Genomic DNA, 57671 nt, shown 5'->3' with positions numbered 1-57671 from the left:
TCTGGAGATGTAGGCATTAATCTCAAATTCAGACGTTTAAGTGAGGTGTCAATAATGGCGATGTGGCAGAATTTGCACATTTGGCTGCACTCTTTGCCGACTGGACTTACCTGGAACCGCTGATTACGTTTTCGCCATGAGCACACCTCCGAAAGGCGAACACGACCTCGACATTGCCAAGGTCACACAGCGCGCGCAGGACATCGAAAACAAGCTCCCCAGGCTCAAGCAGGTCTTTGAGCAGGCCAAGATCATGCTCAGCATGGTCAAAGACTACTGGTCCGGAGCATACCGCGAGATACCCTACTGGGCCATCAGCGCCATCTCCCTGGCCTTGCTCTACGTACTCAATCCCGCCGATGTAGTCCCAGACGTCATCATCGGAGTCGGTTATCTCGACGACGCCACCGTGGTCGCCTTTTGCCTCAAACTCGTCCAGCGCGAGCTCGAACGCTATGAAGAATGGCGCGCCATTAGGGGTAAAGCTGGTAAAGGGGGCCATGTTTAGACCGGGTTCCCCGGCACTACGGACGGATTGGCAATGCTTGGTGGGCTCTCCGAGCACAAAAAAACCGCCATGCAGTCATCCTGCACGGCGGTTGTGAATTGGACCTGCGGCCCGTTGAGATTACTTGGCAGGCGTGCCAAACACTTCCACTTCGCAGTAGTGGTTCATGTCGTTGCTGGTGTTGCCGTTGCTCCAGAGGCGCACGTAGCGCGCCTTGGTGCCCTTGGCGTCCACCACGCGGCCGTGGTTGGTTTCCACGTAGGCGGGGTCGCTGCCCTTGCCCATGGCGGAAGTGTCATCATGGTCGGAGTTCCAAAGGGTGGTCACACCGTTCTTGAACTCAGGGTCATCAGACACCTGCACCACCACATCGATGTAGGCCTGCGCCTGCTTGTGGTAGTGCCACATGGCGATCTTGTAGATGTTCGCCTCTTCGCCGAGGTCGATCTGCACCCACTGCTTGCCGGGCATCAGTTCCACGAAGGAACCGTCAGCGCCGTCGGCGTCGCCGTCGGTCACCAGGTTCAGGTCGCCAATGATCGGAGCCGCGTCAGAGCTGGTCACCTTTTTGCCTTTGGCCAGGTTCGTGGTGCCCTTCGGGACCATGATGGACTTCACCACCTTGCTGGGGTCTGCCTTTTCCAGGTTTGGCAGCTCAGCAGGCACCGGAGTGCCGATGAACATGGGCTTCGGGAACTCGAGCTTGATCTCGACGAGGTCACCGGCGGGTGCTGCGGCGGCTGCAGGGGCTGCGGCACCGGCTTTAGTTTCTTCTTTCTTGCCGCAGGAGGCAAGCGTCAGTGCGAGCGTGAGGCCCGTCAGGATGTGGAGGGTGTTTTTCATGGGGGAGTAGCGGGATGGTTGTGATGACACAGGGTGTTGTTCGCTTGGGATCAGGCCTGGAAGTCTTCAGGTTTGAAGATGTATTTTCCACCCTGTGCCTGGGCTTCATAGGCTTTGAGCACGGTGACGCAGGACTTGAAGGCTGCCTCCACGTTGCAGGTCAGGTGGGCCGGATTCTTGGTCTGCACAGCCTCAATGAAGTTCGCGATATGCGGGGTGTGCGGCTTGACCTTCAGCTTCCGGTTCAGTTCCCACTGAGACAGGGCCTTGCTCTCGCGGGCGTCGGCCACGCTCACCGCGCCGTAAGACGGGGGCTTGGGCTTTTCCCAGTCGCGCGGGTGTTCCCAGAACTTGTTCTTGGCCTTGTCGGCAGCCTTCACGATCGCCGGGTTGTCGCCCAGAGCGTAGGCTTCCCAGTCTTGGCCGGGTTCGGCGTAGAGCTGGTTGCCGTTGGTGTCCAGCTCGGAAATGATGGCCGTGCCGCCGATGCCCATGTGCTTTTCATACGCACCCTGGGAGCCGGTCGTGGTCAGCACCTGGTAGTAGGCGCGCAGCGCTCCTGCCGGGGTCTTGAACTCATAAATGCACATCATGTTGTCCGGAAGCTCAAACTTCGGACGGCCTTCTGAGCCGTCAAAGTAGTCCACACCGCCGGAGGCGATGACCGAGACCGGCGTGGACTCATACATCCAGTTGAACATGTCGATCTGGTGCGCTCCCAGGTCGGAAAGCGGGCCGCCACCATACTTCTTGAAGAAGCGCCAGTTGCGGAATTCCTCGATGCTGCCGTAGCCATGCTTCGTCAGCAGCTCTTGTGGGATGTCATAGCCCTTCACCGCACCCTGAGGAGCGCTGCCGGACACACCACGATTCCACTGCGCATACGCGTGGGTGATCCGGCCCAGCATTTTGCCTGGCTTGATCACGTTGTCACGCAGGTTCAGGTAGCGCGGGTTCGAGTGGCGCTGGTGCCCGATCTGGAAAATGCCGGGGTTCGCCTTGCCGGCGCGCACCATGTCGCGTGCGCCTTCCAGCGTGTTGCTCATCATCTTCTCGCAGTACACGTTCTTGCCCTTCTCCAGGCAGATCCGGGAGTATGGCGCATGCAGGAAGTCCGGCGTGGCAATGAAGACGGCCTCGATCGAGGGCTCTTTGTCGAGCATCTCGTTGATGTCTTCGTAGATGTTGATCTGGCCTTCCACCTGGTGCTTGTTTTCACCAAGGAAGCCGCCACGGGTCTTGGCGATGGAGAATTTCCAGATGTCGCACATCGCGACCCACTGGATGCCTGGCACGTCTTTGGAGGCCACGCGCAGGGCATTGCCCTGGGCACCGCAGCCGACGAGCGCGCACTTGATTGTGCGGCCGGGGGCGCTCTGCTGGGCGATCGCTCCCTTGCTCGTGGCAAGGTAGATGCCGCTGCTGGTCAGGGCGCTGGTGCGGAGGAAGCCGCGGCGGTCCATGAAGCGGGACAGCGGCGCGGGGGAGGAGGGAAGGGGCTGAGAATTCATAGGTGCAGTCAGGCGTGTAGTTTCACTGCCATTTACGACACAATGTCGTCATTATGCCTTCTTGCGGGCAAGGATGCCGTCGAGGGAGAGGCTCTTCGCCTTCGAGGTCACCAGTGCGGCGGCCACGATAAGGATGGAAAGACCGATGTTGCTCACCACTTCCGTGTCGTCCGGCAGGGCGGCCAGGCCAAAGCCCAGAGACAGAAACACCAGACCGGCGGCCAGCAGGCCAAACTCCGTCATGATGCCGATCGCCACCCAGATGCCCACGGGGATGAGGATGTAACCGATCGTGCTGGCAAAGGCGTTGCAGGCCCACTCAGGCATGAAGCTGTTGGTGCTCATCAGCTTGGCGATCGGTGGTCCCTTCTTGTCCGTGTAGTTGGCGATGCTGAAGGTGGTGTCGGCTCCATTGCCCCAGCGGAACTTGTCCAGGCCGGCCATGAAAAGGCGCATGCCGACCCAAAGGCGGAGCAGAAGATGGGCGAAATCGTAACTGAGGCTGCCGCAGCATTTGGAAGAGGAGGAGTCAGACATGGATGGGGTCGGGGTGGGCTGGTTAGCTGGTTTGTGAGAGGCGGCGATTTTGAACCGATGCCCCTGGAAATCCAGCAAAATTTAGAACGCACATACTTCGCATTTGCGAACAACATTCTTGGGCTTTTTTCCCGCCTAAACACGCTGAATGCGTCAAATCTGTGACTTTTTTCAGCCTGCCAGCCCTTTCTTGCCCGACTTGTTCACCGTGCTTGCCATTGCGGGCATCTCCGCTTAAAAAAGCACCTTTAATTCATTTTACCTTAATACCCTCATGAGTTCTCTCTCGACTCCCCAACTGCCTGCCCAAGGGATCCTCGAACCCCTCGGTGACGAAGATCGTGACATCCTCAGCGGCTACGGCGAATTCCTGCCGGTTCAGCCGGGCCAGCACCTCATTGAGGAAGGCCAGCAGCAAAACAGCCTCTTCTTCGTCGTTTCCGGCAAGTTCCACGCCACCGCCATGCGCGGCGGTCACAAGGTGCTCCTCGGCTCCATCCAGAAGGGCGAGACCATCGGCGAGATCAATCTCCTCGACCCCAATGTCGCCAGCGCCAGTGTCACCGCAGTGGAATTCTCCCAGGTCTGGCGCATCGACGGCCAGACCCTGGAAAGCTACATCAATGAGTACCCCCGCGCCGCTGCCTGGCTGCTCATCGGTGTCGGCCGCACCATCTCCCACCGCCTCCGTGCTGTGAACGAGAAGATTGCCGCTTTCTACAGCGCCTGATCTAAGGCCGGAGGGCGGATTGTTTGGCGCGAAATCAATTCGTGCTTTGCAGTCCGCCTCAATCATGGGAGATTGTCTTATGTCCGGCATGCTGCCATTCCCTCCGCACACCACGCTGGAAGCCTTCCAGGTCATTTTCCTCCTCTTTGCAGGTCACGCGGTGATGGACTACCCCTTGCAGGGGGAATTTTTATCCATCTGCAAAAACCGCCACCTTCTCTACAAGCTGCAGGACCCCTCCCGCCCCGTGCAGATCTGGCCTTGGTGCATGACCGCCCATTGCCTCATCCACGCGGCAGCCGTCTGGGCCATCACCGGCTGCTTCTATCTCGGCCTCATCGAGTTCGTCCTCCACTGGATCATCGATTTCGCCAAATGCGAAAACAGGACCACCTTCGTCCAGGACCAGGCGCTGCACTTCATCTGCAAGATCGCCTACGTCATCGCCGCGATGCTCTACGGGAGTTAAAAGTTTAAAGTTAAAAGTTCCAAGTTTTGCCTGCGCGGCGATACCACTTGAAACTTGAAACCTTAAACTTGTAACTGCGATTCTCATGCAGCGCACCGCCATCCTGAACGTCGTCGGACTCACCTCCCGCCTCATCGGCGAGCACACCCCGGCCATCCGTGCGTTCGTTGAGCGGAATCGCTCCACCCTCATCGAGCCCGTCCTCCCCGCCGTCACCTGCACCGCCCAGGCCACCTACCTCACCGGCCGCCTTGCCCGCGACCACGGCGTCGTCGCCAATGGCTGGTACGACCGCGACTATGCCGAGCACCGCTTCTGGAAGCAGCCTGAGCAGCTCATGCACGGGGAAAAGCTCTGGGAGGCCCTCCGCCGCGTCGATCCCCAGTTCACCTGCGCCAAGCTCTTCTGGTGGTTCAACATGTACTCCACCGCAGACTTCGCCATCACCCCGCGCCCGCTCTACCCGGCGGATGGCCGCAAGGTCTTCGACATCCACACCCAGCCCATGCCGCTGCGGGACCGCATCAAAAAAGACCTCGGCCCCTTTCCCTTTCGCCATTTCTGGGGCCCCGGCTCTGACATCAAATCCTCCATCTGGATCGCCGAGAGTGCCAAATGGATCGAGGAAAAGCACTGGCCCGGCCTCTCCCTCGTTTACCTCCCCCATCTCGACTACAATCTCCAGCGCGTCGGCATCGACATGGACAAAATCCGTTTCGACCTCCGCCAGATCGACAATGTCGTCGGCGACCTCATCCGCTTCTACGAGACCCGCAACATCAAGGTCGTCCTCCTCTCCGAATACGGCATCACAGACGTCGAGCAGCCCGTCCACCTCAACCGCGTCTTCCGCGAAAAAGGCTGGCTCAGCATCAAGGACGAGCTCGGTCGCGAAACCCTCGATCTCGGTGGCTCCAAAGCCTTCGCCATCGCCGACCACCAGATCGCCCACATCTACGTCAACGACCAGAGCATCCTCGCCAGCGTTCGCGCTGCCCTCGAGGCCACCCCGGGCGTCGCCCAGGTCCTCGGCAAAATGGAAAAACACCTCGTCGGCCTCAATCACGAGCGCAGCGGAGACCTCATCGCCGTCTCCGATGCCAAAAGCTGGTTTACCTACTACTACTGGCAGGACGACAAGAAAGCCCCCGACTTCGCCCGCTGCGTGGACATCCACCGCAAATGCGGCTACGACCCCGCCGAGCTCTTCGTCGATCCCGCCATCAAATGGCCCAAGCTCAAGATCGCCTCAAAGCTCGCCCGCAAAGCCCTGGGTCAGCGCATGCTCATGGATGTGATCCCTCTGGATGCCACCCTCGTCAAAGGCTCCCACGGCCGCATCCCTGAAGACCGCGCCGACTGGCCCGTCCTCATTGGCGACTTCGACCAGCTCCCCCGCACCGGCATCATCGCCGCCCACGAAGTCTGCAATCACCTCTTCCGCCTCTGCTCCACCGGCAACGGCTACTCTGGCGTCTCGCGCTAGCAAAAAATCGTCCTCGTCCTCCTACTCGAACTCGTCCTCGATCCTGGCGCTCCGCTTCACCCCGGAACTCCCGAGCTTCGCACATTCGTCATTCGGGCTTCGTCATTTCCGTCTACCCCCCCGCCGTGATCTGCACCACCTCGATCACATCCCCGTCATTCACTGCGGCCCCATCGATCTCTCTCGGCAGCAGCGCTACCTGATTCTGCTCCACCACCACCGGCTTTCCGCTCAGCCCGATCACATCCAGCAGCGACTTCACCGTCTGCGGTCCTTCGACTTCACGCTTCTCTCCGTTCAAAGTGATCTTCATGTCCGAGGTCTCTTAAAAATGTAGTTACGCTGCCAGGATCGACGCATCCCAATCCTTCCATACCGGATCCAGCCCCTGCTTCCGCAGCATCTCCGCCACGCTCTGCGGGCTGCGCTGATCCGCGATCCCAAACTGCCCTTCGGCACGGTTCGTCTCGGCCTTATCGGCCACCTCCACGCGCTTGCCCTTCACCGTCAGGTGCAGGTCCTCCGCCCCGGCTCCCGTGTAGCCGCCCGGCTCCGTGTGGCTGCCCGCGCTCATCACCGTCACGCCCAGCGGTGCCAGTGCATCCCGTAGCGGCGCAGGCTCACGCGTGCTCAGGATGATCCCCACTTCCGGGAAAATGATGCGGTAGGCACAGATCGTCTGCACCAGCGCCCAGTCAGGGAAATCCGTCATCGGCGTAAATCCACCCGCCGCCGGCCGCAGCCTCGGAAACGCCACCGTAAAGGTCGACTTCCAGCAGTGCTTGTACAGGTGCTCCAGATGCGCCGCCAGTCGCAGCGCCTCCAGCCGCCAGTCACTCAGGCCAAACAGCGCCCCGATCCCGATCCGGCGAAAGCCCCCCGCATACCCGCGCTCAGGACACGCCAGCCGCCAGTCAAAATCCTTCTTCGGCCCCGCCGTGTGCATGTCCTTGTAAATCTCGCGGTCATAGGTCTCCTGATACACCACCAGGCCCTCCGCACCCGCCTTCACCATCCTCTCATACTCCGGCGCCTCCATCGGCCCCACTTCGATCCCGATCGTCGGCACAAAATCCCGGATCGCCCGGATGCACTCCTCCAGGTAGCCATCGCTCACAAATTTCGGATGCTCCCCCGCCACCAGCAGGATGTTGCGGAAACCCTGCGCCACCAGATGCTTCGCCTCAGCCACCACCTGGTCGATCGTCAGCGTCACCCGCAGGATCGAGTTGTTGTCGCGTGAAAAGCCGCAGTAGCTGCAGTTATTCACGCACTCGTTGGACACATACAGCGGCGCAAACAGCCGCATCGTCCGCCCAAAATTCCGCCGCGTGATCATCCGCGACTCCTTCGCCATCGCCTCGATCTGCGACGGGCCTTTCGGCTCCAGCAAGGCGGCAAACCTCTCCATCAGCGGCGTTTTTCGCGCTGGCAGCGCATCGAGCGTGGGAATGAAGGAAGTCAGCATGGGGAAGGGGGGCGGATATAATACGCACCCACCGCCCCATGCAACGCCACGAACACCAAATTCCCCCAGGCCGCACGCACCCCCTCCACCTCACTCATCCCACGTACTGCGTGATAAACACCTCGTTCCCCTCCGCATCCCGGTACACCCCCAGCAAAATCGGCTCTCCCTCCCGCTGCTGCGGCGACTGCAAAATCCTCCCGCCACCTGCGGCAATCTTCTCCGCCATCGCCAGCACATCCTCATACTGAAAGCTCAGCCCCGTCGGATTCCGCGAGCCATCATGCCCGCCGTGCAGCGCGATGATCGCATCCCCAAAACTCATCTCCGTCCAAAAATCGCTCACAAAGAGAGGCTCCAGCCCAATCACATCCCGGTAAAAGCTCACGGCACGCTTCATGTCCGCCGCCATCAGCATGAACTTCACTTTCTCAGGTTTCATGCCGCAGAAGCTGGCAGGGTGCAGAAAAACCGCAAGCAGCCTTGCTTGGCGCTCGCTTGTTCCAGGCTACCATTCGCGCATGTGGAAAAACCTCCTCATCCTTCTCCTCGGCTCCGCACTGGCAGCCCTGCTCATTCTCCGCCGCGAAGCAGGCTACCTAGCCACGCCATCAGTGCTACCCCACATCGCCGTTACTCCGCCAGAACCCGAGCCCCCTCAGCCCCCGGCCAAGCCAGAGCCACACCCCATCACCACCCTCCTTCAGGCTGCCCGCGCCAACCCCGATCTAGCCGGTACCGCCATCGGCTTCTGTCTCCTAAACGACAAAGGCGAAGTCATTCTCGATGACAACGCCACCACCGCCTTCATCCCCGCCTCCAGCCTCAAGACCCTCACCACCGCCACTGCTCTGGAAATCCTCGGCCCCGATTTCCATTTCACCACCGAGCTCAAAGCCTCAGCCCCCATTGAGAATGGCGAGATCAAAGGCGACCTCGTCATCATCGGCGGCGGCGACCCCATGCTCAAAATGGACGATCTCAAAGCCTGGGCCGCAGAGCTGAAACAGCGCGGTCTCCTGCGTGTCACCGGCGGCATTCGGGCAGACACCAGCTTCTTCAGCGGCAGCCTCTACAGCGACTACTGGAATTGGGGAGACATTGGCAATGGCTACGGCAGCGGCGTCTCCGGGCTCAACCTCAACCACAACCGCTACATCGTCATGTTCCGTGCTGGCCCCGCTGAAGGCACCCCCGCCGAACTGCTTGGCATCAATTTTGAAATCCCCCAGGCAGCCTGGAAAAACGAAGTCACCACCGGCCCTGCCGATTCTGGAGACGGCGTCGTCATCCACGGCGGAGAAATCACCACCGCCATCCACCTTCGTGGCACCGTGCCCCTCGGTGCTGCCAAGTTTCAGGCCAAAGGCGCCGTGCCAGATCCCGCTCGCTTCATTGAGCATCACTTCCGTTCGCTCCTCACCGCCGCAGGCATCCAGGTCGGCGCGGCCACCACCGCTGCAGCTCAGCCCTCCTATGCCCTGCTCAAGCACGACTCTCCCGCGCTTATCGACATCATCAAAAGCATCCACGCCACCTCCGACAATCTCGAAACCGAATGCGTCTTCCGCATGCTCGGCCTCAAGCAGGGCAGGCCACCCGCCGAGGTCATCCGCGATCACTGGAAACAGCGCGGCCTCGACTTCATCGGCCTGAGAATGGAAGACGGCTGCGGCCTCGCCCGTGCCGACTTCATCCGCCCCCTTGACCTCGCGCGCCTCCAATACCTCGCCGGCACCGGCCCCCAGGGCCCCGCTTACCAAGCCTCCCTCCTCTCCAAGGACGGACTCAGCTGGAAAGGCGGCGCCATGTCCGGCGTCCGCACCTTCACCGGCTACGCCAAATCAAAGTCCGGCACCGAATTCTCCTACGCCCTCATGATCAACCACTTCACCACCAGCGCCGCAGTCTCAGCACTCTGCCAGCAGGTCATGGATTCCATGCAGGACCTGTAATCACCTGCAGCATCCATCTTGAGGCACACTATTTCCCAGCCCCCGCCCATGCGCCAGCATAGTGGTCCGCACAGTCCCCTGTGCGGCTCGAACCACCCATTACCTACTTTGCTTCGCAGCCCCCGCATAGGCGCCAGCATAGTGGTCCGCACAGTCCTCTGTGCGGCTCGAACCAGCCATCACCTGCTTTGCTTCGCAGCCCCCGCATAGGCGCCAGCATAGTAGTCCGCACAGTCCCCTGTGCGGCTCGAACCACCCAGTACCTGCTTTGCTTCGCAGCCTCCGCATAGGCGTCAGCATAGTGGTCCGCACAGTCCTCTGTGCGGCTCAAACCACCCATCACCTGCTTTGCTTTGCAGTCCCCGCATAGGCGCCAGCATAGTGGTCCGCACAGTCCTCTGTGCGGCTCAAACCACCCATTACCTGCTTTCCCCCACCTCTCCATAAGCTCCGCTGCTCTGGAGGAGAGGGATCGTCCCGATCCCTCACGCGCACATAAAGACCAGCGTTCTCGCGCTGCCCATAGGCCACGCTCTCGCACCGCCCAGCATGTGCGCACAACCATGCCACCAATCCGCAAACACGCGCCCAATGTGGAGATCACGAGAATCCCTCCTCCGTCGCTGATGCGATGAGTGACTATCCCGATCCCGCACACTCTGAGGTATGATGAGTCAAACCTAGACCGCGCCACTCCTACTTCAGCTCCTGAATCCGCAGATTCCGAAACTTGTACGTCTGCCCCTTCTCGCCGTGGTGCTGGATCGCGATCACGCCGCTCGCATCCTTGTCATCTTCCACATCCGTCGTCAGCACCCCGTTCACGAAAATCTTCAGGCTCTTCCCACGGCACTCGATGCGGTACGTGTTCCAGTCATTGCGCTTGAAGGCGTCGCCCGCACGCGCGCGGAAGGCCGCTTCGCTCTCCTTGTTCCCCTTGATCGGGCTGATGAACCACATCCGCCGCCCTTCATCATACAGGCCGCCGCTCCACTTCCGGTTGGCATCACCGTCCACTTCCGCCTGATACCCAAAGACCTTGTTCTTCTCCGCGTGCGCCCGGAACATGAACCCGCTGTTCGCCTGTCCTTCAGGAAGCAAAATATCGCCTTCAAAGATGAAGTCGCCATAGGTCTTCTCCGTCACCACAAAGAACTTCTTCTCTCCCGTCAGATGGATCTCTCCATTCACGATGTCGATCTGGCCCCAGTCATACGGGTTCTTCCATCCTGAGAGCGTCTTTCCATCAAACAGAGACACAAATTCACCTGCAAAAGCAGGAATCGAGACGGCTAGTGCGAGTGCGGCGAAAAGTAGGCGGGATTTCATGATTGGAGTCGATATGAAAGCGATATCCTGCCGATAAAACAAGCAGCTTTGCAGGCAGCGCATCACTTGCTTGCGACGGGTGCGACAAGGCAGGCGGGATACAGCCTGCAAATTTCACCCTGACCGTTATGGCTGCCCGGCAAACAAAACGGGCTGCACTTTCAGAGGGAGTCAAAATCTCCTCCAGTGCAGCCCGCCGTTGGGAAAAAATAGGTCAGTCGATGATCTCAGCTCACATCAGTTTCCGCCACGCAGCTCGCCGACCACTTTCGGCACCGCCATTTTCGTGGTGTTGCCAGAGCCGCCCGCCGCGCGGTTGTAGCCGCCGCCGAGAGCCTTGTAGGCCTTCACATACGCATTGATCTGCTCCTGCTTGAGCTCCACCAGGTCGATCTTCGCCTCAAGCGCATCACGTTGTGTGAACAGCACTTCGGTGTAGTCCGCACGGGCATTGAAGAAGAGCTGGCCGGCGATGGTGATCGAGTCAGACAGTGCTGCCACCTGCTGGGCCTTCAGCTCGTAGCTTTTGCCGTAGTTCTTGATCTGCGCCAGCTGGTTCACCGTTTCGATGTAGGCTTTCAGCACCGTCTGCTGGTAGGTGTAAATGGCTCCGATCTGGCGTGCGCTCGCACCCAGAAAGTTCGCCTTGATGGCGCTGCGGTTGATCAGCGGAGCCATCACGTTCGCCGCAGCTCCATAGATCAGGGAGGAGGGGATGATGAAGGCCGTGTCAAAGGTGAACGACTGAATCCCCAGAGCTCCAGCCAGGCTCAGGGAAGGGTAGAATTTGGCCGCCGCCGACTTCACATCCAGGCCTGTGGCCGCCAGTTCCATTTCAGCCTTGCGCACGTCAGGGCGGTTGCGCAGCAGTTGCACGGGCAGCCCGGTGTTGATCGGCGTCATGGCCAGCTTGTCAAACCCTTCGGATCTGCGTTTGATGGGCTGTGGGTAGCGACCAACCAGATAGTTGATCTTGTTTTCTGTCACCGTGATTTCCTGCTGGATCTTGAACAGGCGGCTCTGATTCTTCAGCACTTCAGCCTCAAAGCGTCGCACGGCCAGCTCCGTCACACGGGCGTTGGCCTTCTGCAGTCTCACTGCCTCAAGGGCGCTCTGTTGGATCTCGATCGTGCGCTTCAGGATCAGCAGCTGGTTGTCAAAAGCGATCAGCTCATAATACGACTGCGCGATCTCGGACACGATGTTCGTGATCATGAAATTCCGGCCTTCCTGGGTGCCCAGGTAGCGCAGGATGGCGGCGTCGCGCTCGTTGCGCAGTTTGCGCCAGATGTCCACTTCCCAGTCAAAGTCAGCGGCAAAGCCAAAGTTGCCCATCGGATCAGGGAAGTCCTTGCCACGAATCTGGTTGTTCTTTTCCAGGACACCTTCACGCGTGAAGCTTCCAGTCTTGTCCAGACCGGCGGTGCCACCCGCAGTCACAAACGGCAGATACGCGCCCTTCGTCCTGCGGACATCCGCTTTGGCGGCTTCGATCTCCTGAATCAGGATGTTCAGCTCCTGGTTGTTCTGCAAAGCAGTCTCAATCAGGCCCTTCAGGTTCGTGTCCTTGAAGTACTCCTTCCAGCCGATCATGGCCGAGCTGTTCTTTCCGGCAGCATCCGGAAAGTTGGGCGGCAGGGGAGGATCACTGGAAGGAAGAGGATCACGACGGAGCACGGACGAGCAGCCCTGCACCATGAAGGCCAGACAGATGAAATTAAATGCTAGGAGCTTGTTCTTCAGGTTTTTCATGTTGATTCGGATACTCTCCAAGTTCGCTCAACGGAGTGTCGTCTTCATCTGGGAGAAGTTTGCCACGGGCTGCAAGCGTGCCGAAGATGTAGTAGAGACCTGGCACCACCAGCAGGCCCACCACCGTGCCCAGGAACATGCCCCCGGCCGCCGAGGCGCCGATGGTCTTGTTCGCGATCGCACCTGCTCCATGGGCTTTGAGCAGCGGCAGCATGCCGGCGATGAAGGCAAAGGAGGTCATCAAAATAGGACGGAATCGCACCTTGGCGCCTTCGATGGCGGCTTCAAGGATGGGCAGGCCTTCATGATGTCGTTGGGAGGCAAATTCAACAATCAGAATCGCATTTTTGCCCAGCAGACCCACGAGCATGATCAGACCCACCTGGGCATACACGTCATTGCTCAGCCCCATCACCTGCAGCGCCAGGAAGGAGCCCATCACACCGATCGGCAGGGAAAGAATCACCGCCAGCGGCAGCATGAAGCTCTCATACTGTCCCACCAGCACCAAGTAAACGAAGGCCAGCACGATGATGAAGATGATCATGGCCTCATTGCCGCGCCGCACTTCGTCAAAGGCCAGACCGGCCCAGGCGATGTCATAGCCGCGGGGAAGGGTTTTCGCCGCCACTTCCTGGATCGCCTTGATCGCCTCGCCGCTGCTGAAGCCGTCCGCAGGTGCACCCTGGATGCCCGGTGCAGGATAGGCGTTGTATCGGGTGATTTCGTTCAGGCCCTGTCGGGGCTCCAGCTTCATGAAGGCCGAGTAGGGCACCATCTCTCCCTTGTCGTTCGCCACAAAGAGATCCTTCAGGTCCTTCGGCAGCTTGCGGTAGTCGGGGTGCGCCTGGATATACAGCTTCCAGAAGCGGTTGAAGAGAATGAAACCCTGCTCGTAGGTGCTTCCCACCATGATGTCCAGGTTGTCCATCGCCTTGCCGATCGACACGCCCTTCTGCATGGCGATCTTGTTGTCGATCACCACTTCCAACTGCGGATAGTTGGCGCTGAAGAAGGTGAACAGACCACCCAGCTCCTTGCGCTTGCTCAGCGCTTCCATGAATTCGGTGTTCACCTTCTGCAGGCGGTCATAGTCACCGGAGTTCGTCTTGTCCAGCAGGCTCAGGGCAAAGCCGCCCGCAGCACCATAGCCAGGCACCGCCGGAGGCTCGAAGAACTCAATGCGCACACCGGAGATCTTTTTGCACTTCTCCTTCAGCTCCGCAATGATCTGCGGCGCGGTGTGGTGGCGGTGTTCCCAGTTCGTCAGGTTGATCAGGCACGTTCCGGAGTTGGAGCCACGGCCTTCCGTCAGCACTTCATAGCCAGCCAGAGTTGAGACTGAGTCCACGCCAGGAATGGTTTTGGCCGTCGCCATCAGCTCGCGGGACTTGGCATAGGTTCGCTCCAGCGTCGTGCCAGGAGGTGTCTGCAGAATCGCGTAAATCATCCCTTGGTCTTCCGTCGGAATGAAGCCCGCCGGAATCTGCTGGCTGATGAAGTAGATCAGGGTCGCGGCACCACCCAGCACGGCAAAAGTAAGCGTGCGGATGTGCACGATCCTCTTCAGCAGCGCCTCGTAGAGGTTCGTCACCTTCTCAAAGTAGTGGTTAAAGATGCCCAGCAGCCAGGCGATCGGTCCACGTGCCTTGTGGTGGTGATCCGTCCTCTTCAGAATCATGGCGCACAACACCGGCGTCAGCGTCAGCGCCATCACCCCGGAAAGCACGATGGACACCGCCATCGTGATCGAGAACTGCCGGTAGAACACACCCACCGGACCCGACATGAAAGTCACAGGCACAAACACCGCCGTCATCACCAGCGTGATCGCGATAACAGCACCCGCGATTTCGTGCAGCACTGCCTGCGTCGCCTTGTAGGGAGACATGAAGCTGTCGTGCATCTTCGCGTGCACGGCTTCCACCACCACGATCGGGTCGTCCACCACGATGCCGATCGCCAGCACCAGCGCGAAGAGCGTGATCAGGTTGATGTTCACACCAAACATCTGCATCAGGAAGAAGGCTCCCACCAGGGACACCGGCACAGCCAGTGTCGGGATCAGTGTGGAGCGCCAGTCTCCCAGGAAGACGAACACCACCAGAGCCACCAGCACGAAGGCTTCCACCAGTGTGTGCAGCACCTGATGAATGGACGCATCCAGGAAGCTGGACACGTCATAGCTGATCTTGTAGTCCATTCCCGGCGGGAAGAACTTCTCCTTCATCTCTTCCAGCTTGCCCTTCAGCTCCTTGATAACTTCGGCCGCATTACTGCCATAGCTCTGCTTGATCATGATGGCCGCCGAGGGGTCGCCATCCAGGTCGGAATAAAGGTCGTAGAATTCACTGCCCAGCTCCACTTCCGCCACGTCCTTCAGCTTCAAAAGCTCTCCATTTTCCGTGGCGCGCAGGATCACGTTCTCATACTGTTCGGCGGTGTTGAATCGGCCCACATAGGTCAGCACGTATTCGAGCGATTGTGAGGTCTTGCTGTCCGCTCGCCCTATTCGTCCTGGCGATCCGATCATGCTTTGCTCTCGTAAGGCCTTCATCACCTCCTCCGTGTCCACGTTGTAGGCGCGCAGGCGGTCGGGCTTCAGCCACACGCGCATGGCATACTGGCGGGTTCCCAGCACTTTCACGTAGCCCACCCCGCGTGTGCGGAAGAGCTCCGGCATCACGTTGATGTACGCATAGTTGAAGAGCAGCTTCATGTCTGCGTTCTTGTCCTTCGAGTACAAGTTCACATACATCAGCATGCTCGGAGCCAGGTTCCACACGATGATGCCTTCGCGCACCACCAGTGGCGGCAGTCGGAAAGACACAGCGTTCACACGGTTCAGCACGTTCACCGTCGCCTGGTTCGGGTCCGTTCCCATGTGGAAGAACACCTGGATCACCGCTTCACCGGAACTCGCCGCGCTGGACACCATGTACTTCATGTCCTGCACACCGTTGATCGACTGCTCCAGCGGGATGAGGCAGGATTCTTCAAGAACCTTCGCGCTCGCTCCCGGGTAGTCGAGCGTCACCGTCACTAGCACGGGAGCTACGTTGGGGAACTGTGAGATGGGCAGCGTGAAAATCGACAGCGTGCCCAAAAACAGAATGATCAAAGAGATGACGATGGCCAGCGCTGGCCTGTGCAGGATCTTGGTAAACATGGGAAGTTTTTTTTATTCCGCCTTGAGCTTCAGCTTCTTGAAAGCTTCCTTCGGTTCCTCAAACTCATAGTCGGTGGCCTTTTCGCCATCATGGGCGTCTCGCAGCCCCTCGAATATGATCCGGTCATTCTCGCTCACGCTCCCTGGTGCCACGATGAAGAGGTCTTCCACCTCTTCCACGATGTGGATGCGCTCCTGCTTGACGATTTCGTCCTTGCCGACCACAAACACATAATGGTGGTCCAGCACCTCAAAGGTGGACTTCTGTGGAATGAGCAGTGCGCCCTTCACCAGCTTCTTCATCCGGATGTTGCCAGTCTCTCCATGACGGAGCAGACGGTCCGGATTTGGGAAGTCGGCTCGGAAAGGAATCGTTCCCGTCTGGTTGTTGAACTCGGCTTCGATCACATTGATCCGCCCGGATTCCTTGAACACCGCGCCATTGGCCATCACCAGCGAGACCTTCTTTCGTTCCTCAGGCTGCTCTTGGGACATGTAGTCCAGATATTCGGCCTCGGGCACGTTGAAATACACCCACATCTCGCTGTTGTCGGAGAGCGTGGTCAGCAGGTCGCCTTCATCCAGCAGACTGCCGTTTCGCACCCGCAGACGGTCGATCAGGCCGGAGAAGGGGGCCTTGAAGTTGGTAAAGCCGAGATGTGCTTGGGCCAGGCCCACCTCCGCCAGGCGTTGCTCGTACTTGGCCTTGGCCATCGCCAGTTCCTTGTCTGACACCACGTTTTGCTTCGTCAGGCGCTCGGTGTTTTCGTACTCCACCTTGGCCACCTGCGCTTCTGCTTCTTTGCTCTTCAGCTCAGCCTGGTAAACCAGCGGCAGGATTTTGAACATAGGCTCGCCCTCTTTGACCAGCTGGCCTTCTTTGACAAAGATGGACTCAAGATAACCGCGCTCCAAGGCTCGCACCTCGATGTTGCGGTTTGAGCGGATCTGGCATACGTATTCACGTGTTACCACCGTGTCCTGCACGAGCGGCTTGGTGAGAATCAGCTGTGACTTTTCTTCTTCCTCGACATGCTCCACATGCTTGTGGCAGCCGCTTAAAATGATGCTGGCCACTAGGCCGACGCACATGAGGGATTTCCGGGATGCGATATGTGGTAGTTCCATTCTTGAGGCATACGAAGCCACATTTCGCCGTCTATTCATATAACCTCTTCAGGGGGTTTTTACACCCATCCACGGCCCCAGTGAGGGGAGGGTGCGGAAAGGGATGGCGCTACACGGTCATAAAAATTCACGATGGTGTTATAAGAGCAAATACTATGATGTAGGGCGGTCGTTCGGTCCAAGGTGCCGTCGCCTTCAGAGAGCGTTTCCCCAAGCAAAAACTCTCCTGCAGGCCCAGCTCTTCGTGCACAGCTGAGCATAGCCTCTTTGCTTATTAAGATGCCTTGATCATCAGCCTTTTCCACCTCCCTTGCTTATGGGAGGGCGCTCCCCCGCTGACCGCCATCGCCCTTCCGTCATCACGATCCTCGGGGAGTCTGGAATACCACGCTCATTTTGTTGGTACTGCGTCACCAGTAGATCCACCGCTGCAGCCCCCAGCACATCCGCCTGCTGGTCCACTCCCGCTACCTCCGGCATGTCCGCCCGCCAGCCTAGCGAGACATGCAGCGGCCTGCGGCTTGCAGGCACCTCTTCCAGCCACTCCTTCACCAGGTGCCCGCCGTCGATCACCACCTCGGGCTTCGCTCCGCGCAGCCACTCCTGAAAATCACCCCGGCTCATCACCTTCCTCAGCGCCAGCAGCTCCCCCGGCTTTGCCAGCGGATGATGCGCCAGAAAGCTCGCCGACCACGCACGAAACATCCGCTCATTGATCGTGCTTCCGCAGTAAAACCCGATCCGCTTGCACCCCTGCTTCTTCAGCATCCGCAGCGCCGTCATCATGCCCAGATAGTGGTGGTGGTGCACCCGGTGCAGCTGCGGCCTCGCATAGCCCAGCCCGATCACCACGCTGCTAAACTTCTCCCACGCCATGCTCACATGCCCCCGGCTGCGTGACACCAGCGGAGAGAGGATGAATCCCGGTATCCCCCGCGCCTCCAGAATGTCCGACAGCCTCCTCCCCGTCATCCCCCTCGCAGAGAGGTGAAATTCCTCCAGCCGAAAACCCAGCTTCTCCGCCTGCCGGTGCGCCCCCAGCACCAGCTGCTGCGACCACGATGACCTCTCCATCTCCCGCGAACTCCGCTCCGCCCAGACAAACGCCAGCGTCTGCGGCTCAGCCGTCCGCCTCGTCCGCCGCATGTGCGTCATCAGCTTCGCGATCTCCGGGTCCGGCCGGTACCCCAGCTCTTCTGCTACCCCCAAAATCCTCCCCCTCAGCTCCGCCTCCACATGCTTTCCGCCTCGCAGCGCACGCGACACCGTCATCTTGGAAATCCCAAGCCGCAGGGCGATGTCATTCATGGAGGGGCGTGCCATCCCGCATCCTACACACGGCCTCCTCGCGAATCCAATCTTGCTCTTGCCCTCTCGCCCCCGCTTCGCTTCACTGGCTGAAACTTGCGCACAATAAACCGCTGCTAAACCATGCGCAGGCGTAACCCCAATACTCCCATGGACATCCACCGCAACGGCTCACGCCCCTCCGCCCAGGGCCCCGCAGCCTGGTTCACCGGCACCGTGCGCATCGATCCCCTCATTCAAACCGAGGCTCCCGCCCGCGTCGCCGGAGCCACCGTCACCTTCGAGCCCGGTGCTCGCACCGCCTGGCACACCCATCCCCTCGGCCAGACCATCATCGTCACCTCCGGCTGCGGCCGCGCCCAGCGCCTCGGTGGCCCTGTTGTCGAAATCCACCCCGGCGATGTCGTCTGGTTCCCGCCCGGCGAAAAACACTGGCACGGCGCCTCCCCCACCACCGCCATGACCCACATCGCCATCCAGGAAAGCCACGATGGCAAAGCCGTCGACTGGTTGGAGCACGTCACCGACGAAGAATACCAGCAGCCCACTCAGCTCAATTAATCACCACCCCCAAACCCACTCCCTCCCATGCCCACCGCCAAAGCCTACGCCGCCTCCAGCCCCACCTCCGCACTCTCCCACCTCAGCATCCCCCGCCGCGACCCCACCGACCGCGACGTCGAGATCGACATTCTCTACTGCGGCGTCTGCCACTCCGACCTCCATCAGGCCCGCAATGAGTGGAGCGCCATGCCCACCGTCTATCCCTGCGTCCCCGGCCACGAAATCGTCGGCCGCATCACCCAGGTCGGCTCTGCCGTGAAAAAGCACAAAGTCGGCGACATCGTCGGCGTCGGCTGCCTCGTTGGCTCCGACCAGTCCTGCCCTCAGTGCGCCGCCAATCTCGAGCAGTTCTGCCCCCACGCCACCTTCACCTACAATTCCCCCGACAAGCACGGCACCGCCCCCGTCACCTACGGCGGCTACTCCTCCTCCATCGTCGTCGATGAGCACTTCGCGCTTACCGTTCCCGCAAACCTCAGCCTCCCCGGTGTCGCCCCGCTCCTCTGCGCAGGCATCACAACCTACTCCCCCATGCGCCGCTGGGGCGACCTCAAAGGCAAAAAAGTCGGCGTCGTCGGCCTCGGCGGTCTCGGCCACATGGGCGTAAAATTCGCCCACGCCTTCGGAGCCCACACCGTCGTCATCTCCACCTCTCCCAAAAAGAAAGACGCCGCCCTCGCCCTCGGAGCCGATGAAGTCATCATCTCCAGCGACGCCAACGAAATGCAGCGCCACGCCTTCAGCTTCGACTTCATCCTCGACACCGTCTCCGCCGACCACGACATCAACAGCTACCTCAACCTCCTCAAAATCGACGGCACCCTCACCCTCGTCGGCGCCCCTGACAAGCCTCTCCCCGTCTCCGCCTTCGGCCTCCTCTTCGGTCGCAAGCGCCTCGCCGGATCCCTCATCGGTGGCATCGCCGAAACCCAGGAAATGCTCGACTTCTGCGGCACCCACGGCATCACCTCCGACGTCGAAATCATCCCCATCCAAAAAATCAACGAAGCCTACGACCGCCTCCTCAAGAGCGACGTCAAATACCGCTTCTCCATCGACATGGCCTCCCTCAAAGCCGAGTAACAAACCCCACCCTTCGAAACGCGGTGCCCTCCCAAAGGCACCGCGTTTTTTTTGTCGCCCCACCATCGTCCTCCTACTCGAACTCGTCCTCGATCCATCCGCTCCGCAGCACCAAAAGCCTCACTCAAAATCTTTTTTCCCCGTCTTTCCCCTCTTTCGGCCAGCCTCATCCGACCTCTTCCATCGCCTTCTCATCCACCCCCACCTCCTCCAACTTTAAACCTGAAACTTCAAACTTTAAACTCCTCCCCCTGTTACCGTAACAAACACTCCACGATTGCTTTCCCCCCTCGCCGTCGTTTAAAACCACCCGCAACCATGAAATCCGCCCTCCTCGCCACCCTCCTCACCCTCACCGCCGCTGCGGCCCACGCGCAGCCCCTCTGGCTTGAGGCCGAATCCTTCTCCTCCCCCGGCGGCTGGGTCCTCGACACCCAGTTTATCGACATCATGGGCTCCCCCTACCTTATGGCCCACGGCATGGGCAAGCCCGTCAAAGACGCCACCACCAGCATCGAGCTCCCCGCCGGCACCTACACCCTCTGGGCCCGCACCAAAAACTGGGTCGCCCCCTTCAATGCCACCGGCGCCCCCGGGCGCTTCCAGATCACCGTCAACGGCACCACCCTCGACCACGAATTCGGCACCACCGGCAAAGACTGGCAGTGGGAAAAAGCCGGACCCGTCAAACTCTCCGGCGGCAAGGCCACCCTCGCCCTCCACGACCTCACCGGCTTCGATGGCCGCATCGACGCCCTCATCCTCGCCAAAGACGGCGAAGACTTCACCCCGCCCGCCGACCTCGCCGCTACCAATAAGCTCCGCCGTCAGCTCCTCGGCCTCCCAGAGAAAGCTCCCGAGACCTCCGAGTTCGACCTCGTCGTCATCGGCGGCGGCTACTCCGGCATGGGCGCCGCCATCTCCGGCGCACGCCAGGGCCTCAAGGTCGCCTTCATCCAAAATCGCCCCGTCCTCGGTGGCAACGGCTCCAGCGAGATCCAGGTCTGGGCCATGGGAGGCACCCGCCGCGGCCTCTACCCCCACCTCGGCGAGATCGTCGAAGAGTTCGCCGACCGCGCCAGCAACAGCCCCGCCGCCTCCCCCCAGGAGTTTAATGACAAGCTCAAGGAAGACACCGTCAAAGCCGAGAAAACGATCCAGCTCTTCCTCAATACCCACGTTTACGGCGTCGAGATGACAAGTAGCGCAACCGTCCCGGTTGCCTCCGGTTCCGCCTCAGCCTCCGGCAAACCCACCCACACCATCCGCTCCGTCATCGGCCTCGACACCAAAACCGGCAAAGAAACCCGCTTCCTCGGCAAGCTCTTCGTGGACTGCACCGGCCACGGCAGCGTCGGCGCCCTCGCCGGAGCCGAGTTCATGATGGAAGAAAAAGGCCGTATGGGCATGAGCAACATGTGGGTCATGCAGAATTTGAAGCACCCCGTCACCTGGCCCGCCACCCCCTGGGCCCTCCCCCTCACATTGGAAGACTTCCCTGAGCCCAAAGCCCTCGCCCCCGTCGGCAAAAAGAACGCCGAAAACATGAAAGGCTACGACCTCGGCTACACCCCCACACCCGCCCCCGAAGACTACGTCCACGGCGAGTGGTTCTGGGAAAGCGGCTTCGACAAGCACCCCCTCAACGACCTCGAGCTCATCCGCGACCACAACTTCCGCGCCGTTTACGGAGCCGTCTCCGCCCTCAAAACCCTCAAGGCCGAAAAATACGCCGACTTCGACCTCACCTGGCTCGCCTACATCGGCGGCCCCCGCGAATCCCGCCGCATCGTTGGAGATATGATCCTCAATGGCGAAGACATGGTCAAAGGCATCATCCATCCCGACGGCTGCGTCCCCACCACCTGGGACCAGGACCTGCACTATCCCAAAGAGCAGTACGCCAAAAACTTCCCCGACAATCCCTTCATCTCCCGCGCCGAATTCGGCAAGCACACCGACCGCAAAAACGGCTACCCCGTCCCCTACCGCTGCTTCTACAGCAAAGACATCGGCAATCTCTTCATGGCCGGCCGCACCATCTCCGTCGAGCGCCACGCCCTCGGCTCCACCCGCGTCATGCGCACCTGCGGCATGATGGGAGAAGTCGTCGGCAAAGCCGCCTGGATCTGCGTCCGCCATCACACCACCCCCCGCGGCGTCTACGAGCAGTACCTCGACATCCTCAAAGACCTCATGTCACAGCCCGGCGCCATGCGCCGCGACACCCTCGAAGGAAATCTCTACCTCCCCGCCAACGCCAAAAAACTCCCCGACCTCCCCCCTCCCGGCTCCTCCGCCGACAGCATCGACCCCAAAAAGCTCGAAGGCATCGTCATCGACGACACCGAAGCCGAGTTCACCGGCAAATGGACCCACGGCGAAGGCCTCAAGCCCTACGTCGGCAACCACTACAGCTACAGCAGCGACAAAGCCGCCAGCGCCCGCTTCCCCTTCAGCGTGAAACAAACGGGCAGCTACGAAGTCCGCATCTACTTCCAGCCCCACGAAAACCGCGCCAAATCCGCCCCCATCACCCTCCTCACCGCCGACGGCGAAAAACAAGTCACCGTCGATCAAACCAAGTCCCCCAAAGACCCCCAAGGCGCTTACAGCTTGGGCACTTACAAGTTCAATGCAGGTGAAGAGTCCGCAGTGATTTTCCGCACCACCAACGCCGGCGGAAACGTGCACTTAGACGCCGTCCAGATCCTCCCCGCCAAATAAGGCGTGGAAGCATTATGGCGCATCGCGAATGCGCCAGCATAGTGGTCCGCACAGTCCTCTGTGCGGCTCGCCACGCCCCTGACCCACGAGTCACTCACCCCTCACGCAGAACCCACAGCCCCCTCTCCGGCTCCCACAAACGCCCTAGCATAGTACGTCCGCACAACGCGAAGCCAGCCGAAGGCAATCCCCTGTGCGGCGCTTCGCGACTCCCACACACTCCGCGTTAACAATGACGCACTCCAAGTGATGCGGTCACTCCTTCCCACAATGGCGCAGCCACTAGATCAGGACCCCGGAGGGGTCAAAGAAGGTAGCCAGGGGTCGAGCGAGGAACGAGCGACCACCCCTGGAAATCCACGCCACCAATCCGGGTAGCAAACCCAGAGCTCCCTTCTCACACCGCGCCCTCCAGCAGCGTCTTCCAGCCCCACCGCCACAATCACAACGCTTTCAAAAGCCCCACCACCGACCACCCGCCACCTCCCGGTTGTCTCTCTCTCCTTTCCGGTTTACAATCACCCATGTCCATCACCTACGAAGCCATCATGGATGCCGCCCTGCAGCTCACCCCTGCCGACCGCTGCCGTGTCGCCACAGGTCTATGGGACTCCGTCGGCACTTCCGCCGATGACCTCGCGCCAGACGAGCTCGAAACCCTGCTCAACCAGCGCGAGACCGAAATGGACCAAGACCCCTCCCAAGAGATCAGCCATCAGGAATTTCTAGCCCACTTCTCAGCCCGGCGTCAGGCGTGAAGCTCTCTCATCCCCGGAGGGGATGCAGCCGGTAGCCAGGGGTAAGTTCGCGCAGCGAGCGCCACCCCTGGAAAGTCGCCCCAAATCCGGAGAGCAAAGCCAGCGCTTCCTTTACACCCCGCGCTCTCTAGCAGCGTCTTCCCACCACTCCGCCACACGTCAGCAGGCAGCTGCACCAGTATCAAAAGCAACCCGTATGTGCGACTGATTCCGTCGCCACACTCAGCATGAGTGGTTGTGAAACATTTTGTGTTGTGACACAGAAGTCCTGAGCGCTAGTTTGACCCGCCTAAAACATCAGTCAAAAATGGTTCAACCATCAAAATCATATACTGTAGCGGAGCTGTTCTGTGGCTGTGGAGGCTTTTCACATGGGTTCTGGCGGACCGGCAGGTTCCAAACCGTTTTGGGAAATGACGTCAAGAAATTTGCCCTCAAAACTTTCGAAAAGAACCACTCCCACGGTGAGCATGTGCCCGCTACGATTTTGGGAGATATTCGAGATGTGCCAGACAGAAAAATTAAAGCCTTGATTACCGCTAAAGGCATTGAAACGCTTGATTGCCTGATTGGGGGACCTCCCTGCCAAGGCTTTTCTCAGATGAGGCGAACGGAGGCGCGGAAGGATTCGGAAATCGTGTCGTTTGGTGGCTACAACAAACTCGATCAAGACCCCCGCAATGATTTGGTGCTACGGTTCCTCGAGGTTGCTGCGGCACTCAACCCTAAAGTGGTAGTCATTGAAAATGTGCCTCAATTTCTAAGCCATTATCACGACGGCAAGAAGGGAGGGATCGCTCAACAGGTCGAAGAGATATTAATTGAGATGGGCTACAAGGTGTCATGCGGCATTCTAAATGCGGCAGATTACGGTGTGCCCCAGCTTCGCCAGCGAGCAGTCATTGTGGCTTCCCGCCTAGGTCCTTTAACACTCCCCGTGCAAACCCACGGCGACCCTGAATTACTCGCAGGATGGAATGGTCAGCCTTGGGTCACTGTGCAAGACGCCATCAGTGACCTGCCTTATGATGCGCCATTGCATGAGTCTTTGGGAGGGAGCAAGGGGGGGTACACCAAAAAGGCAGACAATGCGTTTGCCAAGCTGATGAGAACTTCGAAGCAGTTTGCATACAACCATATCACCCGCAGCTATCAGCGCCAAGTTATCGAGATCATAAAGGAGATGCGTCAGGGGGAGACTTGGGACGACGCCAGTGCACGATTACAGAAACGCTATGAGAAGCTGGTAGCAAATGCGGTCGCCAGTGGCGAAACCGAAAAGCAGGCTCGTAAGCGATTGGAAGCCGAAGGGCGAATCATCCCCGTTTTTTACAAGCGCTACTATTGGAGCGCTTACACAAGGCTGGCGTGGGATCGTCCGGCATTAACAATCACGGCTAACGCTAATTTCCTCGGTTCGGGTAGATTCACGCATCCCGAGATGAACCGAGGCATCACAATCAGAGAAGCTGCGAGACTGCAGAGCTTCGATGACTCGTTTACATTTCACACGTCAGACGATGAAAAGAGAGCCACCGATAATCTTGGTGTTGGCTTAGATATGATTGGCGAAGCCGTGCCTCCTCTTCTGGCGCGTGCAATTGGAAATACAGTGGCAGTGCATCTAGACGAACACATTTAACGCTATGTCCGAACCATTTGAAATTGCGCAACAGGCGCTTGCAAAAATGAAGGAAGAAATAGGCGCAGACGCCACGTTCAGCGTGGACCAGATCTGGGCTTATGCGGATGAAGAAGTGCCTAGCACTCGCCGCCCTGGTGCTGTGGTAAAACTAACGCGAAAAGGATATATTGTTCCCACCGGAAAGATCCGCAATGCGGCGACTGAAAAGCGAGCTGGAAGTAAAGTGCCCGAATATAGATTCGCTCAAGCTGATGATGCCGAGCAAGCTGGTATGGCGCTCGAAGCAGGAAACTTGCTGGCTGTATTCAATAACGATTGTACAGCGGTGATGGCGGTAGGTGAAGGGCGCGTCAAGCGGCTACTAGCGTCTTTGTTAGCAAAACGTTTCCTTGTTTTGACTGGGTTGGCGGGGTCGGGCAAAACTAAACTTGCCCAAGCCTTCGCCCGGTGGCTAAGTCATGTTGCGGATGACCCACAGAACACAGCTCATGTGTTGATTCCTGTTGGCGCGGATTGGACCGGAACTGATGCAATCCTTGGATATGCTGATGGGATTGATGCGGGTCGTTATGTGTCGCGTGCCGCTCTGGATTTGATTCTGCGTGCCGCCAAGCCTGAGAATTCTGGCACACCGCATTTCCTGATTTTAGACGAGATGAATCTTTCTCATGTAGAGCGGTATTTTGCCGATATCCTGTCCGCTATCGAGTCTGACGAGGCGATTCCATTGCATCAAGATGCTGAGCGAAAGGGGAACGGAGAGTCTGTGCCGCAATCCACTAAGTTGCCGTCGAATCTCTTCATTATCGGTACTGTGAATGTTGATGAAACGACTTACATGTTCTCACCCAAGGTGCTAGACCGGGCGAACGTGATCGAGTTCCGTATGGAGGCGGCTGAGATCGCTGCGTTTCTGGAATCTCCCCAAGCGGTGCGTTTGGAAGAACTGGACGGAAAGGGGGCGGTTTTCGGTCCCGGCTTCGTGGCACTTGCGGCAAACAAGCGAATCACGGTGCCAGCAGAGGTGAAGGACCGCTTTAAGGAAGAAATGCTGCTTTTTTTTACCCTGCTGCAAAAGCACCACGCAGAGTTTGGCTACCGTACAAGCTACGAAGCAGGGCGGTTCATCCACTTCTACAAAGAACTGGGCGGACATGAGGAGGCAGATGCCACGTGGTTTGAGCCTGCAATGGATGCGGTGATAGTGCAAAAGCTATTGCCGAAGCTGCATGGCAGCCGCACGAAATTGGAAGGCCTGCTGTGGGCACTAGCATACGCATGTGGGACGCCACGTGGGACGCAGCGTGCAGAAGATTACCTGAAAGCCTGTGCGTTAGCGGGTGAGGCTGAGGATGATGCGCGTTCTCCCGATTCCGTGGCCAAGAAGCTTACGGTCTCAAGGGGGCAAGCGCGCTTTCCTCTGAGCTTTGATAAAATTCTCAGAATGCACCAGAAGCTGGTGCGAGATCAGTTTGTGACCTTTGCCGAAGCGTGACCGATGCCTGCGGAAGCACAAAACCCAGTGACTGTGTCCTGTCGTAATGATCAGGGCCGTGAGGTGGCGAAGGTGATGATCTGGAGTACGCGCAAGGACAAAGGGGCTACGGGCGAGGCTGCAGACCTGATTCGCTTGAGTGAAGCAGAGGCCGAAGCGCAAAATGAGGAGTCAGTGCAACTGCGGGAGCGTGGGCGCTACCTTTACAAGATCGTAGGTGATGCGGGGCTTTCGCTCTCAGAGGAGCGTGGTGTGTCGGCGAGCCCAGCAGGCGATGGAGGCGGGTTGATCGAGCCGGGCGATCAATGCGGGGTGCTGCCGCTGAAACTGATGCGCGGAAATGAGGTGGTGGCGTGCGGAGCGGTTGAGGTGCGCTCGATCAAGTTGCGCTATCGCGAGCATTATCGTGGGATGCTGAACTGTATCGCAGAAAAGTGCATGGGTTTGCTTCTGGACAGCCGGGCACCAACGCGGCTGCGGTTGTCGTCGGCATGGAAGGACAACCGAGCGATGTTGGAGCAGCAATTGGAGTTTCTGCGTCACACACTTGAGTCGGTGGCGTTTCGCGGCGCGGTGGATGAGGTGTTACGAAATCCGCATCGCCTGCTGGAAAATGAGGCGCAGGAACAGTCGATTTCACGCCCATTTAAACCGGGTCGAGATTTTGTACGTCAACTAGGCAAGGCTGGCGACCGCATAGCGCTGCCAGAAGGGCATCCACTTCGTGCGATGCATCCGGCACTGACAAGTTTGCCTGTGCGAATTCAAGTGATGAAGCGAACGGACTTTCTGGACACGGGGGAGAACCGCTTTGTGAAGATGGTGTTGGTGGAGTTTCGCGACTTCCTTGCGGAGGTTGCAGGAATGCTGGGTCGAGATGCGACGGATGCGGTTAATACGGACAACGTACGTTTGCTGCGTGAAGTGGCACGTTTGCGCAGTCGGCTGGATACGCTGCTAGGACGTGGCTTTCTTCCTGATGTATCACGACCTGAACTGCTGCCCCTAGGTAGTCCGGTGCTGCAACGCAAGCCTGGCTATCGTGAGATATTGAATCTGTGGCTGCAGTTCCATGTGGGCGCGCAGCTTGCCTGGGATGGTGGAAACGAAATTTGGCGTGGCGGGGCGCGGAATGTTGCTACGCTCTACGAGTATTGGCTGTTCTTCCAACTTGAGGCGCTGTTCCGTAGCAAGTTCGAATGCACGGCTCCGCTGCATTCGGTCTTGGTGGAAAAGGATGCAGGATTGCCGCGTCTAAAGCTCCAGCGAGGCATCGAGTTACAATCGCCTATCGGTGGTGCTTTGTCGGCCTCGGCAAAGCGGACCCTGAAAGCGGAGTTTCATTTCAATAAGAAATTTGCTCGCAATCGTGACCATCAGAAAGGCGGAAGCTGGACGCGGGGGGTTCAGCCGGATTACACAATCACGATTTGGCCTGCGGAGTTCGACAGGAATGAAGCGGAAGCCTGCGACATGTTGGTGCACGTCCATTTTGATGCAAAGTATCGCGTGGAGAATGTTCAGGTGATGTTCGGCAGTGAAGAGGACGATGACTTCATCCAAGACCGCGCCGCAACCGAGAAGTCCCCGCCTACGGCGGCAAAATATGCTGACCTGCTCAAGATGCACGCCTATCGCGATGCTATCCGCCGCTCTGCTGGTGCCTATGTCCTCTATCCCGGCATGCCAGGTGATGGGAAGAAGTTTGCGGAGTTTGAAGGTTTCCATGAAGTGCTGCCGGGGCTGGGTGCTTTTGCCATCCGCCCTCGCAGTGATGGTACAGCGGATGGCATGGAGGCATTGCGAATTTTCTTGGATGAAGTGATCGAGCATCTCTCCAACCGGACGACAGCCCGCGAACGTGCGACTTTCCACACAGCGGAATCATATAAATTGCACGAAGCTCCAGTGCCGTATGGCAACCTGGTGCTCGCTGAACGCGATGAAATGAGTGACACGGGGCGTGCGCTGCCGCCTGCTGAACATCATGTGGTAGTGGCATGGTATAACAGCCCCGAGCAGCTGGAATGGACTCTGAAGAGTGGGTTTGCTGTGGTGAGACTGGGAGATCGACCTGGATCGTGGAATGTTTCTCCTGAGTTTGCGAGTGCCCGGCATGTGCTTCTGTTCACTCATAAGCGAAAGGTGGCCGATGGCCTGCTGCGGCTGAAGGACTCCAAGCCGGGATACAGAGTATTCACTGCGAATGACTTGAAAGGCAGCGGCTACCCCGGTGCAGCCAGCGGCGAAATTTATGCCATCTTCGAAGTGGAGCCAGATCATGCTTTTGACGGGAAGAAGTGGGATGGCGTCGAGCTTGGGAAAAAACTGGAAGACTACGAGGCACGACGGTCTTACCGCAAGAAAACACTGGGCAACCGATTAGCCGATCCCAGAGTGCTGAGTCTACGCGAGCTTTTGGCGTCGAGGATTTGAAGCATCGCAAAACGCTCCATCCCCCCCTCTACGCCACCCCCCTCCTCCGGCTAAACAGCCCATACTTCGGACTGAAAACATACGCCGCCAGGAAAAACACCCCCAGCACCACGATGATCGTGGCGCTCACGCTCCACCCCAGCGGATACGACAGAAAGAACGCCGCCACCGACCCAATCGCGCCGATGATCCCGCCGCCCCAGAACAACGTCCGCGCGTTGTTCGTCAGCAGATACACCGTCGCCGCCGGCGCCACCATCAGCCCCACGCTCAGAATGCACCCCACCGCCTGCAGCGATGAGATTAACACCAGGATCGTCACCGCAAACGTCGCATAGTTTAAAAGCCGCACCGGCACCCCCAGACTCGCCGCGATGTTCGGCTCAAACAGATAAATGAGCAGCGGCCGTTGCAGCGCCGTCAGCGTGATCACCGCAATCGCGCTGATCCCAAACGCGATCCACAGGTCCGAGTCCGCCATGCCCACGATGCTCCCAAACAGCCACTCATCCAGCTTCTGCCGCAGGTCCAGGTTCTTCAAGATTAAGACCCCCCCCGCAAACGCCGTCGTGTACAGCACCCCCATCGCCGTGTCCTGATCCAGCCGCGACGTCCGCGAAAGAAAGATCGACCCCAGCCCCACGATCAGCGCCGCAAAGATCGCCCCCGCCAGCGCGCTCCATTGGCTCAGCCCAATGATCAGCACCGCCAGCGCAATCCCCGGCAGCAGCGAGTGCGACAGCGTCCCAATCTTCAGCGCATCCTTCCGCAGCACCACAAACGCACTCACAAACCCGTTCGCAAACCCAATCATCAAACACGCCATCAGCGTCCGTTTGGCAATCGGTTCAGCAAGGAAATCAGCAAAGGTGGACATGGAGAAAAGGCTCTTCGGCTCTCAGGTTTTATCTTTCAGCTTTCAGTTTTGATCTTTCCGTTCGCCGCCTCCCCGCTCTCATACGCACTCGCAATATTCCCTGGCGTAAACACCTCCTTCACCGGCCCAAACGCCACCTGCTGCCTGCGGATGATCAGCACATCATCAAAAATCTGCCCCACCGTCTGCAGATCATGATGACTCGCAATAAGCAGCCGTCCCTCCGCCGTCAGTTCCTTGAACAACCGGCTCAGATTCTCCTGCGCCGGCTTGTCCAGCCCCGTAAACGGCTCATCCAGCAGCAGCACATGCGCCTCCTGCGCCAGCGCCCGCGCGATGAACGCCCGCTGCTGCTGCCCGCCCGAGAGCGCGCTGATCTGCCGCTCCTGCAGATCGCACAGGTCCATGCTCACCAGCGCCCGTTCCACAATCTCCGCGTCATGCTTCGAATACTGCCGCCACCACCCCAGGTTCGGGTAGCGCCCCATCTCCACCAGCCCGCGCACCGTGATCGGAAAATTCCAGTCCACATCCCCACGCTGCGGCAGATACGCGATCTCATGGCTGCTCCGCGTCAGCGCCTTGCCACGCCACAAAATCTTCCCCCGCCCAGCCGGAATCAATCCCGCCAGCGACTTCAGCAGAGTGCTCTTCCCCGCGCCATTCGGGCCTATGAGAGCCATGCTCCGCCCGCACTCCGTCGCAAAGTGGATCTTCTCCAGCGCCCGCACCTCCTGGTACTGCACGCTCAGGTCCACCACCTCCAGCCGATGGTGCTGCGTATGCGCGCAGCCTCCGCCCCAGCAGACGTGCTCCTTGGTGTGAGTAGGGGAATGGGAAACAGCCGCGCTCATGTCATTTCCATTCAAACGTGATCACCTCATCCAAACTCGCCGCAGACGACCACCGCGTCTCGCTCCGCGTCGCCAGTCCATCCGGCTCCAGCTCCACCGTCACCGCCGTATCCGGCGTGCCCTCCGGCCACGTCGCCTTCACAAACACATCCACCCCATCCTTCGTCGAGGGCAGGGGAGCATCCACCTCCATCGGCGACTCCTCAATCGCCGTCACCAGCTCCTTCTCCCCAACCTTCACACTCAGCATCACCGGCCTGTGCGCATACCGCACCCTCACCAGCCCCTTCACACCCTTCTCTTCCACCACCTTCGCCACCACCGCAGCCTTCACAGGCGTCGTCGTCCCCGTCAAATGACTCAACGGCACCGCCAGCACGACAAACATCAAGCCAAGCAAAAAAATCTGAATGGGCGGAGAACCTCGCATGACATCAGGAACGGTTAAAAGAGATCTGATTAGAAGAGGTCATTGTGCAGTCGTGAACACGATGGGCATTCATTCCGGCCTCCGACATTAGTGTTTTATTAGTGTCCGATGAGTGGTTCAAAATTCCGTCAATCGCCCAACGCACTCCTCACTTTGCCGCAGCCGGAGCCAGCGCCGCCACAATCGACCTCACATTGTGCGCCAGCATCGTCTCAAACGTATGTGCCACCTTCGCCGTCCCATCCGCGATCAGCGGCTCCCCGATCTTCACCCCCGTGCTCCGCGCGATCTCCGCCAGCACCTTCGGGTTCGCCTGATCCTCCGGAAACACCGCCTTGATCCCATGCTCACGGATCTCCTCGATCGTCTCCGCCACATGCTTCGAAGAAGCATCATCACTGCGCCCGATGCCCAGCAGCGAGATCGGCTCAAACCCATACTCCTTGCAGAAATACCCAAAGGCCCCATGCGCCGTCACCAGCAGCCGGTCCTTCTTCCCAATCTTCGCGATCTCCTTCTGCGCCCAAGATTTGAGCTCACCAAAACGCTTGCTCGCCACCTTCGCCCCCGCCGCATACGCACTCGCATTCGCCGGATCCACCGCGCTCAGCTCATCCGCCACCACACGCGCCGCACGCTTCATGTTCTCAGCACTATGCCACCAGTGCGGGTCCTCCGACCCATGGTGATGATGATCATGCTCCTCATGGTCATGATCCTTCTCCTTCTCCGCATGCTCATGATGATGCTCCTCAAACGGAATGGACGGAATCTTCGCCCCCACCTCCACCAGCTTCACATCCGCCCCCAGGCTGTCGCGCAGCTTGTCCAGAAAGCTCTCCAGTCCCTTGCCTGAAGCCAGCAGCAGCTTCGTCCCACGCATCTCCGCCAGATCCTTCGGCGCCGGCTCAAAGTGATGAATGTCCGCCCCCGGCTTCAGAATCTCTACCACCTCCACATTCGCCCCGCCCACCTGTCGCGCTAGATCCGCCAGGATGGGGTGTAGTGTCGCCACCTTGGTGGCGGCCAGGGCCGGCAGTGCTGCGGCGAGAAACCCAAAAGTCAAAAAGAGCTGCTTCATGAAACGAAGCTAGGTCACAAAAATCAAAAATACAAATGATTTGCAATTGCAATCAGGTTGCATATAAACGGGCTCCGTCCTGCAACCCATTTGCACTATGAAACGTCTCCCGCGCCTCTCCGACATTCCACGTTTTCAATACTTTCTGGTAGTCATCGCCACCCTACCCGGCGTCCTTTTTGCGGAATCCGACACAAAAACCGACAATAAAATCAGCCAAATCGCCAACTCCGCCAGCCATGTGGAGGAGATCCCCATGGACGAAATGGTCATCACCGCCCCCCTGGATCGCCCCCTCTTCCAGCAGGCCCAAGCCGCCTCCGTCCTCACCGGCCAAAGCCTCACCCTCGCCCTGGAGCCCAGCCTCGGCCAGACCCTCGCCCGCATGCCCGGCGTCAGCAGCTCCTACTTCGGCCCCGCCTCCAGCCGCCCCATCATCCGCGGCCTCGACGGCGACCGCATCCGCATCCTCCAGAACGGCCTCAACACCATCGACGCCTCCGCCACCAGCGTCGATCACGCCCTCAGTTTCGACACCTCAAATCTCAAATCAGTCGAGGTTGTGCGCGGTCCTGCCACCTTATTGTATGGCTCCAACGCCATCGGCGGCGTCGTCAATTCCCTCGACGGCCGCATCGTCGATGAGAAACTCGACGGCACCATCCGCGGTGCCCTCAATGACCGCTTCACCTCCGTGGACAATGGCTATCTCACCAGCGCCATGGTCGAAGGCGGCTACAAAGGTCTCGCCTTCCACGTCGAGGCCTTCACCCGTGCCGCCGAAGACTTCCGCATCCCCGGCTACGCCCGCACCTCCGCCGCCCAGGCCGCAGACCCGCTTCCTCCCGGTCAGACCGAAGTCTCCAAAATCGTCCCAAACAGCAATCTCCGCTCTGAAGGCTTAACAGGTGGCACGAGCTACGTCTGGGACAAAGGTTTCTTCGGCTTCGCCTGGACCGAATTTCACACCAACTACGGCTCCCCCGCCGAGCAAAACGTGGTCATCGACATGCACCAGCACCGCCTGGATGTCCGTGGTGCCTTTTACAAGCCCTTCGCTCTCATCAAGGAGATCAACTACAAGCTCGCCACCTCCAGCTACCAGCACACCGAGTTCGACAGCGGCCAGCCCTCCACGCTCTTCAAAAACAACGGATACGATGGACGTATCGAAGTGAAGCACGAGAAGATCGCCGGCATGGAAGGCGTCGTCGGCTACCAGTCAGACCGCAGCGAGTTCAGCACCACTGGAGACGAGGCCTTCCTGCCTTCCACCATCACCCAGGCAGACGCCCTCTTCCTCTACGAGGACGTCACCCGTGGCCCGTTCAGCTTCCAGTTCGGCGGCCGCTACGACCACATCTCTGTCCGGTCTCTCGACAGCGCCGCCTTCGGCCCTGGACTCTCGCGTCAGTTCGACAACCTCAGCGGCTCGATGGGTGTGGTCTTCACTCCCAATGACGAATACGCCATCGCATTCACCATCAATCACGCCGAGCGCGCCCCCACCTACCAGGAGCTCTTTGCCAATGGCACCCACGCCGCCACCGGTGCCTTTGAGATCGGCGACCCCAGCCTCAAGCAGGAAAAGTCCCTCGGTTTCGACCTCAACCTCCGCAAACGCATCGGCTGGATGACCGGCAGCATCAGTGGCTACTACAACCGCTTCAGCAACTTCATCGGCCAGTTCCCCACCGGCGTCGTGCACGTGGTCGGTGGCGAGAGTTACAACGAGCTTCTCTATCAAGCCACCAACGCCGAGTTCATCGGCTCAGAGCTGGAGGCCACCTTCCACCTCCTGCACCCCATCACCACCGAGCCGCCGGAGCATCAGAGCAATCTCCACCTGCAGCTGCGTGCAGACGCACTACGTGCCCGGGACTTGAAGACAGGCCAGGCGCTGCCCCGCACTCCCCCCTTCCATCTCAGCAGCACCCTCATCATGGAGCACGGTGCCTTCGGTGCACGTCTGGAGGGCATCTACGCCGCCCCCCAGAGCCAGCTGGCCGCAAATGAGTTCCGCACCAGCAGCTACTTTCTCGTCAATCTCAGCCTCACCTACCGCATCCTGCAGGGCCCCACTGTCCTCGATGTGTATGCCAAAGGCATGAACCTCACCAACGAGGACGCCCGAGAGCACACCTCCGTCCTCAAGGACCGGATTCCCCTCCCAGGACGTGGTCTGGTGGTTGGAATGAAGCTAACCTTTTAAATAAGTTTCCTTAAAGTTTAAGCTCCATGATTATCAAAATTGATACGCCAAAAAGCACATATTTACACAAATGAGATAATTTTCAGACCTTTTGGTTGCGGCTAAATATATACTGACTATAATTTAGGCAGTTAGATTTAGAACGCGATGAATGCAACCAACCCAAATTCTAGCATTTTAGGAAACGCCGCAGTTTTTCATGCCTTGGAAGCTAGGCGTGCCTGGCGGGTCAAAGAGCAGATTTCGCCTCATTTCTGGGTTCTCGTTAGCATTCTGGGCGATCTCGTGGTGGCAGTTTTGGCGGCTTACGCAGCTTTTGTGCTTCGCTTCCATACGGTGCTGCGGGAATTCGGTAACTTCGACGAAATGTCCTTCCGTCAGTACAGCGGCCACATGGCGCTGGGCAGCCTGACGCTCATCCTGGTGCTCGGCTGGCAGGATATTTACCACAAAAACGTCCTCCTTCGCACCCGCTGGATCTCTTCCAAGATCGCCAAAGGCGTTCTCGTCTGGACAGCCGGATTCCTGGCCATGACGCTCGCCCTCAAGCTGCAGCCCAGCATCTCCCGCGTCTATGTGGGTCTCAATGGTGCCACCGCTCTCTTGTTCCTTCTGGGCTGGCGAGCCTTTTTCATGTCCTGTCTGCGTGCCCCGGGCCGCATCGAGGCCCTTCAGCAGCGCACTCTGTTTGTCGGCTGGAATGATGAGGCAGTGAGCCTCCTCAAGACCATGAAGCGGGATCAGGCTGGCTCTTTCGACATCATGGGCTGGGTCAGGACCGGCAGTCCGGAAGACAGTCAGCCTGAGGATGCTGGTGTGCCCTGCCTGGGAGATCTCAGCGAGGTGGAGCACCTCGTGGCCACGCACGCCGTGGACATGGTGGTCGTCGCCGACCTGCATGGCCCGCGTGAGCAGATGATCGCATTGGCCAACCTTTGCGAACGCGAAATGATCCAGTTCAAGGTCATTCCTTCCTATTTCCGCGTGTTTGTGTCCGGACTTACGCTGGAAACCATCGCCGGGACCCCGGTGCTGGGCGTCACTCGCCTGCCGCTGGACGACACCCTCAATGTCATCCTCAAGCGTGCGGTGGACATCATTGGTGGCACCGTTGGGCTGGTGCTCAGCGCTCCGATCATCGCAGTGTTCAGCACCCTCGTCTGGCTGGAATCCAAGGGCTCTGTTTTCTATCATCAGCGCCGCTGGGGCTGCAACGGTGTGCCCTTCAACATCATCAAGATCCGCTCCATGAAAAAGGACGCCGAGGCCGCCAAAGGCGCGCAGTGGTGCGTCAAAGACGACCCGCGCCGCCTCAAGGTGGGTGCCTTCATGCGGAAGTGGAACATCGATGAACTTCCTCAGTTCTGGAACGTGCTGAAGGGTGAGATGAGCCTCGTGGGCCCACGCCCGGAGCGCCCTGAGCTTATCGACAGCTTCAAGCACCAGATCCCTCACTACAATGCCCGCCACCACTCCAAGCCCGGGATGACCGGCTGGGCTCAGGTCAATGGCCTCCGCGGAGACACTGATCTCGGCGAGCGCATCCAGTGCGACCTCTGGTACCTGGAAAACTGGAGCCTCTGGCTCGATTTCCAGATCATGCTGCTGACCTTCTTCAAGCGGGATAATGCCTACTGAGGTTTGAACAAGATGAGGTTGGCGCGGTTTTGCCGGCCGTGCTTTCATCTTGAATCCGCAGGCTTCAGCCCTGTGATTACACCATGCCACTGTTCACGGTTTTCACCCCCACCTACAACCGCGCTCACACGCTGCATCGGGTTTTTGACAGCCTGCAAGTGCAGACCTGCCGGGATTTTGAGTGGCTGGTGGTGGACGACGGCTCCACGGATGACACCGCAGCCTTGATGGCCCGCTATGAGAACGAGGCCACCTTTCCTGTGCGCTATATGCGTGAGCCGCACCGCGGTGCTTTTCATGTGCACAATGTGGCGCTTCACCAGGCGCAGGGGCAGCTCATCATCAAACTGGACTCGGACGATGGCTGTTTGCCGAATGCACTGGAGCGCCTTCAGCATCACTGGGAAAGCATCCCGGCGGATGTGCGCGGAAAGTTTTCCGGAGTCACAGGACTGTGCCAGGATCAGAACGGCCAGCTCGTCGGCAACCGGTTTCCGGCTGACCCGCTCGACTGCTCGGCGGCCGAGCTTGAATACCGGCACAAGGTCAGGGGGGAGAAGTGGGGCTTTCTGCGGCTGGACGTGCTGCGTCAGTTCCCTTACCCGGAGAATGTTTCCGGGCATTACATTCCCGAGTCCTATATCTGGTGCCAGGTGTCCCAGCGCTACCTGACGCGGCATGTGAACGAAGAGCTGCGCATCTACTGGACTGATGCGCCCTCTCTCGTTCATGGGCGCGTGAATCCACGCACGAATGCCGAAGGGCATCGCCTCATGTTTCAGATGGTGCTGGACTGTGAAAGTGTCTGGTTTTTCACCGCGCCGCTGCGCATCATGCGCGCGGCGGTGCAGTACAGCCGCTTCGCCTTTCTGACCGGAGTCGGTGTCATGAATCAGTTCAGCATGCTGAAATCTCTCGGCGGCCGCCTGCTGTGGCTGTCCGGCTTGCCGGTTGGTTTTCTTCTCTGGTGCCGGGACAGCCGCCGGTTTCCGCAGACTTGAGTCGTAGCGCAGGCATTGCATACGCCCTGCACTGGCTGGCGTTGGGGCATTCAAACCATGAAGTACAGTCCATTCTGCTAGCGTTTATCATCGCAAGCCGGGGCCTTGGGGCGCGCTAGGGTCCAGCTAATTAGAGCCTGATCATGTTTGTTGCGATTGCCATGAGACATATTCCCCTCATCACCTTTCTGCTTTCGCCGTTGATTATTGTGAGCGCAAAAGAGCCACCGGCACCTGAAACGAGTGAGCTGGTGGTCATGGATAAAGGGACAGTGGTGTGTTCTCTCTACTATGAACCTGTGGCGCCGAAATCTGTCCGTCTGGCGGCGGATGAAATCCAGCGGGTGATCAGACTGGCGACGGGCAGCACCCTGCCGGTGATCACCGAAGCCAAGCCGCCGATGATCTGCCTGGGGGACTGTGCTGCGGCGCGTGCGGCGGGCGTGGAGGCCGAGACGATGGCTGAGGAGTCTTTCCGAATCTTCACGCATGGACGCGCGGTATTCATCGTGGGAAAAGACACGGCGGATGGCCGGACCACACACCGTGGCGGGTCTAGCAGGGGCACCTTGTTTGGCGCGTATGCGTTTCTTGAGCGTGTCGTCGGGGCGCGCTGGATCATGCCGGGGGAACTGGGGGAAATCATCCCTCATCATGACCGCCTGAAAGTGCCGCCTCTGAATCTCATGGAGGCGCCTTCTTTTGCTTCACGACAGCTGGAATTGAGCGATCCGCCTTTGGTTCGACAATGGGCGCTGCGCAACCGCGTGGGTACTCAAGCAGGCGATGCAGGGGCATTGTGGGTGGACTCAAGCCATTCATGGAATGAACTGATGCCGCAGAGCATCAGAGATTCGCATCCCGACTGGGCTGCCGTGAATCCGTATCCGGAGAAGCCCAATTACAAGTTCTGCACACGCAACCCAGAGGCCGCGGGCGCCTTCGCGAAGAGCCTTCTTCAGGAGTTCGACGCGAATCCATCGCGCTTCATGATGAGCGCATCTCCCTCGGACGGACAGAGCTTCTGCCATTGCGACCGCTGCAAAGCGCACATCACGCTCAACTCCCATGGCAAAGAATCGACGACGCGCAATCTGCTCGATTTCTACAATGATGTGGCGGGTCAGGTTTCCAAGGCGCATCCAGGCAGAATGATCGGCGCGCTCGTGTATGGCGCGAACGAGTATCCGCCCTCTGAGACACTGCAGCTGGACAAGCACTTGTTCGTCGAGTGGGCTCCTCTGGATGTTTATGGACTCGGACTCTACAAGGAGGCATACCGTGCTGAGTTTGATCAACTCGCCGAGAGATGGCATCGGACCGCTCCGAACCTCGGCTACTCGAACTATCTGCACTGGCATCGCTCCCGCGGCTGCGCACCGCTGGCACCGGCGCCAGAGCTGATGAAGGTGGAGTTTGCAGCGCTGAAGAAGCACGGCATTGAAAGCGTGCGCGAGGCCGTGGAGTCAAACTGGGCTTACGCAGGACCGAACAACTGGCTGCTCGCGCGCCTGATGTGGAAGGCGGATGCCGACGTGGACGCGATGTATCGCGAGTGGCTGATGCTCGCCTACGCTGAAGGAGGCGAAGCCATGGGGCGTGTCTATGCACTCATTGATGATGCGTTTCGGAAATTCAAACAGCAGGTCGAACCGTTTCATTACTCCGCCGGTCAATACGACATCGACAAACCGAAGATCCAGAAGATCTACCTGCCGCTGCTGCCGCAAATTCACAGGCTGTGTCAGGAGGCGCTCGCAAAGGCGAATGATCGGCGGGCAAAGCAGCGCATCGGCTTATTCGTGGACAACATGAGGTTCTTTCACCGTGAGCTGCGTCGTGCTGGCTATGTGCGTGCTGATGAGGATCTGGGGTTCGCTTTGACGGACGAGGAGTTCGAAAGACTCGCAAACAGCTCCGAAACTCCAGGGGCGCCTCCGGCAAGATATTTCATGCACAAAGCACAGCCTCTGCCGCCATCCGAGTAACGAATCATTCCTTCCCATCTGCCGGATCATGAACAAAGAATACGGACTCTTTGCCGCACTGCTGCTTGCCCCGTTGTTCTCACTGCACGCCGCCGAACACAACGTCGGCCCTGGAGGTTTCAAAACCATAACCGAAGGTGTGGCTGCGCTCAAACCTGGAGACACCCTCACGATCATGCCCGGTGAGTATCGGGAGACGGTGTCTGCCACCCTGGTGGGCGCGGCCAAGGCTCCGATCACAATTCGCGCGTGGCGTGCTGGCAGCGTCTTGTTGCGGGGAGATTTGGACTTGAAGGACTTCAAACCAGCACCGGGGCTGCGGGATGTTTTTGTCACAGAAGTGGGGCGGCCTGTGGAGTCGGTGTTTGAGCACAGCACGTTTCGCACGCTGGAGCCGAAGATGAGCGCGGTGGAGGTGGAGCTTTCATTGATGAGCTTTTACCAGGATGAGAAAAACAACCTGCTTTATGTTCATGCATCGGATTCGCTGCCGCCAGAATGCCATGCCATGGGTGCATCCATCACCAATGCAAACGGGTTGCTGCTCACGGGCTCGAAGCATGTCATCATTGACGGCCTGTCTTTCACCGGCTTCAGCCATCGCGATTATGATCCGCAGCAGGGATCACGCACACGCTGGGGGCTGATGTTGAAGGACTGCGAGAGCTGCAGCGTGCGGCGCTGCACCTCGTATCTAAACAGCGGCGGCATTCACCTGCTCGGCAAAGGCCGGGGCTGTGTGGTGGAGGATTGTACGGCCTTTGGCAACTGGTCGCGGCATGTGGATATCGGGAACAACATCGTCGGCTGGGGCGTGGCGGGCACAACCTTTCAGCACAACCGCGTCGAGGGGCACATGCCTGACGCGGGCACAAGCCGCAACGACATCACCTTTTACAGCGGCGGCGATGGTTGTGCGATGCTCGACAACCTCGCGATCAACGCGAGTGTCATGATCAAAGGTGATCTCAAGGACGCAGTGCAGCGCGGCAACGTGTGCGTAGGTCGCAAGTTCTACCGTCCGCCGGGCGCGGAGAACATCGAGCTGCCCTCCGGAGCCACGCCGTCAGACGCGGCGCGGTTTGCGGATGTGTTGAATCATGATTACCGCATGGTAAATGTCTTCTTTGTTTCACCCAGCGGGAATGATGAGAATCCAGGCACGAAAGCAAGGCCCTGGAAAACGCTTGCACGTGCCGCAGGGGCTTGCAGCACGGTGTATCTGATGGCTGGCGAGTATGATGAGGCGCTCGTTGCCGGTGCGAAGGCTGATTTCCGCAGACATGGTCATGATCGTGTCGCGGTGAAGGAAGTTTTTATCCGAGACGCTCCAGGTGTACGGCTAAACGGGCTTCAGGTTCACGAGAAGGTGACTGTGTCTGGCTCGGAGGACTTGCGGATTGAGTTCTGCACGCTCGGCAGCCTTTCGATCCACAAGTCGCCGAAGCTGGTCCTCGCGCACAATTGGATCAAAGGGCAGCTTACGGTTGATGAATCGCGTGGCGGCAGTTTGATCTCGAACGTCGTCGCGGAGAGGAGGCTGGACGCGGAGTCGCTGGTGGAACTTTGGGAGCACTCGAATGTCGCTGGCGCGGCTGTGAGCGAAATTCTGCCGGATGATTCAGCGCTCATCGGCCGTGGGCTGCATGGCTCGACGATCGGGCCGTTTTTGCGACTTAGTCGTACGCGACCGCTGCCCATCAGCAAGGTCAGCGTGCATGACGTGACGACAACAACCGCCACGCTGGAATGGAGCACGCCCACACAGGCCGCCGCCACGACGCTTGAATGGGGTGGGGCGAAGGTCGAGACACCACGCGGCAGCCAGCACAGCGTGAGCCTGACCGGCTTGCAGCCCGGAAAAGCCTATGAGTTTCGCATCACCTCCCGCCGCAAGGACGAGCAACGGGTGTTTGCCCTGCATCAGCCACCGGCAGACAAAACGCAGGCCGTTTATGAAATACAAACTGTCACCACCGCCGCCGAACCACACACCGCGCGCACGCTGCATGTGCCCGGGGATTTCAAAACGATCAACGACGCTGCGAATGCCGCGCGTGCGGGTGACACCGTGCTTATTCACGCCGGTGTGTATGAGGAAACCGTGCGCGTCCGCAGCAGTGGCGATGTCGGTGCGCCGATCACGTTTGCTGCCGCCCCTGGCGAGGTGGTGTGGATGGATGGCAGCGAGCGCTTCCGTGCAAACGCCTTTATCCTTCCACAAAAACATCGCATCATTCTCGACGGTCTGCGCTTCAGGCACTTCCGTTTTGCGCCGGAGCTGGGGCCGATCATTCACATCACCGGCGGATCGAATCACATCATCCGACGCTGTTTTCACGATGGTCGAGAACTGGAAGGCTACGTGGGAACTTTCATCGGCGCGACGAACACGCACGAGTTGCTGGTGGAAAATTCCGTTTTCATCAACGGAATGGGTGAGGCGATTGGCGCCAGCAACTGCCCTGATCTCACCGTGCGACACTGCGTTTTCTACAACAACTTCATCCGGGCCATGACCGCGCATATGGAAACGCCTGACGTGCTGGTGCATTTTCATCACAACCTCGTCTGCGACAGCATTCCGACGAAGGTTAACAATGCGCTGCTGCGCATCTGGCACGCCGACGCCCTGCGCTCAGATCACAATCTTTTCTACACCCGCATTCCTGGCGACCAACGCCGCATTGTTGAAACTGCGTACGTTCACGGCCAGAAAGTGGGTCATGAAGATCCAGCGACCTATCGTGGAGAGAATCTTCTGCTTGCCGAAATGCAAACCAAGTTCCGACAAGAGCTGAACACATTCACGGGCAATCCAGGCATCGGGGCAGCGCCGCGCCTCGTGCCCCGCAACGACAACGATGAACGTGAGTGGCGCGCGGTGGAACTCCATCGTGAGGGCGACTCGTTTGCGCCGCTTGATTTCAAAGACTTCTTCCCGGGTGCAGAAAATCCGTCGAGCAAGGCGAGCGATGGGGTGCCGGTAGGTGTGGTGCCTGAAGCGCTGAGATGACCTGAAGGCATGCCTCAACGCGTGTGCTGCTTTTTAAGATATCAGCGGCTCAACGCCTTACCAAGGCTGGCTCAGGATACTCAAAGGTCTTGCCCTCGTAGTTGCGAATGACGACGCGCTGCTCGTCGCGCACCAACACGTAGTCGGGATTGAGCGGGACTTTGCCACCGCCGCCGGGGGCGTCGATGACGAACTGGGGGACGGCGTAGCCGGTGGTGTGGCCGCGGAGCTGCTCGATGATGTCGATGCCGTCAGCCACGCTGGTGCGCAGGTGGGAGCTGCCCTGGATCAGGTCGCACTGGTAGAGATAGTAAGGCCGCACGCGGCACATCAGCAGCTTGTGCACCAGGCTCTTCATCACCTCCGCATTGTCGTTCACACCACGCAGCAGCACGCTCTGGTTGCCGAGGGGGACGCCGTGGTTGGCCAGCAGGGCCAGGGCGTCGCGCACCTCAGTGGTGAGTTCACGAGGGTGGTTGGTGTGGATGCTGAGCCAGAGCGGGTGGTGCTTTTGCAGCATCTTGCACAACTCGGGCGTGATACGCTGGGGTACAAAGATGGGCACGCGGCTGCCGATGCGGACAAATTCGATGTGCTTGATGCTGCGCAGGCGGGTCAGAATGGCGTCGAGCTTGGCGTCGGAGAAGAGCAGGGCATCGCCGCCGGAGAGCAGCACATCGCGCACTTCCGTGTGGCGCTCCAGGTAGCGAAAGGCCGCCTCAAATTCCGTGTGCAGCTCCTGTTCTCCCACACCGGAGACGACTCTGCTGCGGGTGCAGTAGCGGCAGTAGCTGGCGCAGCGGTCCGTCACCAGAAAGAGCACGCGGTCCGGGTAGCGGTGCACCAGTCCGGGCACCGGCATGTGGCTGTCTTCACCACAGGGGTCGCTCATTTCATCGGGATCCTCCCAGGATTCTTCGATGCGGGGGACTACCTGCCGGCGGATGGGGCAGTTTGGGTCTTCCGGGTCAATGAGGTTGAAGTAGTGAGGCGTGATGGCCATCGCCAGCTTGTTTCCTGAAAGCAGCACGCCGGCGCGCTCTTCTTCGGTCAATGCCAGGTGCTCTTCGAGCTGGGCGAGTGTGGTGATCCGGTTCTTGAGCTGCCAGGTGGCGCTGTTCCAATCAGAGGCTGAAACATTTTTGGAGGACCAATAGCCGGGAGCGTAGGAGCGGAACTCCTTCTCAGGCAGCGGGGGGAGATGATGCATGAACTGCGGGATCGATGGGCGCGGAGGTTAGGCGCGGGAGGGTTGAGATGTCAAACGTCCCCTGCGGCTGTTTGGGTGCAACTCCCCCTGTGGAACCCACTTTTAGTGTTGGGCAAAATATTGTGCCTCAATACTCTAAGTCTTCGCTTTTGCATTCTTGCAAAAGTCTTCTCCTCACTTCTTTGTCATGTGCATGCCTGATGCGACGGCCATGAAGGCGGCAGTGCCTTTTTTAGGCTGGCATCAGATTTGACGCTGGATCAATCGAGGTGAGATACCACGATGTAGATGCACAGGATCATGGCGGTGAACAGAAAGACGTGACTGGGGTGCAGTTTCATGGGCGATTTGAATGAGCGTTGCTGAAGAGTCGTTCTCCAGAGACGCTTCTCTTTCAAGCAGTGCGCGTGCCACTTTTGCCAGGTTGTCCGGCCAGTGGGTGAATATAAATACCATGAGCAGGGGATGCGGCGGGCGCTGACACAGGCAAAGACATTTGCCGTGCGGGGGCAGAGCGGCCACACTGGGCGGGTGCCAGACATCGTCCTCGCCACGCTCAATGCCAAATACATCCACAGCTCCTTTGGGCTGCGCTATCTGCTGGCAAATCTGGGGCCGCTCCAGCAGCGGGCGTGCATCGCGGAATTTCAGATCAACCAGGCGCCGCTGGAGATCGTGGAGGCGGTGCTGGCGCACGAGCCGCGCCTTGTGGGCTTTGGTGTTTATATCTGGAACGTGGTGGAGACGACTGCAGTGTTGGGAATGCTGCGGAGACTGCGGCCGGACATCCGCATCATCCTGGGTGGACCGGAGGTGTCCTTTGAGTGGGAGGGGCAGCCGATCGTGGCGCTGGCGGATCACGTGATTACCGGAGAGGCCGATCTGAAATTTGCCGAAGTCTGCGGCGTGCTGCTGGGAGAGGATGCAGAAGCGGTAGCTTCCCTGCCTAAAGTCATACCTGCAGGGCTGCCTTCCTTGGAGCGGGTGGCGCTGCCGTATGATCTCTACACGGAGTCAGATCTGGCACATCGCATCCTCTATGTGGAGGCCTCTCGTGGCTGCCCGTTCACCTGTGAGTTCTGCCTCTCGTCTCTGGACGTCCCAGTGCGCGCTTTTGCGCTGGATACTTTTTTGCAGGCCATGCAGGGACTTCTGGATCGCGGTGCCCTGACCTTCAAGTTTGTGGACCGCACCTTCAATCTCCACCTGCCTACCAGCACGGCCATCCTGCGTTTCTTTTTGGAGCGCTGGCGGGAGGGGATGTTCCTGCACTTTGAGATGGTGCCTGACCGCCTGCCGGAGCAGCTGCGCGATCTCATCCGGCAGTTTCCGCCGGGGGCGGTGCAGTTTGAGGTGGGCATCCAGACTTTTGATGAGGACACCTCCAAGAACATCAGCCGCAGGCAGAATCTGACGCGGCTGGAAGACAATTTGCACTTTCTGCGCGAGCAGACCGGCATCCACGTGCATGCCGATCTCATCGTGGGATTGCCGGGCGAGGACGTGGCCAGCTTTGGGCGTGGTTTTGACCGGCTGGTGAAGATGGGGCCGCAGGAGATTCAGGTGGGTATTCTCAAGAGGCTGCGTGGCACACCCATCGTGCGGCACGATGCCGAATATGGGATGAAGTATGCGCCCACGCCGCCCTATGAGATTCTCGAAAACCGGGACATTCCGTTTGCGGAGATGCAGCGCATGAGGCGCTTTGCGCGCTACTGGGATCTGGTGGCCAACAGCGGCAACTTCTCCGCCACACTGGGGCTGCTGTGGCAGCAGGGCGACTCTCCGTTTCAGTGTTTCTTGGCGTTTGCCGACAGCCTTTATGCCAGGCTGAAGCGCACGCACCAGATTGCGCTGCCAGTGCTGGCCCAGGAATTATTTCACCACCTGACGCAGGTCTGCGGCGTGCCGCCCGATGTGGCCGCCGCCACCCTGATGCAGGACTGGAACCGCGTGCCCGGCCGAGAGTCCCTGCGCCTTGGGGGCGCGCAGTCTTCAGACCGTGCTGCTGGCAGGCATGGCACGGCCAGCAGCAGGCAGGCGCGGCATGTGACGACCTGATTCATCTCGAAATTTTACGCGCTCAACATGGACCCTGCAGACGCAGCATTCTTCATTCCGCCCGACTACCCGCGCATCAAGGTGGTGGGCAGCTTTGAGGAGCTGGTGAACACGCCTTTTGCCGACGGGGTGAATGCCATGTGCTGGGTGCGCCAGCTGCCGGGGGACTTTGGCGAGATCGTGGAAAAGCTGGCGGTAGGGAAGGGGATCACCAGCATTGATGATGCACGTCTGCTGGCGCTGGACCTGAGCGCCGAAGGCAGCGTGGCGCGCGACATCTTGCTGCAGGATCAGGAACTGCTGCGCTCCCGCGAGCTGCAGCCCAGCCTGGACTGCATCAATGAGTATCTGAACGAAATCGAGCCCGAGCTGCTGCGCACGGATGTGCAGTCCTGGCACGTGGACAGCGCCACGGTGGAGGCGGACACCTACCTGTGCACCTATCATGGGGCTGACTCCGAGGGCCTGCGTAATGAGGAGGCCGTGAGGCGTGTGGATGCCCCGGCGGCCCGCGCAGAGCTACGGCAGCTTTACGGCGAAAAGGACGACGAAGGTTTCCGCGAGTTTCTCCACGAGCACTATCTGGACCTGCACTACACGCCGCTGCCGCATGCCGTGCCCTATTCCTTTGGCAGGGGCAATTTATGGCGAATTGCCACGGAGCACCCAGGCTGTGCTGTTCCGCCCTGCATCCATCGTGCGCCAGCCACGCTGCCCGGGCTGCCGCGCCTGCTGCTGATCAGTTAACCACGGTTGATCAGGACCGGGCATTGCGGACTGGCGGCAGCGGGGCTAGCCTGCGGGAGGAGGCCTCATGATCAACCTGCTCCGAGAAATGCTGCATTCGCCGGTACTGGACATCGTCCAGCGGCTGAAGCATTCCACGGGCATGACCGTGACGGAGTTGTGCACGGCCATGAAGATGAGCTACATGGGGGTGAAGCAGCACTGTGTGGAGCTGGAGAAGGCCGGGTTTCTGGACACCTGGCGCAGGCCCAAGGCCTCAGGCAGGCCTGAAAAGCTCTATCGCCTGACGGCGAAGGCCGAGGCGCTCTTCATGAATCACGGCACACCTTTGACGCTGGATCTGCTGGCCACCGCAGAAAAGGTCTATGGGGAAAGTGCGCCGCCCAAGCTTCTCTACTCCTATTTTCAATCCAAAGGCGAGGCCTGGAGCCTGCGGCTGGCGGTGGCCTCCACGTTGGAGGAGCGCGCACGGCTGCTGGCCCGGCTGCGCACGGCGGATGGGTGCATGAGCGCCTGCGAAACCGACGCGCACGGGCATCTGCTGCTGGTGGAGCATCACCGCCCATTCCGCGAGCTGTCGGCGCGCTACAGCATCGTGGACGAACTGGAGTGTGAGATGATCGAGCGCCTGCTGGGCTGCGAGGTGCGTCGTTCGGTGGAAGAAGTGTCGGGTCTGGTGCGTGTTACTTTTCTAATCAAGACAACAGCGCATTCAGCATGACATCAGGGAAAGCAGGCAGGACATCGGCATGGATCAGAATTTGGACGGCAGCGGCAGGCATGACGCTGATGGCAGCGTGTGACAGCGCCGTGGCTCCGCTGCGGCCTGCGTGGCAGCAGGATCCCAATCTCTTCCACCGTGGTTTCCCTGCACGACCTGCGCAGACCACCGACCAGCCCCATATGGTGGCGCGGGTGGTCTATGCCGAGCCGGAGCGCCTGAAGGGCATGATCGAGCGTCAGGGCGATGTGGCAGATGCCCAGCGAGGCATGGCACGCATGGGGGATGGGACGGTGGACCTGGGAGTGCAGGATGCGGCCTCAGGGAAATGGCTGGAATCGTATGTCTGCGGTGGTGTCCTCTTTGTGGCCGGGATGCCCAACCAAGCCTACAAGCTGGTGGTGAAAAACCGCACGCCCATGGCTCTGGAGCTGAAAGTGGGCGTGGATGGCAGGGATCTGCAAGGCGGAGGCTCCGCCAGCCTCGGGCGCGGCAGCCTGCATGTGGAGCCCAAAGGCAAGCTGGAGCTGGACCACGCCTCAAACGGGCCGCTGCTGTTTAAGAAAGTGAGCGGGGATTCGGCCCTGTTCCTGCACAGCAGTCCCAAGGGGGGCACCGGCCTGATCCAGATGGGGGTGTTTCTCGCGGCGGATGCGCCGAGCATGGGGCCTGAGAAGCTGCGTCCGGACCAGGTGGCGCCGCTGGGGTTCTTCCCCGTGGGCAGGCCGGAGCAGTACCGCTGACGAGCGGACTGCACGAGCCCGGGCTTGCTGCTTGTGAGTTCATTTAGCGTGGTTAACGTTGGGCTTTCATGCTTCGTTTTCTGCGCCGTGCTCTGTTTTTCGCCATCGTCAGCTTTCTGCTGGCTGCGGGCGTCTATTTGACCACAGCGTCTTTTCATGAGCGGTGGCATGGCTTCGTCACCGGAGAGCTGGCGCAGCACGGAGTGCATCTGGACTTCGAGCGTCTGGCGATCAATCCATTCGGAGGGCTGGTGGCCCGCGGGGTGCGGGTTTACAATGATGTGAGCAAGCGGCACCTGGTGGCGTCGGTGGACCGGCTGAATCTGGATGTGGACTTTGGCAGCCTCGTGGAGGGCAGGGTCCAGATCGAAGGTATGGAACTCCTGCATGCAAGCGTGGCGCTGCCGGTGGATCCTGACCGCCCGGACCTGACAGTGATTGAGCTCAAGGACCTCAGCGCGCGTGCGCTGCTGGAGGGGCGACGCCTGGAAATCAGGCATGCGGAGGGCCTGCTCTCTGACGGATTGCATATTCTCATCAGTGGTGTGCTGGAACTGCCGGCGCCCAGCCCGGACCAGCAGGGCATGAGCGCCGACCAGCGGATGAACCTGATGCGGGAGCACCGGGAGCAGATCCAGCACGGGCTGGACTGGCTGGCGCGCTTTCGCGCTCCGCATGTGCCGACGCTGAGTGTAAAGGTGTCCGGCGCGCTGGAGCGTCCGGACGAGATCAAGGCGGAGCTGCTGTTTCAGGCGGATGGGCTGGCATTTGAAGACTACGTATGGAACGAGCTCGTTGCAGAGGCGGAATATGATGGCGGCTTCATTGATCTGAAGCGCCTGCATCTGCGTGACCACCTGGGGATCATGGATGCCACCGCCACATGGCGCTTGGGCAGTGACCAGCTGCGCTTCCGGCTGACCTCCAGCGCCGACCTTCCCGGCCTGGCACGTGCCTTTCTAAACAACGAAGGTCTGCGTGAGGTGGTGTTTTATGAAGCGCCTCAGCTAGCGCTGGAAGGCAGTGTGCTGCTGAAAAAGAAATCTCCGGATGACATGCTGCCCGTCAATGTGACCGGCAGCCTGGACTGCGGGCGCTTTGGCAGCCGCGGGGAGGTGTTTAACTCTCTCAGCCTGACCCTGGGTGCCACACCCCAGGGGATTTACGTCAAGGACGCCCTGCTCAAGCACAAAACGGGATCTCTGGTGCTGAATGTGATGCACCACCAGGAGATGGGGTTCAAAGCGGAGCTGCTGCTGCGCATGCACCCCACGGTGTTTCTGCCGTTTGTGCTGCTGCCAAAGACGCGGGAGATCATCCAGCGCTTTGAATTCAATGACGACTCCCAGGTGGACGTGCATGTGTCCACTGCAGGCCCGAAGCTGAATCTGCGCGAGTCTCCGACCTCCGGACATGGGGTGATCCGGAACTTCCGCTACAAGGGGGTGCCGTTTGAGTCTGCCGAAATGGATCTGGCCTTCCTGGGAGACATTCAGAACTATGCCAACGTCAAAATCCAGCGGCCGGACGGGCCGGCAGAGGCGGAGCTGGTCTTTGTGAATGATGATGACAACGAGAAGTGGCTGAAGCTCGTGAATGTGCGTGCGCTGGCAGATGCTGCGGGGATCGTCCGTGCTTTTGCGCCCAAGGTGGCGGACCAGATCGAGCGCTATCGTTTTTCCGCCGGCACGGACGTGACCGCAAACGGGGTCATCGGCTACAAGGGGAATCCGCAGCTGAATGACTACAAGGTCGCCTTCAAAAACCCCGTGGGAGGTGCCCACTACGTGCTGTGGGACGAGGACTACCCGATCACGGCGCCGAACGGAGAGGTGCACATCGTCGGCAACATGCTGAATTTTGATTTTAACGGGCGTCTATTTGGCGACACCATGCACGCGAAAGGTGCGGTGAATCTGACGCCTGGAGTCCGGGGGTATGATGTGGTGGTGCAGGCCGGGCGCTTCCCCTACAGTGTCTTTGGGAAAAAGCTGCCCTTTGAGGAGGTGCGTGCGGAAGTGCGCAACCGCGACGGTCTGGCCCGGATCGACATCGCTGCGGATGTGCTCGGCGGGGATATGACGCTGAAGGGAACGCTGAATGAAAACCGTGAGCCCAACTCCTACGATGGGGAGCTGCGCATGAATGCGCTGAGCTTCCACAAATTTGCGCAGGTGTACTCTCCGGGGAACGAAAGCGTGGGGGACATCAGCGGGCATTTCAAGTTTGCCGGTCGCATGAACGACTGGAAAACACTCAAAGGCGGCGGGGCGCTGATCATTGTGAACGGGAACCTGCTGGCACTTCCGGTGCTCGGGCCGCTGACACCGATCATCGGCGCCATTCTGCCCTCTCCTATCAAGGGGTACAACGTGGCCAAGAAGGCGGACTGCACGTTTGAGGTGTCAGACGGCTTTATTGTCACAGACAATGTCGAGGCCGAATCCAGCGCCTTCAGGATCGTGAGTCGTGGGAACATAGACTTCATCCGTGATGACATTGACTTCAATGCCGAGGTGCGCATGCGCGGGCTGGGGATCCTGCTCTTTCCAGTGACCCAGCTGCTCGCCTACAAAGGGTCGGGTACGCTGAAGGACACCCGGTGGTCGCCGCGCATCTTTGGCGGCGGAAACAATGACGAGCGCAAGCCGCCTACCGAACAGGAACTGCGTGAGGCCCAGCGCATCGGCGGCAATCCAGCCAAGCCCAGGGTCAACGCCTCGCCACCGAAACAGAAGGCGTTGTTTGGAAACTAAGTGCAGCAGGCGCCGGTCTGTGGCACTGAAGAACGAATGAATGTAGAGCGACTCAAATACGTGATCTGGGCGGCGGACATGAACCGTGCGGTGAATTTTTACGCCACTGTTTTTGGCGGCAAGGTGCTCAAGCAAAACGAGATCATCAGCGAGGTGGAGATCTGCGGCGGCGTCATCGGCATCCATGGCGGTGGCGAAGGCTCGCGCACCTGGACCGGGCTGAGCTTTCAGGTGCCTGATGTGATCGAGGGCGCACGGGAAATCGTGGCCGCGGGAGGTCTGCTGACGCGCGAGCCTGAGCCCGAAGATGGTCAGCCGCCCCATCTGGCCATGTGCGTGGACACGGAGGGAAATGAGATCATGCTGACACGGAAGAGGGGGTAACTAGGCCGTGTTCAACTGCATGTCTGGAGCAGTGCTTGTTGGTATATAATAGCCATACTTGAGGGATGCTACAAAGTCTGGCTGGACAAGCCCAATAACACTTTCTGCACAGTGCAAGGCAGTCCAAACGCGTTGCAATTCGCCCCATCTGGGCCATTGGTCCCTCCCCCCATGACGCCCAAGATCGACCCCGCCCTGCACCGTGACAAGAAACCGGACTGGATTCGTGTGACTCTGCCACGTGATCCGAAGTTCTGGAGCACGAAGGGGCTGATCACTGACCTGAAGCTGCACACGGTGTGCGAAGAGGCGCAGTGCCCAAACCGCTGGGAGTGCTGGAGCCAGGGCTCGGCCACCTTCATGATCGCCGGGGACCGCTGCACGCGTGCCTGCGGCTTCTGCGCGGTCAAGACCGCCAAGCCTTTTGCCCTGGAGGCGGACGAGCCCCAGCGCGTGGCCGAGGCAACGAAGCGCATGGGCCTGAACCACATCGTGATCACCGCCGTGGCGCGTGACGATGTGAAAGACGGCGGTGCCGAGCACTTTGCCCGAACCATCGAGGCCGTGCGCGAAGCGGTGCCGACGATCACGATTGAGATCCTGGTGCCCGATTTTAACGGCAAGGACGACGCGCTGGAAGTGGTGATGAAGGCGAAGCCGCACATCTTTAATCACAACCTGGAAACCGTGGAGCGCCTGACGCCGTTGGTGCGCAGCCGTGCGATGTATCACCGCAGCCTGCATGTGCTCAAGCGTGCCAAGGCGATGGCCGCCGAGCTGGGCTCCAAGTGCGCGACCAAGAGCGGCCTGATGCTGGGCCTGGGTGAGACGGAAACCGAGCTTTTCCAGGCCATGGACGACCTGCTGGAGCATGACGTGACGGTGCTGACCCTGGGCCAGTACCTGCGCCCCTCCGCGCAGCACCTGCCGGTGATCGAGTACATCCATCCGGACACCTTTGAGAACTACAAGCAGATCGCGCTGAAGAAGGGCTTCCGCCACGTGGCGAGTGCGCCGCTGGTGCGCAGCTCCTACCATGCTTCCGACTTCAAGCCGGAACTGGACGTGCAGTGAAGCGGGTGGTGAGCTTCCGCAGGCTACTTGCGGAAGCCGCCGGCCATCCGGTTCCAGAAGTTGGCCAGTGAAACGGACAGGCCGAGCGATACGATCTCCGGTTCGGAGAAATGGGTGTGCAGCTCCTGGTATTCCTTCTCATCCTTGTGGATGGTTTCGCCATTTGTGAGTGCTTCTGCCCAGGCCAGCGCCGCCTGCTCGCGTGGGGTAAACAGCTTGGATGTGCGCCATTCGGAAAGCTGCTCGATCCGCGTCGGCTCTTCTCCGTGATGACGGGCCTCCGAGCGGTGGACTTGAATGCAGTAGGAGCAGTGATTGATCTGCGAGACCCGAAGCTCTACCAAGGCCCGCAGACCAGGTGGCAGGGCGGTTTTGGCCAGGTCGCGTGTCAGCTGTCGAAGGCTTGAAATCAGTTCTGGTTCAACGGTTGCATAATCAATGCGCATGTGGGGGCTGGTTGGATGTTTTGCAGAGAGAATACTCATAAGCTGGAATGGGAGGTCTTCAAAGGGAGGTGTCAGTCTGATGAGAGCTGACGGAGCATTGGGAGTCAGCATTACCACATTAGGCCCTGCCTAATGAAGGGGTGCTGCCATGAATGAAGGTTGCGTGAATGCCAAACTGCGTTCTGTTCGTATTATCCCCAACCCCTCCGCGCCATGTCCATCCGCCCTCCAGCAGAAGCCTACGAGAAAGTCCCAACCACCATTTTTCCTGACTCTGCCGCCGCTGCCAAGGCGCTGGCACAGGAGGTGAAGCTGCTGATTGAAACGAAGAACAAGGCGGGCAAGCCCGCTGTGCTGGGCATGGCCACGGGTTCCACTCCGGTGCCATTTTACCGCGAACTCATCCGCCTGCACAAGGAGGCGGGGCTGAGCTTCAAGAACGTCATCACCTTCAACCTCGACGAGTACTACGGCCTCAGCTCCGACCACCCGGAGAGCTACTCGAAGTTCATGGCGGAGCAGCTGTTTGACCACATCGACATCCCCAAGGAGAACATCAATCTGCCCAGCGGCACGGTGCCGGGAGATCAGGTCTTCAATCACTGCCGCCAGTATGAGGAAAAGATCGAAGCGGCCGGCGGGGTGGACCTGCAAATCCTTGGTATTGGTCGCACGGGCCACATCGGCTTCAACGAACCCGGATCCAGCCGTGACTCGCTGACCCGCCGCATCACTCTGGACCGTGTGACACGCCAGGACGCCGCCAGCGACTTCCGCGGGGAGCAGAATGTGCCGCACTTTGCCATCACGATGGGGGTGGGAACCATCCTGCGCGCCAGGAAGCTGGTGCTGATGGCGTGGGGGGAAAACAAGGCGTCCATGGTGGCCAAGGCCATCGAAGGCCCGATGACGGAAGCCATTTCCGCCTCATTCCTGCAGGATCATCCGGATGCGCGGTTCTTCATTGACCATGGTGCCTCCCGAGAGCTCACCCGCATCAAGCTGCCCTGGCTGGTGGGGCCTGCCTCGTGGACTCCGCGTGAAACCCGCCGTGCCATGGTCTGGCAGGCCTTCAAGATCAAGCGCCCGATCCTCAAGCTGGTGGACGAGCACTACAATGAGAATGGTCTTTCCGACCTTCTTTCCGAGCAGGGGCCGGCCTATCAGCTGAACATCCGTATCTTCAACCAGCTCCAGCATACCATCACCGGATGGCCGGGTGGCAAGCCTGACGAGGATGACACCTACCGCCCCGAGCGTGCGCGCCCCTACCCTAAACGCTGCCTGGTGCTGAGCCCGGAGCCGCAGGATGCCATCACCGGCATGGGCGGTACGATCGACCGACTGGTGGAGCAGGGGCATGATGTGCGCTTTATCTCCATGACCTCAGGAAGCCTGCGTGTGCCGGACAGTGAGGCGGACAAGTTTGCCGAAACTCTGCTCGAACTGGCCTCCAATGCCGCGAATCCCGCGGCGTGGGGCGCTCAGGTGGCCTATGCCAAGGAGGCCCTGGGCCTGCTGGAGGCGAAAGGGGAGTTTGGCGAGGATCAGCCGCTGCTGCGCCAGCTCAAGGGCCTGATCCTGCGTGGCGAGGTGCGGGATGCCGCCCATACCGTGGGTCTGGGCAATGACCGTGTGGTCTTCCTGGACCTGCCTTTCTATGAGCAGGGCCGCTACCGCCGCTTCAAGAGTACGGAGGAAGACACCAAGGCTCTGGTGCGCCTTCTCCAAGAGCACAAGCCGCATCAGATCTATGTCACCGGCGACGCGGCGGACCCTTCCAGCGTTTCCGGCATCTGCTTCCGCCTGCTGGTGGCAGCACTCCAAGTCTGTGCTGGCGAGGATTTTGCCGGGTCCTGCAGCATCTGGCTCTACCGTGGCAAGGAGCGTCCGCTGGAGCCCCATGAAATCGACATGGCCATTCCCATGAGTCCGCTGCAGTTGGAGCGCAAGTCCATTGCTCTCTCACGCTATGGAGCTCTCTCCTCACTGGAAAAAGAGGCCCCAGAGACCAACCGCGAAAATGCGCGGCTCTACGATGCCCTGGGGCTGGCGGAATATGAGGCCATCGAGACCTTCCAGCGCTGGCGCCGGGCTTAATCTGTTGATTTTTAAACGGCTGCCGCGAGCTTGGCATCGCGGTAGCTGCATTTTCCCAGGCGAAGGAGCTCATCGCAATGGGCTTCGATGCGCATGCTTTTCATGCTAGGCTGGAAACCCAGCCTGCGGGTGATGCAGTCGTGCAGCAGGGCGGTGTGGTCGTCCTCAAACTCCACCACGCGGTCACAATCCAGGCAGATCAGGTGATTGTGCTGGGGCTTGTCGAGGAAGTTGGGGTCGTAGTAAGTCTGGTCACGGCCTAGATCGACCTCGCGCAGAAGGCCGCACTCCACCAGGAGGGTCAGGGTGCGGTAAACGGTGGCTCGAGAGACGGTGTTGTCGAGCTTGCGGGCTTTTTCCAGCAGCTCTTCCGCCTTGAAGTGCTCATCGGAGGCGAAGGCTGCCTCGACGATGACATCCCGTTGCTTGGTGCGGCGCAGCCCCTGGCTGGCCAGATGCGCTTCCAAGCGTTGAGTGATACGTTCGTCCATGTGGAGGGAGGTTAGCCGAGGCTATGGATCGTGCAAGGCAGTGCTTTTTTTTGAAGAAGCAGGGGCTTTATCAGGCATTTCAAGCGATGGGGCTGAAAAAATATCGCATAAAGCTAACCTTTACCCGATTTAATATTCTGATAATCAGTGAAATGGGATTGTCTTGCTGCCTCCGATACCGAGGCGGTATTGAAGAAGAATTTGCAAGACAAACCAAGGCAGCAGCCAATTTTGTTCAAAATAATTATGGATTTTATTGTTAATATTGATAAAATTCCATGGACTGCCTGATTCCAAGCATGCCTTTACCATTCTCATTCTCTACACAACGCCAAAACCCTGAGGGCGAATGCCCTATGGAGTCAATGGCAGCGGCTGCGCCGGAGAAATTGATGAATCAGGCTCCTGGTTTTGTCAGCACAGAGCCACTTCCGGGCACTGCGGGGAATCCTTTTCCGCTGCCAGCGGCCCCACGCCCGATTCCGGTGCATCCCAGAGACACTCATTTGTTCGCGGCGAACCAAGCGTTTGCCTCTGAGCCGGAGGCTGCTGATATGGCGCAGACGGTGGCAGCTTCCAACCTGCCAGCCTCCTCCAGGTCCGCCGCAGTTGGGGCTGATATTGCCGCCCAGATCGACCAGCTGAGGAACGACATCTTTGGCATCGCGATGAATGTAAGCGCTTTGAGCGACAGGCTGGACAGGCTGGAGCAGCGCATTCCCTCAGTCAGCCAGTCGATGCAGGCGGGCGTGGCCACCTTGCGTGCTGAAGTCGAAACGTGGTTGGAAAAGCATCTCAACGCGGCGGTGGAGCACTGCATGCACCAGATCATCCAGCGTTCCCACTCCGCGCCATCACATCCGGACATTTAACCTCTTTCTCATACCAACCATCCGCACCTGCCCTCTATGAACTCCCTGAGACTACGCATCCTGTTTCCGCTCTGGCTGTTCGGCTTTCTACCAGCCATGGGCGCTGCCCGCATGATGGGACAGCCGCTTGAATGGTTCTTTGGCATTACGGGTGTGCTGCTTGGTGGAGGAGTGTTTCTGGCAGCCTATCTCGTGGCTGGATGGCTGCTCAAGCCGACCACTGCTGTCATGCGCGGAACGACGGCTGTTCTCCGTGGCGTGCCACCGGATGCCCAGTCTGCCGAATGGCTGCCTGCCGACTTCTGGAAGCTTCGCTGTGACATTAACATGATCTTTGCCAAGCAGCGTCAGGCGCTCAATGCCGCTGAGCAGCATGCCTGCCAGACAGCCCAGCGTCTCCTCAATGCCGAGCGCCTGCTGCGCGAGGCCTTCACCGCCCTGCAGGGGCTCTTTGCCGCCAGTGATGAAGGGGTGCTCGTCGTCGATGCGCAGGGGGCCATCATCGCCTCCAATGCCAAGCTGGACGACTTCCTCGGCAAGCCAGTGGAGGAGATCGCAGGACGCGACTCCGCCCGGGTGCTCAATGCGCTCATTGACCGTTTTGAGGAAAAGGCGGTCATCACCGCCTGGATCGATAAATGCTCCACCAAACTCGAAGGGCAGGACGAGACGCCGCCGCTCGTGTCTCATGACAACAGGGTTTTCTCCCTGCGCTCAAACCCAATGCGCACCGAAGCGGGGGAGGTGATCGGCCGCATCTGGATCGTCAAAGACCGCTCCGAAATGCGTGTGCTGGAGAACCAGCTCCGTGAATCACAGAAGATGGGCACCATCGGGCAACTGGCCGGAGGCATCGCGCATGACTTTAACAATCTGCTGACCGCCATACGGGGGAACCTCACTCTGGCTGAACTGACGCCTGCCTCCAATCAGGCTGGAGTGCGTGACAAGCTGCAGAACGCCAGCCATGCCACCACGCGTGCGGCGGAACTGGTGAAGTCTCTCCTTGGCTACTCACGCCGCAGCACGGGTGTTTCCGTGCGCAAGACCATGAACCTGAAGCGCCTGCTGGCCGATGTGCAGAACCTTCTGAAGCACAGCGTGGATCCGCGCGTTACCATCCAGATGCGCGGGGGCATGGATGCCTCCTACGCCACCGGAGATGCCACCCAGATCGAGCAGGTGATGCTGAATCTATGCTTGAATGCCCGCGATGCCCTGCCTTCTGACAAGGGGGTGATCGAGATCGCTGTCGAGAACGTCACCCACCGCCTTCCGGCGAAAGCGGGCGAGAGCAGCGACACCGCCGACTTTGTGATGCTGGTGGTGCGCGACAACGGACACGGCATCTCCGAAGAGCATCGCTCACGCATCTTTGAGCCCTTCTTCACCACCAAGGCCGCCACCAAAGGCACGGGTCTCGGGCTTTCAACTGCTCAGGACATTGTGCGTGAGCACGGCGGCTGGATCGAGTTTGACAGCGAGGTGGGCCGTGGCAGCGAGTTTCGTGTGTTCCTGCCCCGCCTGCTCAATCCTGACAAGGTGGAAGACGAGGCTCCGCCGATCGACAACGGGCCTGCCATCAATGCTCCGATCGGGGGCCAGACCACCATTCTGGTGGTGGATGACGAAGCTCCGGTGCGCTCCATCGCCACAAATATGCTGGGCTTCCTCGGCTATCGTGTGCTGGAAGCCGCAGACGGCCAGCAGGCCCTGGACATCCTGCTGCGCACCCAGGAGAAGGTCGATGCCGTGCTGCTGGACATCTACATGCCCAAGCTTTCCGGACGTGACACCTTCAAGGAGCTGCGCGCCGTGGGCAATGACGTGCCCGTGGTGGTTTGCAGCGGATTTGTCATCGACCCTGACGAATTCACGATCCTTAGCCAAGGGCGCACCCCGCCGGTGGACATCATGCTCAAGCCCTACTCGCTGGACGGTCTGAGCAAGGCGCTGGCCAAGGCCGTGCAGAAGCCCAAGGGCGAAGGGGCCATCTTTGACCTCTCCCTCAACCGAGCCATGCAGCAGGCCCAGCCCCCCGCCCTCATGGCCTGAGGCCAGCCCTGAC

46 protein-coding genes (1 of these 46 only partly in view) are annotated in these 57671 nt (G+C 59.5%); 27 read left to right on the top strand and 19 right to left on the bottom strand.

The genetic code is table 11. The annotated features are described in order from the left end of the window. Window positions 1-17, bottom strand: the beginning of a protein-coding gene (gene mtnB, locus HNQ65_RS08475; RefSeq protein WP_184339089.1) for a methylthioribulose 1-phosphate dehydratase. It extends 646 nt beyond the left edge of the window; only the first 17 of its 663 coding nucleotides appear in the window; the start codon lies at window positions 15-17; the stop codon falls past the left edge of the window. 119 nt (window positions 18-136) lie between these two features. Here mtnB and HNQ65_RS08470 point away from each other — a divergent pair, with 119 nt between their 5' ends. Further along, a complete protein-coding gene (locus tag HNQ65_RS08470) occupies window positions 137-508 on the top strand; it encodes a YkvA family protein (protein WP_184339088.1) in 372 nt (123 codons plus the stop codon). Between the two features lie 120 nt (window positions 509-628). Here HNQ65_RS08470 and HNQ65_RS08465 read toward each other — a convergent pair whose 3' ends face one another. From HNQ65_RS08465 to HNQ65_RS08455, 3 genes are read right to left on the bottom strand one after another with little or no spacing between them, the layout of a single operon-like run. Next, window positions 629-1351 carry a discoidin domain-containing protein gene (locus HNQ65_RS08465; protein ID WP_184339087.1) on the bottom strand — a complete coding sequence of 241 codons (723 nt, stop codon included), beginning with the start codon at window positions 1349-1351 and terminating at the stop codon, window positions 629-631. A gap of 50 nt (window positions 1352-1401) precedes the next feature. Continuing rightward, the gene (locus HNQ65_RS08460; protein ID WP_184339086.1) at window positions 1402-2862 is read right to left on the bottom strand and encodes a Gfo/Idh/MocA family protein; all 1461 of its coding nucleotides are present in this window, start codon (window positions 2860-2862) and stop codon (window positions 1402-1404) included. Window positions 2863-2913: 51 nt separating this feature from the next. Continuing rightward, window positions 2914-3399, bottom strand: coding sequence for a TQO small subunit DoxD (locus HNQ65_RS08455; RefSeq protein ID WP_184339085.1), 486 nt, complete (start codon window positions 3397-3399; stop codon window positions 2914-2916). Window positions 3400-3673: 274 nt separating this feature from the next. Between HNQ65_RS08455 and HNQ65_RS08450 the strand changes: the two genes are divergently transcribed. From HNQ65_RS08450 to HNQ65_RS08440, 3 genes are all read left to right on the top strand, one after another. Further along, entirely contained in the window at window positions 3674-4129 is a 456-nt protein-coding gene (locus HNQ65_RS08450; protein WP_184339084.1) for a Crp/Fnr family transcriptional regulator, read from the top strand. Between the two features lie 88 nt (window positions 4130-4217). Continuing rightward, window positions 4218-4598, top strand: a complete 381-nt coding sequence (locus tag HNQ65_RS08445; RefSeq protein WP_184339083.1) for a DUF3307 domain-containing protein — start codon at window positions 4218-4220, stop codon at window positions 4596-4598. A gap of 85 nt (window positions 4599-4683) precedes the next feature. Next, complete coding sequence (locus HNQ65_RS08440; RefSeq protein WP_184339082.1) at window positions 4684-6084, top strand: alkaline phosphatase family protein; 1401 nt, start codon at window positions 4684-4686, stop codon at window positions 6082-6084. Window positions 6085-6196: 112 nt separating this feature from the next. On the opposite strand, the gene thiS is transcribed toward HNQ65_RS08440, so the two are convergent. From thiS to HNQ65_RS08425, 3 genes are all read right to left on the bottom strand, one after another. Beyond that, complete coding sequence (gene thiS / locus HNQ65_RS08435; protein WP_184339081.1) at window positions 6197-6397, bottom strand: sulfur carrier protein ThiS; 201 nt, start codon at window positions 6395-6397, stop codon at window positions 6197-6199. 24 nt (window positions 6398-6421) lie between these two features. Then, complete coding sequence (locus tag HNQ65_RS08430) at window positions 6422-7552, bottom strand: radical SAM protein (protein ID WP_184339080.1); 1131 nt, start codon at window positions 7550-7552, stop codon at window positions 6422-6424. A 94-nt stretch (window positions 7553-7646) separates the two neighbouring features. Further along, complete coding sequence (locus tag HNQ65_RS08425) at window positions 7647-7994, bottom strand: VOC family protein (protein WP_184339079.1); 348 nt, start codon at window positions 7992-7994, stop codon at window positions 7647-7649. Between the two features lie 79 nt (window positions 7995-8073). Here HNQ65_RS08425 and dacB point away from each other — a divergent pair, with 79 nt between their 5' ends. After that, window positions 8074-9507 carry a D-alanyl-D-alanine carboxypeptidase/D-alanyl-D-alanine endopeptidase gene (gene dacB, locus HNQ65_RS08420; protein WP_184339078.1) on the top strand — a complete coding sequence of 478 codons (1434 nt, stop codon included), beginning with the start codon at window positions 8074-8076 and terminating at the stop codon, window positions 9505-9507. Between the two features lie 696 nt (window positions 9508-10203). Here the strand turns inward: dacB and HNQ65_RS08415 are convergent. From HNQ65_RS08415 to HNQ65_RS08395, 5 genes are all read right to left on the bottom strand, one after another. After that, window positions 10204-10836, bottom strand: coding sequence for a 3-keto-disaccharide hydrolase (locus tag HNQ65_RS08415; RefSeq protein ID WP_221306086.1), 633 nt, complete (start codon window positions 10834-10836; stop codon window positions 10204-10206). 237 nt (window positions 10837-11073) lie between these two features. Continuing rightward, window positions 11074-12588: a TolC family protein gene (locus tag HNQ65_RS08410; RefSeq protein WP_184339076.1), complete on the bottom strand. Its 1515-nt coding sequence runs from the start codon at window positions 12586-12588 to the stop codon at window positions 11074-11076. Then, complete coding sequence (locus tag HNQ65_RS08405) at window positions 12554-15757, bottom strand: efflux RND transporter permease subunit (protein WP_184339075.1); 3204 nt, start codon at window positions 15755-15757, stop codon at window positions 12554-12556. Before HNQ65_RS08405 ends, HNQ65_RS08410 begins: the two co-directional genes overlap by 35 nt. Before the next feature lie 12 nt (window positions 15758-15769). Beyond that, on the bottom strand, window positions 15770-16849 hold the full coding sequence (locus HNQ65_RS08400; RefSeq protein WP_221306085.1) for an efflux RND transporter periplasmic adaptor subunit: 1080 nt from the start codon (window positions 16847-16849) through the stop codon (window positions 15770-15772). A 327-nt stretch (window positions 16850-17176) separates the two neighbouring features. Further along, on the bottom strand, window positions 17177-18208 hold the full coding sequence (locus HNQ65_RS08395) for a LacI family DNA-binding transcriptional regulator (protein ID WP_221306084.1): 1032 nt from the start codon (window positions 18206-18208) through the stop codon (window positions 17177-17179). 135 nt (window positions 18209-18343) lie between these two features. Between HNQ65_RS08395 and HNQ65_RS08390 the strand changes: the two genes are divergently transcribed. The 7 genes from HNQ65_RS08390 to HNQ65_RS08360 all read left to right on the top strand — a co-directional run bounded on the left by HNQ65_RS08390 (window position 18344) and on the right by HNQ65_RS08360 (window position 28901). Then, window positions 18344-18754 carry a (R)-mandelonitrile lyase gene (locus HNQ65_RS08390; protein ID WP_184339072.1) on the top strand — a complete coding sequence of 137 codons (411 nt, stop codon included), beginning with the start codon at window positions 18344-18346 and terminating at the stop codon, window positions 18752-18754. 27 nt (window positions 18755-18781) lie between these two features. Then, the gene (locus tag HNQ65_RS08385) at window positions 18782-19840 is read left to right on the top strand and encodes an NAD(P)-dependent alcohol dehydrogenase (RefSeq protein ID WP_184339071.1); all 1059 of its coding nucleotides are present in this window, start codon (window positions 18782-18784) and stop codon (window positions 19838-19840) included. Window positions 19841-20158: 318 nt separating this feature from the next. After that, a complete protein-coding gene (locus HNQ65_RS08380) occupies window positions 20159-22567 on the top strand; it encodes an FAD-dependent oxidoreductase (RefSeq protein ID WP_184339070.1) in 2409 nt (802 codons plus the stop codon). Between the two features lie 524 nt (window positions 22568-23091). After that, a complete protein-coding gene (locus HNQ65_RS08375) occupies window positions 23092-23325 on the top strand; it encodes an addiction module protein (RefSeq protein ID WP_184339069.1) in 234 nt (77 codons plus the stop codon). Between the two features lie 307 nt (window positions 23326-23632). Then, window positions 23633-24967, top strand: a complete 1335-nt coding sequence (locus tag HNQ65_RS08370; RefSeq protein WP_184339068.1) for a DNA cytosine methyltransferase — start codon at window positions 23633-23635, stop codon at window positions 24965-24967. A gap of 4 nt (window positions 24968-24971) precedes the next feature. Then, complete coding sequence (locus HNQ65_RS08365) at window positions 24972-26465, top strand: McrB family protein (protein WP_184339067.1); 1494 nt, start codon at window positions 24972-24974, stop codon at window positions 26463-26465. Window positions 26466-26468: 3 nt separating this feature from the next. Then, on the top strand, window positions 26469-28901 hold the full coding sequence (locus tag HNQ65_RS08360) for a DUF2357 domain-containing protein (RefSeq protein WP_184339066.1): 2433 nt from the start codon (window positions 26469-26471) through the stop codon (window positions 28899-28901). A gap of 28 nt (window positions 28902-28929) precedes the next feature. Here the strand turns inward: HNQ65_RS08360 and HNQ65_RS08355 are convergent, their stop codons facing one another. From HNQ65_RS08355 to HNQ65_RS08340, 4 genes are all read right to left on the bottom strand, one after another. Beyond that, window positions 28930-29778, bottom strand: coding sequence for a metal ABC transporter permease (locus HNQ65_RS08355; RefSeq protein ID WP_184339065.1), 849 nt, complete (start codon window positions 29776-29778; stop codon window positions 28930-28932). A gap of 35 nt (window positions 29779-29813) precedes the next feature. Continuing rightward, window positions 29814-30632: a metal ABC transporter ATP-binding protein gene (locus HNQ65_RS08350; RefSeq protein WP_184339064.1), complete on the bottom strand. Its 819-nt coding sequence runs from the start codon at window positions 30630-30632 to the stop codon at window positions 29814-29816. 1 nt (window position 30633) lies between these two features. Further along, window positions 30634-31062: a hypothetical protein gene (locus tag HNQ65_RS08345; RefSeq protein WP_184339063.1), complete on the bottom strand. Its 429-nt coding sequence runs from the start codon at window positions 31060-31062 to the stop codon at window positions 30634-30636. Window positions 31063-31210: 148 nt separating this feature from the next. Further along, window positions 31211-32143, bottom strand: coding sequence for a metal ABC transporter substrate-binding protein (locus HNQ65_RS08340; protein ID WP_184339062.1), 933 nt, complete (start codon window positions 32141-32143; stop codon window positions 31211-31213). A gap of 97 nt (window positions 32144-32240) precedes the next feature. Between HNQ65_RS08340 and HNQ65_RS08335 the strand changes: the two genes are divergently transcribed. The 5 genes from HNQ65_RS08335 to HNQ65_RS08315 all read left to right on the top strand — a co-directional run bounded on the left by HNQ65_RS08335 (window position 32241) and on the right by HNQ65_RS08315 (window position 41998). Further along, entirely contained in the window at window positions 32241-34355 is a 2115-nt protein-coding gene (locus tag HNQ65_RS08335) for a TonB-dependent receptor (RefSeq protein WP_184339061.1), read from the top strand. 147 nt (window positions 34356-34502) lie between these two features. Next, window positions 34503-35993, top strand: coding sequence for a sugar transferase (locus HNQ65_RS08330; RefSeq protein WP_246437974.1), 1491 nt, complete (start codon window positions 34503-34505; stop codon window positions 35991-35993). A gap of 83 nt (window positions 35994-36076) precedes the next feature. Next, window positions 36077-36994: a glycosyltransferase family 2 protein gene (locus HNQ65_RS08325; protein WP_184339059.1), complete on the top strand. Its 918-nt coding sequence runs from the start codon at window positions 36077-36079 to the stop codon at window positions 36992-36994. Window positions 36995-37137: 143 nt separating this feature from the next. After that, window positions 37138-38982 (top strand): DUF4838 domain-containing protein, encoded by a 1845-nt coding sequence (locus HNQ65_RS08320; RefSeq protein WP_184339058.1) that lies wholly within the window; start codon window positions 37138-37140, stop codon window positions 38980-38982. Window positions 38983-39010: 28 nt separating this feature from the next. Continuing rightward, window positions 39011-41998 (top strand): right-handed parallel beta-helix repeat-containing protein, encoded by a 2988-nt coding sequence (locus HNQ65_RS08315; RefSeq protein WP_184339057.1) that lies wholly within the window; start codon window positions 39011-39013, stop codon window positions 41996-41998. Between the two features lie 49 nt (window positions 41999-42047). Here the strand turns inward: HNQ65_RS08315 and HNQ65_RS08310 are convergent, their stop codons facing one another. Continuing rightward, on the bottom strand, window positions 42048-43208 hold the full coding sequence (locus HNQ65_RS08310; RefSeq protein WP_184339056.1) for a KamA family radical SAM protein: 1161 nt from the start codon (window positions 43206-43208) through the stop codon (window positions 42048-42050). 531 nt (window positions 43209-43739) lie between these two features. Between HNQ65_RS08310 and HNQ65_RS08305 the strand changes: the two genes are divergently transcribed. From HNQ65_RS08305 to lipA, 7 genes are all read left to right on the top strand, one after another. Continuing rightward, the gene (locus tag HNQ65_RS08305) at window positions 43740-45269 is read left to right on the top strand and encodes a B12-binding domain-containing radical SAM protein (RefSeq protein ID WP_184339055.1); all 1530 of its coding nucleotides are present in this window, start codon (window positions 43740-43742) and stop codon (window positions 45267-45269) included. Window positions 45270-45296: 27 nt separating this feature from the next. Then, complete coding sequence (locus HNQ65_RS08300; RefSeq protein ID WP_184339054.1) at window positions 45297-46016, top strand: hypothetical protein; 720 nt, start codon at window positions 45297-45299, stop codon at window positions 46014-46016. A 67-nt stretch (window positions 46017-46083) separates the two neighbouring features. Continuing rightward, window positions 46084-46737 carry a helix-turn-helix transcriptional regulator gene (locus HNQ65_RS08295; RefSeq protein ID WP_184339053.1) on the top strand — a complete coding sequence of 218 codons (654 nt, stop codon included), beginning with the start codon at window positions 46084-46086 and terminating at the stop codon, window positions 46735-46737. Further along, window positions 46734-47480: a hypothetical protein gene (locus HNQ65_RS08290; protein ID WP_184339052.1), complete on the top strand. Its 747-nt coding sequence runs from the start codon at window positions 46734-46736 to the stop codon at window positions 47478-47480. Before HNQ65_RS08295 ends, HNQ65_RS08290 begins: the two co-directional genes overlap by 4 nt. Before the next feature lie 68 nt (window positions 47481-47548). Then, window positions 47549-50236, top strand: a complete 2688-nt coding sequence (locus HNQ65_RS08285; RefSeq protein WP_184339051.1) for an AsmA family protein — start codon at window positions 47549-47551, stop codon at window positions 50234-50236. Between the two features lie 36 nt (window positions 50237-50272). Continuing rightward, window positions 50273-50620 (top strand): VOC family protein, encoded by a 348-nt coding sequence (locus HNQ65_RS08280; protein WP_184339050.1) that lies wholly within the window; start codon window positions 50273-50275, stop codon window positions 50618-50620. Window positions 50621-50791: 171 nt separating this feature from the next. Continuing rightward, window positions 50792-51694, top strand: coding sequence for a lipoyl synthase (gene lipA, locus HNQ65_RS08275; RefSeq protein ID WP_184339049.1), 903 nt, complete (start codon window positions 50792-50794; stop codon window positions 51692-51694). Between the two features lie 23 nt (window positions 51695-51717). On the opposite strand, the gene HNQ65_RS08270 is transcribed toward lipA, so the two are convergent. Beyond that, the gene (locus HNQ65_RS08270) at window positions 51718-52179 is read right to left on the bottom strand and encodes a carboxymuconolactone decarboxylase family protein (protein ID WP_184339048.1); all 462 of its coding nucleotides are present in this window, start codon (window positions 52177-52179) and stop codon (window positions 51718-51720) included. A gap of 174 nt (window positions 52180-52353) precedes the next feature. Between HNQ65_RS08270 and nagB the strand changes: the two genes are divergently transcribed. Then, the gene (nagB, locus tag HNQ65_RS08265; protein WP_184339047.1) at window positions 52354-54240 is read left to right on the top strand and encodes a glucosamine-6-phosphate deaminase; all 1887 of its coding nucleotides are present in this window, start codon (window positions 52354-52356) and stop codon (window positions 54238-54240) included. Window positions 54241-54251: 11 nt separating this feature from the next. Here nagB and HNQ65_RS08260 read toward each other — a convergent pair whose 3' ends face one another. After that, window positions 54252-54731, bottom strand: coding sequence for a Fur family transcriptional regulator (locus tag HNQ65_RS08260; protein ID WP_184339046.1), 480 nt, complete (start codon window positions 54729-54731; stop codon window positions 54252-54254). A gap of 485 nt (window positions 54732-55216) precedes the next feature. Between HNQ65_RS08260 and HNQ65_RS08255 the strand changes: the two genes are divergently transcribed. Beyond that, complete coding sequence (locus tag HNQ65_RS08255; protein WP_184339045.1) at window positions 55217-55603, top strand: hypothetical protein; 387 nt, start codon at window positions 55217-55219, stop codon at window positions 55601-55603. Between the two features lie 36 nt (window positions 55604-55639). After that, a complete protein-coding gene (locus tag HNQ65_RS08250; RefSeq protein WP_184339044.1) occupies window positions 55640-57658 on the top strand; it encodes a hybrid sensor histidine kinase/response regulator in 2019 nt (672 codons plus the stop codon). Window positions 57659-57671: the final 13 nt, after the last annotated feature.

It is taken from the genome of Prosthecobacter vanneervenii (genome assembly GCF_014203095.1).
GTDB lineage: Bacteria > Verrucomicrobiota > Verrucomicrobiia > Verrucomicrobiales > Verrucomicrobiaceae > Prosthecobacter > Prosthecobacter vanneervenii.
Note: the sequence above shows the minus strand (reverse complement) of the source record. Positions and strands in the feature narration are given on the sequence as shown.

What these genes read in the sequence shown, in the direction of transcription:
- HNQ65_RS08470 (WP_184339088.1), top strand. Translation starts at nt 137, where the DNA reads ATGAGCACACCTCCGAAAGGCGAACACGACCTCGACATTGCCAAGGTC.
- HNQ65_RS08465 (WP_184339087.1), bottom strand. Translation starts at nt 1,351, where the DNA reads ATGAAAAACACCCTCCACATCCTGACGGGCCTCACGCTCGCACTGACG.
- HNQ65_RS08460 (WP_184339086.1), bottom strand. Translation starts at nt 2,862, where the DNA reads ATGAATTCTCAGCCCCTTCCCTCCTCCCCCGCGCCGCTGTCCCGCTTC.
- HNQ65_RS08455 (WP_184339085.1), bottom strand. Translation starts at nt 3,399, where the DNA reads ATGTCTGACTCCTCCTCTTCCAAATGCTGCGGCAGCCTCAGTTACGAT.
- HNQ65_RS08450 (WP_184339084.1), top strand. Translation starts at nt 3,674, where the DNA reads ATGAGTTCTCTCTCGACTCCCCAACTGCCTGCCCAAGGGATCCTCGAA.
- HNQ65_RS08445 (WP_184339083.1), top strand. Translation starts at nt 4,218, where the DNA reads ATGCTGCCATTCCCTCCGCACACCACGCTGGAAGCCTTCCAGGTCATT.
- HNQ65_RS08440 (WP_184339082.1), top strand. Translation starts at nt 4,684, where the DNA reads ATGCAGCGCACCGCCATCCTGAACGTCGTCGGACTCACCTCCCGCCTC.
- thiS (WP_184339081.1), bottom strand. Translation starts at nt 6,397, where the DNA reads ATGAAGATCACTTTGAACGGAGAGAAGCGTGAAGTCGAAGGACCGCAG.
- HNQ65_RS08430 (WP_184339080.1), bottom strand. Translation starts at nt 7,552, where the DNA reads ATGCTGACTTCCTTCATTCCCACGCTCGATGCGCTGCCAGCGCGAAAA.
- HNQ65_RS08425 (WP_184339079.1), bottom strand. Translation starts at nt 7,994, where the DNA reads ATGAAACCTGAGAAAGTGAAGTTCATGCTGATGGCGGCGGACATGAAG.
- dacB (WP_184339078.1), top strand. Translation starts at nt 8,074, where the DNA reads ATGTGGAAAAACCTCCTCATCCTTCTCCTCGGCTCCGCACTGGCAGCC.
- HNQ65_RS08415 (WP_221306086.1), bottom strand. Translation starts at nt 10,836, where the DNA reads ATGAAATCCCGCCTACTTTTCGCCGCACTCGCACTAGCCGTCTCGATT.
- HNQ65_RS08410 (WP_184339076.1), bottom strand. Translation starts at nt 12,588, where the DNA reads ATGAAAAACCTGAAGAACAAGCTCCTAGCATTTAATTTCATCTGTCTG.
- HNQ65_RS08405 (WP_184339075.1), bottom strand. Translation starts at nt 15,757, where the DNA reads ATGTTTACCAAGATCCTGCACAGGCCAGCGCTGGCCATCGTCATCTCT.
- HNQ65_RS08400 (WP_221306085.1), bottom strand. Translation starts at nt 16,849, where the DNA reads ATGTGCGTCGGCCTAGTGGCCAGCATCATTTTAAGCGGCTGCCACAAG.
- HNQ65_RS08395 (WP_221306084.1), bottom strand. Translation starts at nt 18,208, where the DNA reads ATGGCACGCCCCTCCATGAATGACATCGCCCTGCGGCTTGGGATTTCC.
- HNQ65_RS08390 (WP_184339072.1), top strand. Translation starts at nt 18,344, where the DNA reads ATGGACATCCACCGCAACGGCTCACGCCCCTCCGCCCAGGGCCCCGCA.
- HNQ65_RS08385 (WP_184339071.1), top strand. Translation starts at nt 18,782, where the DNA reads ATGCCCACCGCCAAAGCCTACGCCGCCTCCAGCCCCACCTCCGCACTC.
- HNQ65_RS08380 (WP_184339070.1), top strand. Translation starts at nt 20,159, where the DNA reads ATGAAATCCGCCCTCCTCGCCACCCTCCTCACCCTCACCGCCGCTGCG.
- HNQ65_RS08375 (WP_184339069.1), top strand. Translation starts at nt 23,092, where the DNA reads ATGTCCATCACCTACGAAGCCATCATGGATGCCGCCCTGCAGCTCACC.
- HNQ65_RS08370 (WP_184339068.1), top strand. Translation starts at nt 23,633, where the DNA reads ATGGTTCAACCATCAAAATCATATACTGTAGCGGAGCTGTTCTGTGGC.
- HNQ65_RS08365 (WP_184339067.1), top strand. Translation starts at nt 24,972, where the DNA reads ATGTCCGAACCATTTGAAATTGCGCAACAGGCGCTTGCAAAAATGAAG.
- HNQ65_RS08360 (WP_184339066.1), top strand. Translation starts at nt 26,469, where the DNA reads ATGCCTGCGGAAGCACAAAACCCAGTGACTGTGTCCTGTCGTAATGAT.
- HNQ65_RS08355 (WP_184339065.1), bottom strand. Translation starts at nt 29,778, where the DNA reads ATGTCCACCTTTGCTGATTTCCTTGCTGAACCGATTGCCAAACGGACG.
- HNQ65_RS08350 (WP_184339064.1), bottom strand. Translation starts at nt 30,632, where the DNA reads ATGAGCGCGGCTGTTTCCCATTCCCCTACTCACACCAAGGAGCACGTC.
- HNQ65_RS08345 (WP_184339063.1), bottom strand. Translation starts at nt 31,062, where the DNA reads ATGCGAGGTTCTCCGCCCATTCAGATTTTTTTGCTTGGCTTGATGTTT.
- HNQ65_RS08340 (WP_184339062.1), bottom strand. Translation starts at nt 32,143, where the DNA reads ATGAAGCAGCTCTTTTTGACTTTTGGGTTTCTCGCCGCAGCACTGCCG.
- HNQ65_RS08335 (WP_184339061.1), top strand. Translation starts at nt 32,241, where the DNA reads ATGAAACGTCTCCCGCGCCTCTCCGACATTCCACGTTTTCAATACTTT.
- HNQ65_RS08330 (WP_246437974.1), top strand. Translation starts at nt 34,503, where the DNA reads ATGAATGCAACCAACCCAAATTCTAGCATTTTAGGAAACGCCGCAGTT.
- HNQ65_RS08325 (WP_184339059.1), top strand. Translation starts at nt 36,077, where the DNA reads ATGCCACTGTTCACGGTTTTCACCCCCACCTACAACCGCGCTCACACG.
- HNQ65_RS08320 (WP_184339058.1), top strand. Translation starts at nt 37,138, where the DNA reads ATGTTTGTTGCGATTGCCATGAGACATATTCCCCTCATCACCTTTCTG.
- HNQ65_RS08315 (WP_184339057.1), top strand. Translation starts at nt 39,011, where the DNA reads ATGAACAAAGAATACGGACTCTTTGCCGCACTGCTGCTTGCCCCGTTG.
- HNQ65_RS08310 (WP_184339056.1), bottom strand. Translation starts at nt 43,208, where the DNA reads ATGCATCATCTCCCCCCGCTGCCTGAGAAGGAGTTCCGCTCCTACGCT.
- HNQ65_RS08300 (WP_184339054.1), top strand. Translation starts at nt 45,297, where the DNA reads ATGGACCCTGCAGACGCAGCATTCTTCATTCCGCCCGACTACCCGCGC.
- HNQ65_RS08295 (WP_184339053.1), top strand. Translation starts at nt 46,084, where the DNA reads ATGATCAACCTGCTCCGAGAAATGCTGCATTCGCCGGTACTGGACATC.
- HNQ65_RS08290 (WP_184339052.1), top strand. Translation starts at nt 46,734, where the DNA reads ATGACATCAGGGAAAGCAGGCAGGACATCGGCATGGATCAGAATTTGG.
- HNQ65_RS08285 (WP_184339051.1), top strand. Translation starts at nt 47,549, where the DNA reads ATGCTTCGTTTTCTGCGCCGTGCTCTGTTTTTCGCCATCGTCAGCTTT.
- HNQ65_RS08280 (WP_184339050.1), top strand. Translation starts at nt 50,273, where the DNA reads ATGAATGTAGAGCGACTCAAATACGTGATCTGGGCGGCGGACATGAAC.
- lipA (WP_184339049.1), top strand. Translation starts at nt 50,792, where the DNA reads ATGACGCCCAAGATCGACCCCGCCCTGCACCGTGACAAGAAACCGGAC.
- HNQ65_RS08270 (WP_184339048.1), bottom strand. Translation starts at nt 52,179, where the DNA reads ATGAGTATTCTCTCTGCAAAACATCCAACCAGCCCCCACATGCGCATT.
- nagB (WP_184339047.1), top strand. Translation starts at nt 52,354, where the DNA reads ATGTCCATCCGCCCTCCAGCAGAAGCCTACGAGAAAGTCCCAACCACC.
- HNQ65_RS08260 (WP_184339046.1), bottom strand. Translation starts at nt 54,731, where the DNA reads ATGGACGAACGTATCACTCAACGCTTGGAAGCGCATCTGGCCAGCCAG.
- HNQ65_RS08250 (WP_184339044.1), top strand. Translation starts at nt 55,640, where the DNA reads ATGAACTCCCTGAGACTACGCATCCTGTTTCCGCTCTGGCTGTTCGGC.